The sequence below is a fragment of the Dactylosporangium darangshiense genome, from assembly GCF_039537565.1.
In the GTDB taxonomy this organism is placed as follows: domain Bacteria; phylum Actinomycetota; class Actinomycetes; order Mycobacteriales; family Micromonosporaceae; genus Dactylosporangium; species Dactylosporangium darangshiense.
On the sequence record NZ_BAABAT010000010.1, the window covers coordinates 111,457 to 162,160 of the forward strand.

At 71.5% G+C, this 50,704-nt stretch carries 44 protein-coding genes and 1 tRNA gene (1 of these 45 cut by a window edge); 21 read left to right on the top strand and 24 right to left on the bottom strand.

What is annotated here, in order from left to right:
• Together ABD901_RS20445 and ABD901_RS20450 are read right to left on the bottom strand one after the other, a co-directional pair.
• Positions 1-788, bottom strand: the 5' portion of a protein-coding gene (locus ABD901_RS20445; protein WP_345128693.1) for a sugar ABC transporter ATP-binding protein. 724 nt of this gene lie to the left of the window's left edge; the window shows 788 of its 1,512 coding nt (coding positions 1-788); its start codon is at positions 786-788; the stop codon falls past the left edge of the window.
• 73 nt (positions 789-861) lie between these two features.
• Positions 862-1,950, bottom strand: coding sequence for an ABC transporter substrate-binding protein (locus tag ABD901_RS20450; protein ID WP_345128694.1), 1,089 nt, complete (start codon positions 1,948-1,950; stop codon positions 862-864).
• 277 nt (positions 1,951-2,227) lie between these two features.
• Here ABD901_RS20450 and ABD901_RS20455 point away from each other — a divergent pair, with 277 nt between their 5' ends.
• The gene (locus ABD901_RS20455; protein ID WP_345128695.1) at positions 2,228-4,333 is read left to right on the top strand and encodes an NPCBM/NEW2 domain-containing protein; all 2,106 of its coding nucleotides are present in this window, start codon (positions 2,228-2,230) and stop codon (positions 4,331-4,333) included.
• Here ABD901_RS20455 and galK read toward each other — a convergent pair whose 3' ends face one another.
• From galK to ABD901_RS20470, 3 genes are read right to left on the bottom strand one after another with little or no spacing between them, the layout of a single operon-like run.
• Positions 4,334-5,455 (bottom strand): galactokinase, encoded by a 1,122-nt coding sequence (galK, locus tag ABD901_RS20460; RefSeq protein WP_345128696.1) that lies wholly within the window; start codon positions 5,453-5,455, stop codon positions 4,334-4,336. It lies immediately after the preceding gene.
• The gene (gene galT / locus ABD901_RS20465) at positions 5,452-6,528 is read right to left on the bottom strand and encodes a galactose-1-phosphate uridylyltransferase (RefSeq protein WP_345128697.1); all 1,077 of its coding nucleotides are present in this window, start codon (positions 6,526-6,528) and stop codon (positions 5,452-5,454) included. The genes galK and galT overlap by 4 nt, the downstream gene beginning before the upstream one ends.
• A gap of 23 nt (positions 6,529-6,551) precedes the next feature.
• Positions 6,552-7,331 carry a DeoR/GlpR family DNA-binding transcription regulator gene (locus ABD901_RS20470; protein WP_345128856.1) on the bottom strand — a complete coding sequence of 260 codons (780 nt, stop codon included), beginning with the start codon at positions 7,329-7,331 and terminating at the stop codon, positions 6,552-6,554.
• 424 nt (positions 7,332-7,755) lie between these two features.
• Between ABD901_RS20470 and ABD901_RS20475 the strand changes: the two genes are divergently transcribed.
• From ABD901_RS20475 to ABD901_RS20485, 3 genes are read left to right on the top strand one after another with little or no spacing between them, the layout of a single operon-like run.
• Positions 7,756-9,027, top strand: coding sequence for an ABC transporter substrate-binding protein (locus tag ABD901_RS20475; RefSeq protein WP_345128698.1), 1,272 nt, complete (start codon positions 7,756-7,758; stop codon positions 9,025-9,027).
• Positions 9,024-9,899, top strand: a complete 876-nt coding sequence (locus ABD901_RS20480; RefSeq protein ID WP_345128699.1) for a carbohydrate ABC transporter permease — start codon at positions 9,024-9,026, stop codon at positions 9,897-9,899. The genes ABD901_RS20475 and ABD901_RS20480 overlap by 4 nt, the downstream gene beginning before the upstream one ends.
• Positions 9,896-10,747 (top strand): carbohydrate ABC transporter permease, encoded by an 852-nt coding sequence (locus ABD901_RS20485; RefSeq protein ID WP_345128700.1) that lies wholly within the window; start codon positions 9,896-9,898, stop codon positions 10,745-10,747. Before ABD901_RS20480 ends, ABD901_RS20485 begins: the two co-directional genes overlap by 4 nt.
• Before the next feature lie 96 nt (positions 10,748-10,843).
• Here ABD901_RS20485 and ABD901_RS20490 read toward each other — a convergent pair whose 3' ends face one another.
• Together ABD901_RS20490 and ABD901_RS20495 are read right to left on the bottom strand one after the other, a co-directional pair.
• Entirely contained in the window at positions 10,844-13,009 is a 2,166-nt protein-coding gene (locus ABD901_RS20490) for a HelD family protein (RefSeq protein WP_345128701.1), read from the bottom strand.
• A 67-nt stretch (positions 13,010-13,076) separates the two neighbouring features.
• Entirely contained in the window at positions 13,077-13,727 is a 651-nt protein-coding gene (locus ABD901_RS20495) for a DedA family protein (RefSeq protein WP_345128702.1), read from the bottom strand.
• 57 nt (positions 13,728-13,784) lie between these two features.
• Between ABD901_RS20495 and ABD901_RS20500 the strand changes: the two genes are divergently transcribed.
• Positions 13,785-14,786 (top strand): saccharopine dehydrogenase family protein, encoded by a 1,002-nt coding sequence (locus ABD901_RS20500; protein ID WP_345128703.1) that lies wholly within the window; start codon positions 13,785-13,787, stop codon positions 14,784-14,786.
• Here ABD901_RS20500 and ABD901_RS20505 read toward each other — a convergent pair.
• Positions 14,733-15,710, bottom strand: a complete 978-nt coding sequence (locus ABD901_RS20505; RefSeq protein ID WP_345128704.1) for an alpha/beta fold hydrolase — start codon at positions 15,708-15,710, stop codon at positions 14,733-14,735. The genes ABD901_RS20500 and ABD901_RS20505 overlap by 54 nt on opposite strands.
• 97 nt (positions 15,711-15,807) lie before the next feature.
• On the bottom strand, positions 15,808-16,140 hold the full coding sequence (locus ABD901_RS20510; RefSeq protein WP_345128705.1) for a hypothetical protein: 333 nt from the start codon (positions 16,138-16,140) through the stop codon (positions 15,808-15,810).
• 253 nt (positions 16,141-16,393) lie between these two features.
• Here ABD901_RS20510 and ABD901_RS20515 point away from each other — a divergent pair, with 253 nt between their 5' ends.
• Together ABD901_RS20515 and ABD901_RS20520 are read left to right on the top strand one after the other, a co-directional pair.
• Positions 16,394-16,885 (top strand): DUF3145 domain-containing protein, encoded by a 492-nt coding sequence (locus tag ABD901_RS20515; protein ID WP_345128706.1) that lies wholly within the window; start codon positions 16,394-16,396, stop codon positions 16,883-16,885.
• 26 nt (positions 16,886-16,911) lie between these two features.
• Positions 16,912-18,609, top strand: a complete 1,698-nt coding sequence (locus ABD901_RS20520; protein WP_345128707.1) for a glycoside hydrolase family 3 protein — start codon at positions 16,912-16,914, stop codon at positions 18,607-18,609.
• A gap of 24 nt (positions 18,610-18,633) precedes the next feature.
• Here the strand turns inward: ABD901_RS20520 and ABD901_RS20525 are convergent, their stop codons facing one another.
• From ABD901_RS20525 to ABD901_RS20565, 9 genes are all read right to left on the bottom strand, one after another.
• Positions 18,634-19,710 (bottom strand): RNA polymerase subunit sigma-70, encoded by a 1,077-nt coding sequence (locus ABD901_RS20525; protein ID WP_345128708.1) that lies wholly within the window; start codon positions 19,708-19,710, stop codon positions 18,634-18,636.
• A gap of 13 nt (positions 19,711-19,723) precedes the next feature.
• Positions 19,724-20,305 carry a TIGR03086 family metal-binding protein gene (locus ABD901_RS20530; protein ID WP_345128709.1) on the bottom strand — a complete coding sequence of 194 codons (582 nt, stop codon included), beginning with the start codon at positions 20,303-20,305 and terminating at the stop codon, positions 19,724-19,726.
• A 124-nt stretch (positions 20,306-20,429) separates the two neighbouring features.
• Positions 20,430-21,839, bottom strand: a complete 1,410-nt coding sequence (locus ABD901_RS20535) for an acyl-CoA carboxylase subunit beta (RefSeq protein WP_345128710.1) — start codon at positions 21,837-21,839, stop codon at positions 20,430-20,432.
• A 28-nt stretch (positions 21,840-21,867) separates the two neighbouring features.
• Positions 21,868-23,085, bottom strand: coding sequence for a beta-ketoacyl-ACP synthase II (gene fabF, locus ABD901_RS20540; RefSeq protein ID WP_345128711.1), 1,218 nt, complete (start codon positions 23,083-23,085; stop codon positions 21,868-21,870).
• Between the two features lie 90 nt (positions 23,086-23,175).
• Positions 23,176-23,421, bottom strand: coding sequence for an acyl carrier protein (locus ABD901_RS20545; RefSeq protein WP_345128712.1), 246 nt, complete (start codon positions 23,419-23,421; stop codon positions 23,176-23,178).
• A gap of 53 nt (positions 23,422-23,474) precedes the next feature.
• Positions 23,475-24,428, bottom strand: a complete 954-nt coding sequence (locus ABD901_RS20550) for a beta-ketoacyl-ACP synthase III (RefSeq protein ID WP_345128713.1) — start codon at positions 24,426-24,428, stop codon at positions 23,475-23,477.
• Entirely contained in the window at positions 24,425-25,585 is a 1,161-nt protein-coding gene (locus ABD901_RS20555) for an acyltransferase domain-containing protein (protein ID WP_345128714.1), read from the bottom strand. The genes ABD901_RS20550 and ABD901_RS20555 overlap by 4 nt, the downstream gene beginning before the upstream one ends.
• A gap of 225 nt (positions 25,586-25,810) precedes the next feature.
• Positions 25,811-26,992 carry a PucR family transcriptional regulator gene (locus ABD901_RS20560; RefSeq protein WP_425556706.1) on the bottom strand — a complete coding sequence of 394 codons (1,182 nt, stop codon included), beginning with the start codon at positions 26,990-26,992 and terminating at the stop codon, positions 25,811-25,813.
• A gap of 74 nt (positions 26,993-27,066) precedes the next feature.
• Positions 27,067-28,062: a glycoside hydrolase family 5 protein gene (locus ABD901_RS20565; protein ID WP_345128716.1), complete on the bottom strand. Its 996-nt coding sequence runs from the start codon at positions 28,060-28,062 to the stop codon at positions 27,067-27,069.
• A 152-nt stretch (positions 28,063-28,214) separates the two neighbouring features.
• Between ABD901_RS20565 and ABD901_RS20570 the strand changes: the two genes are divergently transcribed.
• Positions 28,215-30,416 (top strand): HelD family protein, encoded by a 2,202-nt coding sequence (locus tag ABD901_RS20570; protein ID WP_345128717.1) that lies wholly within the window; start codon positions 28,215-28,217, stop codon positions 30,414-30,416.
• Here the strand turns inward: ABD901_RS20570 and ABD901_RS20575 are convergent, their stop codons facing one another.
• Both ABD901_RS20575 and ABD901_RS20580 read right to left on the bottom strand, forming a co-directional pair.
• On the bottom strand, positions 30,417-31,301 hold the full coding sequence (locus tag ABD901_RS20575) for a hypothetical protein (RefSeq protein WP_345128718.1): 885 nt from the start codon (positions 31,299-31,301) through the stop codon (positions 30,417-30,419).
• A gap of 8 nt (positions 31,302-31,309) precedes the next feature.
• On the bottom strand, positions 31,310-32,239 hold the full coding sequence (locus ABD901_RS20580) for a sulfotransferase family protein (RefSeq protein WP_345128719.1): 930 nt from the start codon (positions 32,237-32,239) through the stop codon (positions 31,310-31,312).
• A gap of 95 nt (positions 32,240-32,334) precedes the next feature.
• Between ABD901_RS20580 and ABD901_RS20585 the strand changes: the two genes are divergently transcribed.
• Both ABD901_RS20585 and ABD901_RS20590 read left to right on the top strand, forming a co-directional pair.
• Positions 32,335-33,231 (top strand): ParA family protein, encoded by an 897-nt coding sequence (locus tag ABD901_RS20585; protein WP_345128720.1) that lies wholly within the window; start codon positions 32,335-32,337, stop codon positions 33,229-33,231.
• Between the two features lie 21 nt (positions 33,232-33,252).
• Positions 33,253-33,648, top strand: coding sequence for a hypothetical protein (locus ABD901_RS20590; RefSeq protein WP_345128721.1), 396 nt, complete (start codon positions 33,253-33,255; stop codon positions 33,646-33,648).
• Here the strand turns inward: ABD901_RS20590 and ABD901_RS20595 are convergent.
• Entirely contained in the window at positions 33,635-35,965 is a 2,331-nt protein-coding gene (locus ABD901_RS20595) for a putative bifunctional diguanylate cyclase/phosphodiesterase (protein WP_345128722.1), read from the bottom strand. The two genes, ABD901_RS20590 and ABD901_RS20595, sit on opposite strands and share 14 nt — an antisense overlap.
• Positions 35,966-35,983: 18 nt before the next feature.
• Positions 35,984-36,253 carry a hypothetical protein gene (locus ABD901_RS20600; RefSeq protein ID WP_345128723.1) on the bottom strand — a complete coding sequence of 90 codons (270 nt, stop codon included), beginning with the start codon at positions 36,251-36,253 and terminating at the stop codon, positions 35,984-35,986.
• A gap of 108 nt (positions 36,254-36,361) precedes the next feature.
• Between ABD901_RS20600 and ABD901_RS20605 the strand changes: the two genes are divergently transcribed.
• Positions 36,362-36,733: a hypothetical protein gene (locus tag ABD901_RS20605; RefSeq protein ID WP_345128724.1), complete on the top strand. Its 372-nt coding sequence runs from the start codon at positions 36,362-36,364 to the stop codon at positions 36,731-36,733.
• A 59-nt stretch (positions 36,734-36,792) separates the two neighbouring features.
• Here the strand turns inward: ABD901_RS20605 and ABD901_RS20610 are convergent.
• Positions 36,793-36,865, bottom strand: a tRNA-Val gene (locus ABD901_RS20610).
• 92 nt (positions 36,866-36,957) lie between these two features.
• On the opposite strand from ABD901_RS20610, the gene secA2 reads away from it, so the two are divergent.
• The 5 genes from secA2 to ABD901_RS20635 all read left to right on the top strand — a co-directional run bounded on the left by secA2 (position 36,958) and on the right by ABD901_RS20635 (position 42,607).
• Positions 36,958-39,300 (top strand): accessory Sec system translocase SecA2, encoded by a 2,343-nt coding sequence (secA2, locus tag ABD901_RS20615; protein ID WP_345128725.1) that lies wholly within the window; start codon positions 36,958-36,960, stop codon positions 39,298-39,300.
• A gap of 101 nt (positions 39,301-39,401) precedes the next feature.
• Positions 39,402-40,589, top strand: coding sequence for a rhomboid-like protein (locus tag ABD901_RS20620; protein ID WP_345128726.1), 1,188 nt, complete (start codon positions 39,402-39,404; stop codon positions 40,587-40,589).
• A 17-nt stretch (positions 40,590-40,606) separates the two neighbouring features.
• Positions 40,607-41,482, top strand: coding sequence for a hypothetical protein (locus ABD901_RS20625; protein WP_345128727.1), 876 nt, complete (start codon positions 40,607-40,609; stop codon positions 41,480-41,482).
• 115 nt (positions 41,483-41,597) lie between these two features.
• Complete coding sequence (locus tag ABD901_RS20630; RefSeq protein WP_345128728.1) at positions 41,598-42,146, top strand: MarR family transcriptional regulator; 549 nt, start codon at positions 41,598-41,600, stop codon at positions 42,144-42,146.
• Positions 42,143-42,607, top strand: a complete 465-nt coding sequence (locus tag ABD901_RS20635) for a hypothetical protein (protein WP_345128729.1) — start codon at positions 42,143-42,145, stop codon at positions 42,605-42,607. Before ABD901_RS20630 ends, ABD901_RS20635 begins: the two co-directional genes overlap by 4 nt.
• An 82-nt stretch (positions 42,608-42,689) precedes the next feature.
• Here ABD901_RS20635 and ABD901_RS20640 read toward each other — a convergent pair whose 3' ends face one another.
• A complete protein-coding gene (locus tag ABD901_RS20640; protein ID WP_345128730.1) occupies positions 42,690-43,385 on the bottom strand; it encodes a pentapeptide repeat-containing protein in 696 nt (231 codons plus the stop codon).
• Positions 43,386-43,784: 399 nt separating this feature from the next.
• On the opposite strand from ABD901_RS20640, the gene ABD901_RS20645 reads away from it, so the two are divergent.
• From ABD901_RS20645 to ABD901_RS20665, 5 genes are all read left to right on the top strand, one after another.
• Positions 43,785-44,816 (top strand): hypothetical protein, encoded by a 1,032-nt coding sequence (locus tag ABD901_RS20645; protein ID WP_345128731.1) that lies wholly within the window; start codon positions 43,785-43,787, stop codon positions 44,814-44,816.
• A complete protein-coding gene (locus ABD901_RS20650) occupies positions 44,813-45,367 on the top strand; it encodes a cobalamin-dependent protein (RefSeq protein ID WP_345128732.1) in 555 nt (184 codons plus the stop codon). Before ABD901_RS20645 ends, ABD901_RS20650 begins: the two co-directional genes overlap by 4 nt.
• Positions 45,368-45,763: 396 nt before the next feature.
• Complete coding sequence (locus ABD901_RS20655) at positions 45,764-46,579, top strand: DUF2637 domain-containing protein (protein ID WP_345128733.1); 816 nt, start codon at positions 45,764-45,766, stop codon at positions 46,577-46,579.
• 395 nt (positions 46,580-46,974) lie between these two features.
• Entirely contained in the window at positions 46,975-47,163 is a 189-nt protein-coding gene (locus ABD901_RS20660) for a hypothetical protein (RefSeq protein ID WP_345128734.1), read from the top strand.
• On the top strand, positions 47,160-50,704 hold a 3,545-nt coding region (locus ABD901_RS20665), incomplete at its 3' end, for a hypothetical protein (protein WP_345128735.1). The genes ABD901_RS20660 and ABD901_RS20665, both read left to right, overlap by 4 nt.

A 50,704-nucleotide genomic window follows, 5' to 3' on the forward strand; every position in this document is an offset into this window, starting at 1 on the left:
GGCGTGCCGGCGGCGGCGTCGTGCTCGCCGGCGAAGCTGGTGAAGGAGCGCTCCGCCGAGACCGGCCGGCCCAGCATGTGCGAGACCAGCTCGACCCGCTGCAGGTCGGCGAGGCGGCCGGCGCGCACCAGGCGGCCGTCGCGCAGGATCGTCACGCCGTCGCAGATCCGGTACAGCTCGTCGAGGCGGTGGCTGACGTAGATGATCCCGACGCCCTGTTCGTGCAGCCGGCGTATGACGCCGAAGAGGGTCTCCACCTCGCGCGGCTCCAGCGACGAGGTCGGCTCGTCCATCACGACCACGCGGGCCTCGATCATGACGGCCCGGGCCAGCGCCACCATCTGCTGCGCGCCCAGCGGCATCAGGCCCAGCGGGCGGCGCACGTCGGAGGTGATGCCGTAGCCGGCGAGGACGTCGGCGGCCTCGCGGTTCATCCGGGCGACGTCGACCAGCCCGAGACGGTTGCGCGGCTCCCGGCCGAGGAAGAGGTTGCGCGCCACGCTCATGAGCGGGACGAGGTTGACCTCCTGGTAGATGGTCGAGATGCCGGCGGCCTGAGCGTCCAGCGGCCCGGCGAAGGACACCGGGGCGCCCAGGTAGCGGACCTCGCCGGCGTCCGGGCGGTACACGCCGGTGAGGACCTTGATCAGGGTGGACTTGCCGGCGCCGTTCTCGCCGACGAGCGCGTGCACCTCGCCCGCGCGCAGCGTGAACGAGACGTCGTCGAGCGCGCGCACGCCCGGGAACTGCTTGCTCACGCCGGTGACTTCGAGCAGGGGCTCGGACATGTTGCCTCTCTCCAGAAGACCCGAGAAGGCCCAGGCCGGAAAGCGTCCGGCCTGGGCCATGAACCCGTAAAGGTCAGTACGCGAGACCCAGATCCGACGATGCGTTCGTGGTGTCGTACTCACGGTCCTGGATGATGATGTTCTCCGGGATCGCCTCGCCGTTGAAGAACTTCGTGGCGGTGGAGAAAGCGAGCGGGCCGAAGCGCGGGTTCGACTCGATGACCGAGTAGATCCAGCCGTCGACGATGCCCTGCACGGCGCCCTTGGTGCCGTCGATCGTCACGATCTTGACGTCGCCGGCCTTCTTGCTCGCGCCCTTGAGGGCCGTGATCGCGCCGAGGGCCATCTCGTCGTTCTCGGCGTAGATGCCGTTGACGTTCGGGTTGGCCTGCAGCAGCTGCTCGGCCGTCTTCTGGCCGTCCTCGCGGGAGAAGTTGCCGGTCTGCTCGAACACGATCTTGATGCCCGGCGCGACCTTCGCCAGCTCGTCCTTGAAGCCGCTGGTACGCAGGGTGGTCACGTTGTTGCCCGGCGCGCCCAGCAGGATCGACACGGTGCCGGTGTTGTTCAACGCCTTGGCCATCTTGTCGGCGGCCCGCTTGCCCTGCTCCGCGAAGTCCGACCCGATGAAGGTCAGGTAGTTGGTGCAGCTCTTCGCGTTGATCTTCCGGTCGATGGTGACGATCGGGATGTGCTTGGCGTTGGCCTTGGCGAACACCGAGTCCCAGCCGTCGGAGTTCAGCGGGGCGATGATCAGCAGCTGCACGCCCTGGTCGATCAGGGTGCTGACGTCGGTGATCTGCTTGTCGAACTTCGAGTCGGCGTTGGTGGTCTTGAGGTTGCCGGTCGGGATGCCCAGCTTCCCCGCCTCGTCCTTGATGGACTGGGTCTCGGCGATGCGGAACGGGTTGGCCTCCTTCTCCGACTGGGAGAAGCCGACCGTGGCGGTATTCAGGTCGACCTTCGTGCCGCCGTACTGCTGCAGGGTGCACGTCGCGCCCGCGGCGTCGGCCGACTTGGTCGCCTGCGCGGCGGCGGAGGCGTTCGCCGTCGACGCGGACCCAGCGTTGTCGTCCTCGGACTTCGCGCAGCCGGACATCAGCAGGGCCGCGGCGCTGAGCACGGCCAGAGCGGGCCGCCAGCGGCCACGCATATCGATCATGGTGTCACTCCCTTGAGCGGAGGGTGGACTGGGTTGCCTGTGCGGATCCATCGAGGTGCATCGCATTCACGCGTATCGCATTCACGCATCCTCCAACTTTTTCTGTCAAGACTTTCCACCCACCCGCCCAAAACCCAACACCAACTGTCACATGAACGAGACCTGGGCGTGGCCGTACCGACATCGACGGACATCACATGTACGACCTTGTGTGCGCCCGGCGGACCGAGTACAACAACATCCAACAGGTTCGATCGAAATCCACCTGGGAGCTGCGATGATCCGATCTCCTGGGGCGCTGCTACGCGCCCTGGCCGCGGCCGCGCTGGCCGTACCGACATCCATCATGATCGTTGTGACGGTCACGTCCCCGGCCGCGGCCGCCGCCACGCCGCAGCCGGGCCCGCTCACCGCCCCCGTCATGGGGTGGAACAGCTGGAACCGGTTCGGCTGCAACATCGACGAGAACCTGATCAAGGCGACCGCCGACGCCATGGTCAGCACCGGGCTGCGCGACTCCGGCTACACGTATGTCGACATCGACGACTGCTGGATGGCCGGCACCCGCGACGCGCAGGGCCGGCTGCGCCCCGACCCGGTGCGCTTCCCGGGCGGCATCGCCGCGATCGCCGACTACGTGCACGCGCGCGGGCTCAAGCTCGGCATCTACTCCTCGGCGGGCACCGCCACCTGCCAGGGGCTGCCGGCGAGCCTCGACCACGAGACCACCGACGCGCAGACGTGGGCGTCCTGGGGCGTGGACCTGCTCAAGTACGACAACTGCAACAACCAGGGCCGCCCCGCCTACGACCGCTACAAGGCGATGGGCGACGCGCTCAAGGCCACGGGCCGTCAGATCGTCTACAGCCTGTGCAACTGGGGCGACGACGAGCCCTGGATCTTCGGCCCGAACGTCGGCGGGAGCTCCTGGCGTACCACCGGCGACATCAGCGCCAGCTGGGGCAGCGTCACGTCGCTGCTGGACCAGCAGGCGGGCCTCGAGCCGTTCGCCCGCAAGGGCTTCTACAACGACCCGGACATGCTTGAGGTCGGCAACGGCTCGCTGACCCAGGACGAGAACGTCGCGCACTTCTCGCTCTGGGCGCTGCTGTCGGCGCCGCTGCTGCTCGGCAACGACCTGCGCTCGGTCAGCGCCGCCACGCTGAACGTGCTGCGCAACGCCGACGTGATCGCGGTGAACCGCGACTGGGGCGGCTCACAGGGCCGGCGCGTCGCCGACGCCGGCGACCAGGAGGTGTGGGCCAAGCCGATGAGCGACGGGTCGGTCGCCGTCGTCCTGCTCAACCGCGGCAGTGGTACCGCCACCGTCGCCACGAGCGCCGCCGCGCTCGGCCTGGCCGGCTCCAGCTCGTACACCACGAAGAACCTCTGGACGGGCGCGACCGGCAGCACGACTGGCGCCCTGAGCGCCTCCGTGGCCGCGCACGGCGTGGCGATGTTCCGCGTGACCCGGGCCGGCACCCTGTCCGCCGCGCCCGCCGCCGGCACCCTGCAGGTCAGCGACCTGACCTGGGCCAGTAGCAGCAACGGCTGGGGCCCGGCCGAGCGGGACCGCAGCAACGGCGAGCAGGCGGCCGGCGACGGCGGCACGCTCAACGTCGGCGGCACCACGTTCGCCAAGGGCATCGGCGTGCACGCCGACGCCGCCGTGCACGTCTACCTCGGCCGGGCCTGCCGCACGTTCACGGCACAGGTCGGCGTCGACGCCGAGGCCGGCACCAACGGCTCCGTGCGGTTCGCGGTCTACGGCGACGGCCGGCTCCTGGCGTACACCGCAGTCAAGACCGGCGGCCAGGCACCTACGCGCCTGACCGTCTCCACCGGCGGCTACCTCAACCTCGAGCTGCGGGTGACCGACGCGCGCACGAACGGCATCCAGTACGACCACGCGGACTGGGGCGCGCCGACCCTGGTCTGCGGCACCACCGGCGCCGGTTCGGCCGTCAGCGACCGTTCCTGGGGCGCGGCGAGCAACGGCTGGGGCCCGGCCGAGCGCGACATGTCCAACGGCGAGCAGCCCGCCGCCGACGGCAGCGTGCTCACCGTCGGCGGGGTGTTCTACCCCAAGGGCGTCGGCGCGCACGCCGCGAGCGACGTCACGGTGCCGCTCGGCGGCGCGTGCAGCCGCTTCACCGCCGTCGCCGGGCTCGACGCCGAGGTGGGCACCCAGTCCACGGGCGTCACGTTCAGCGTCCTCGGCGACGGGGTGTCGCTGTACACCAGCCCGACGGTGACCGCGGGCTCGCCCGTGACCATCGACGTGGCCGTGTCGGGCCGCACGAACCTCCGGCTGGTCGTCGGGGGAGCGGGCAGCATCGACTACGACCACGCCGACTGGGCCGACGCGCGCCTGATCTGTTAGCTACGAGATCTTGGTGGTCCCGTCCGCCGGGGTCACCACAAAGGCGTCGGGGGGCGCGAAGCCGGCTTCGGCGAACGCCCCCCGCACCGCCCGCTCGACCGCGTCGCAGCGCTCGGCGTCGACCAGGGACAGCACGCAGCCGCCGAAGCCGCCGCCGGTCATCCGCGACCCGTAGGCGCCGGCCTGCAGGGCCGCGCGGACCACGGTGTCCACCTCGGGCACGGTGATCTCGTAGTCGTCGCGCATGGACTCGTGCGAGGCCGTCATGATCGGCCCGATGTCCCGGGCGTCGCCGCCCCGCAGCGCCTCCACGGTGTCGAGGACCCGCTGGTTCTCGGTGACCACGTGCCGGACCCGCTTGCGCATCACCTCGTCGTCGAGGCGGGCCAGCGCGCCGGGCAGCCCGGCCACGTCCACGTCGCGCAGCGCGGCGACGTCGAGGGTCTTGGCCGCCTGCTCGCAGCTGCGCCGGCGGGCCGCGTACTCGCCGCTGACGTGCGCGTGCGGCGCCTTGCTGTCCACCACGAGGATCGCCAGGCCCTGCGCGGCCAGGTCGAAGGGCACCTGCTCGGTGGCCAGGGAACGGCAGTCCAGGAACAGCGCGTGCCCGGCCCGGCACAGCGTCGAGGCGGACTGGTCCATGATGCCGGTCGGCGCGCCCACGTACTCGTTCTCGGCCCGCTGCGCCAGCCGCGGCCGCAGCGCCATCGCGACGTCGTGCCCGCCCAGATCCAGCAGGCAGCCCATGACCGCGCACTCCAGCGCCGCGGAGCTGGACAGCCCGGCGCCGAAGGGCACGTCGGAGGCGATGCTCAGGGCCGCGCCCGGCACCTCGTGGCCGGCCTCGCGCAGCACCCAGACGATCCCGGCCACGTAGGAGGCCCAGCCCTCGACCCGCTCGTGCGGCCCGAAGGTGACGGTCTCGCCGGTCTGCTCCGACGTCACCGTCCACTGCGGACGCTCCAGGCGGCTCGCGCCGACGACGGTGCGGTGCGGCAGCGCGAAGGGCAGCACGAAGCCGTCGTTGTAGTCGGTGTGCTCGCCGATCAGGTTGACCCGGCCCGGGCTCGCCCAGACCACGTCGTAGGGACCACCCGGGAGCCGCTCGAGGGCGCTGCTCACAGGTTCACCTCCCGCAGCATCGAGGCGGCCTGCTCGGGCCGCACGTCGTTGACGAACACGCCCATGCCCGACTCGGAGCCGGCCAGGTACTTGAGCTTGCCCGGCGCCCGCCGGGTGCTGAACAGCTGCAGGTGCAGGTAGGCCAGGTCGCGCGCGACCCGCACCGGCGCCTGGTGCCAGGCGGCGATGTAGGGCATCGCCAGGCCGAACATGCCGTCGAGGCGGCGCAGGACCTCTAGGTACAGCGGGCCGAACGCGTCGCGCTCCTCGCTGCTCAGGGCCGGGATGTCGGGCACCTGGCGGTTGGGGTACAGGTGGACCTCGAACGGCCAGCGCGCGGTCGCCGGCACGAACGCGGTCCAGTGCGCGTTGCCGGCCACGATCCGCGTGCCGTCGGCGCGCTCGGCGGCCAGGACGTCGGCGAACAGGTTGCCGGGGCCGCGATATTCGCGCGCGGAGCGCAGCATGCGCCGGGTGCGCGGGGTCACGAAGGGGTACGCGTAGATCTGCCCGTGCGGGTGGAAGAGCGTGACGCCGATTTCCTCGCCGCGGTTCTCGAAGCAGAAGATCTGCTCGATGTCGTCGCGGGTGGACATCTCGGCGGTGCGGTCGGCCCACGCCTCCATCACCGTGCGCACGCGGTCCGGCGAGAGCGACGCGAACGAGGCGTTGTGGTCGGAGGTGAAGCAGACGACCTCGCAGCGGCCGGTGGCCGGGGCGGTCGGCACGAGCCCCGGCAGGACGTCGCCCTGCGCGGGCCCGACTCGGTGGCTGAACGAGGGGAAGCGGTTCTCGAAGACCACGACGTCGTACTCCGGCGACGGTATCTCGCTCTGCCACTCCGGCGTCGACGGGCACAGCGGGCACTGGTCCGACGGCGGCAGGAAGGTCCGCGACTGCCGGTGCGCGGCGATCGCCACCCATTCGTCGAGGATCGGGTCGTGCCGCATCTCCGGCGCCGGTGGCGGCGGGGGCAGCTCCCGTTGGTCGACGGCGTCCCGGGACGCGTCGTCTCGCTCATCGAAGTAGATGAGCTCCCGGCCGTCGGCGAGGTGGGTGACCGTGCGCTTCACTCGTTCTCCAGGGTCCTTCGGGGTTAGCCGTTCGGATCGACGACGACGAGCTCCCCGACGCGCTCGGCCAACTGCACGCGCGCCTCCGCGGCCAGCCCGATGTCGGTGATGAGGATGTCCGCCTCGTCCAGCGGCGTGATCGTGGCGATGCCGACCATCTCCCACTTCGTGTGGTCGGCCAGCACCACCAGCCGGCGCGCGGCCGCCACCAGGAGCCGGTTGGTGCCGGCCTCCATGAGGTTCGGCGTGGTGAAGCCCGTGCGCGGGCTCATGCCGTGCACGCCGAGGAACAGCACGTCGACGTTGAGGGAACCGATCGCCGCCTCGGCCACGGGGCCGGCGAGGGCGTCGGAGGGGGTGCGGATCCCGCCGGTGAGCACGACCGTCTGGTCGGGGCGCCCGGCGTGGTACAGGGTGTCGGCGACCGGGATCGAGTTGGTAACGATGGTCAGTCCGGGGACATCGACCAGATGGGCCGCCAGCGCCGCGGTGGTGGTGCCGGCCGACAGCGCGACGGCGGTGTGCGGCTCGATGAGCTTGGCGGCCCGCTCGGCGATCGCCGCCTTCTCGTTGCGCTGGCGCACCGACTTGGCGTCGAAGCCCGGCTCCTCCGTGGAGCCCGGACCGGCGATCGTCGCGCCGCCGTGCACCTTGTCGACCAGCCCGCGGTCGGCGAGCGCCTCGAGGTCGCGCCGGATGGTCATGTCGGAGACGCCGAACTGGCGGACCAGTTGGCTCACGCGCACGCCACCGTGGCGGCGGACCAGGTCGAGAATGGCCGCCTGACGTTGCTGTGCGAGCATCACGCCGTTCCCTTCGCAGGCGCAGCGGGGGTCAGCACGGCTGCGCGGGTGTCCGAACCCACAACGGGTTCCAACGCAGACGTTACGTCTCCAGCACACAGGTGCACCTCGCTGGCCCGGTCGAAGTCTGTCGCCGGGCGGTCACCCCCAAGGGGTGCGCGTGGGTGCGCTCGCATGGCGTACAGCTTCGAACCTAGCCGACCAGAAGTCAACAAACTCGAACAGACATCTGTGCGGAAGCGCTCTCTCGCCGCCACCCGTCGTTACCGAGCCGTGTCGATGGAGTTTCCGGACGTAACACCATCGATATCAACAAATCACTCCTGATCATGTGCGTAGATCCATTGACAATGGCCGCTTATCCGAGGACTGTCGCCCTACTGGGGGTTCTCGTTTGGTTCTGTGCCTTGCTGAGGAGGAAGCGATGAACTTCTCCCGCCGAGCCGTCCTGGGCGGCGCATTGGCCGGGTTCGGAGGCGTAGCGGCGTCGTCACTGCTCGCCGCGTGCGGAGACTCCGGGGGTGGTGGCAGCGCCACCTCGGAGGTCACGTTCGGCTCCAACTACTCCGACTCGGTGCCGAAGGCCGCGATGGCCGCGGTCCTGGGGTCCTACCCCAACGGCAAGAACGTCAAGGTCAACACCGTCGACCACAACTCGTTCCAGGAGAACATCAACCGGTACCTGCAGGGCAACCCGGACGACGTGTTCTGCTGGTTCGCCGGCTACCGCATGCAGTTCTTCGCCAAGCAGGGCCTCGCCGGCGACCTGTCCGACGTGTGGAGCGAGGTCGGGGGCAACTTCTCCGACGCGCTCAAGGCCGCCTCCACCGGGGAGGACGGCAAGCAGTACTTCCTGCCCTTCTACAACTATCCGTGGGGCGTCTTCTACCGCAAGAGCGTGTGGCAGCAGAAGGGCTACGCCGAGCCCAAGACGCTGGACGAGTTCAAGGCGCTGTGCGAGAAGATGAAGACCGACGGCCTCGTGCCGGTCGCCTTCGCCGACAAGGACGGCTGGCCGGCCATGGGGACGTTCGACTATCTCAACATGCGCATCAACGGCTACCAGTTCCACGTCGACCTGATGGCCGGCAAGCAGGCGTGGACCGACGCCAAGCTCAAGACCGTCTTCGACACCTGGCGCGGGCTGCTGCCCTACCACCAGCCGGGCGCCAACGGCCGCACCTGGCAGGAGGCCGCCCAGTCGCTGCTCAACAAGCAGTCCGGCATGTACGTCTCCGGCACCTTCGTCGGCGAGCAGTTCCCCGGCGCGGAGCTGTCGGACCTCGACTTCTTCGCCTTCCCGGAGATCAACTCCGAGTTCGGCCGCGACTCGGTCGAGGCGCCGATCGACGGGTTCATGATGGCCGCCAAGCCCAAGAACGGCGCCGGGGCCAAGGAACTGCTGAAGTACCTGGCGACCGGGCCCGCGGAGCTGGCGTACCTCAAGAGCAACCCGACGAACATCGCCGCCAACAAGACCGCCGACACGTCCGGCTACAACGCGCTGCAGAAGAAGTCCGCGGAACTCGTCGGCAGCGCCAAGCACATCTCGCAGTTCCTGGACCGCGACACCCGCCCCGACTTCGCCTCGCAGGTCATGATCCCCGCCCTGCAGACGTTCATCAACAAGCCCGACGACGTCGACGGCCTGCTGAAGAACATCGAGGCGCAGAAGAAGACCATCTTCGCATCGTGAAGATCCGGCGTTTCAGCGTGAGCGACCGCGCCGTCATCGCGGTCGTGCTCGGCGTGGCGATCGTGCTGGACCTCGGCCTCATCTGGGGTCCCACGATCGCCTCCGTCGGGCTGTCCTTCACCTCGTGGAACGGCGTCACCGACCCGGTCTGGGTCGGCGGGCGCAACTACGACACGATCGTCAACGTCTACCCGCCGTTCTGGCCCGCGATCCGGCACAACCTGCTGTGGCTGGCGTTCCTCGGCCTGGTCGCCACGCCGCTGGGGCTGTTCTTCGCGGTACTGCTGGACAAGAGCCTCCGGCTCGGCCGCTTCTACCAGAGCGCCCTCTACCTGCCGGTCGTGCTGTCCCTCGCCATCGTCGGGTTCATCGCGCAGCTGGTGTACTCGCGCGACTACGGCGCGCTGAACAACATCCTCGGCCGCACCTCCAACCCGATCGACTTCCTGGGCGACCCGTCCATCAACATCTGGGCCGTCCTGGTCGCCGTCGGCTGGCGCCACGTCGGCTACGTGATGATCCTGTACCTGGCCGGCCTCAAGGCCGTCGACCCGGCGCTCAAGGAGTCGGCGGCCCTCGACGGCGCCAACGAGGCGCAGACGTTCTTCCGCGTCACGTTCCCCACGCTGCGCCCGGTCAACATCATCGTCCTGGTCATCACGGTCATCGAGGGCCTGCGCGCCTTCGACATCGTGTACGCCATCAACCGCGGCCGCAACGGCCTGGAGCTGCTGTCGGTCCTCGTCACCGACAACATCATCGGCGAGGCGAGCCGCATCGGCTTCGGCTCCGCGATCGCCGTGATCCTGCTGCTGATATCGCTCGGCTTCATCGTCACCTACCTGGTGCGCATCCTGCGGGAGGAGCGATGAGACCCGCACGCCTGGCCCTCAACGCGTTCCTGGTCCTGGTCTCGCTGGGCTGGCTGGCCCCGTTGGCCCTGGCCGTCTACGCCTCGCTGCGTCCTTACGCCGAGACTTCGCGCAAGGGGTACTTCTCCTGGCCCGACCGGCTGACGCTGCACTACTACGCGCAGGTCTGGGACTCCGCGGAACTGCCGAAGTACTTCACGAACTCCTTGATCGTCGCCGTGCCCGCGGTCCTGCTGACCCTGTTCCTGGCGTCGTTCGTGGCGTTCTGCATAGCCCGCCTGCGCATCCGCTGGTCCCTGGGCCTGCTGGTGGTCTTCACCGCCGGCAACCTGCTGCCGCCGCAGGTCCTGGTGACGCCGCTCTACGAGATGTACAAGAAGATCCCGGTACCGCAGTTCGTCTCGGAGTCCGGCACCCTGTACGACTCCTACCTTGGCCTGATCGCCATCCACGTCGCGTTCCAGGTCGGCTTCTGCGTCTTCGTCCTGTCCAACTTCATGCGCACGCTGCCCACCGAGATCACGGAGGCCGCGGTGGTCGACGGCGCGGGCGTGTGGCTGCAGTACTGGAAGGTGACCCTCCCGCTGTGCCGCCCCGCGCTGGCGGCCCTGGCAACGCTGCTCTTCACCTGGATCTACAACGACTTCCTGTACGCCCTGGTCCTCATCTCGACCGGCGACAAGCTGCCGGTGACGAGCGCCCTGAACAACCTGCGCGGCCAGTTCTTCACCGACTACAACCTCCTGGCCGCCGGCTCTCTCCTCGTCGCCCTGCCCACCTTGATCGTCTTCTTCGCCCTGCAACGCCAGTTCGTCGCCGGCCTGACCCTGGGCGCCGCCAAGGGCTGACAGTGCTCCCAGCTCGTTGCGCTCGCCCGGGCCGGCGTGCTGCGGCCGGTCGCTCGACGCCCGGCGCGCCGCTCGATGTCGCGACGCGTGCGTGGCTCAGAAGGGGCGGGTGCCTACCGTGGTCAGGCGCTGCGTCGCCCGCGACAGAGCCACGTACAACGTGCGGAAACCGGTCGCGGCCTCGTCGCGGATGTCGGCGGGCTCGACGACCATGACGCCGTCGTACTCCATGCCCTTCGAGTCCAGCGCGCCCACCGTCTGCAGGCGCAGCGGCTCCAGGCCGTCCAGCCACCCCGCCACCTCCGCCCGGCGCGAGGTGGGAGTGATCACGCCGACCGTGCCCTCGACCTGGTCCAGCAGGGTCTTCGCGGCCTCGCGGACCGCGGACTCCAGGTCGGCGGTCACCGTCTCCACCGGGGCGATGCCGGAGGAGCGGACCGCGGTGGGCAGCTCGATGTCCGGCTGCGCCGCCCGGATGACCCGCGCCGCGACCGCGAAGATCTCCGCGGAGTTGCGGTAGTTGGTCGTGAGCGTGAAGTCGGAGCGGCGCCGGGTGCCGACGGCGCTCTGCATGGCCCGGTCGGCCTCGCCGGCGTCGGCCCAGGCGGCCTGGGCCGGGTCGCCGACGATCGTCCACGTGGCGTGGGGGCCGCGGCGGCCGACCATGCGCCACTGCATCGGCGAGACGTCCTGGGACTCGTCGACGATGATGTGCGCGTAGTCGCGGTAGTCGTCCGGGCGCTCCACGGCCTGTGCGCGCGCCGCGGCCATGCGGTCGGCGTAGGTGGTGACCTCGCGGACGCCCTCGGCGACCTGGAACGGGTCGCGCGGCGCGCGCTTGCGCACCGGCGGGTCGCCGAGCAGCTCGTGCAGCTCGTCCAGCAGCGCGACGTCCTCGACCGACAAGGTGGCCGGCAGCGCATCCGGGTCGATCGACGCGGTCAGGGTCGCGATCTCGCGGTTGCTCAGCACGCCGTTGGCCCAGCGGGAGAGGCGCTGGCGGTCGGCCAGCCAGCCGAGGACCTCGACCGGGCGCAGCACCGGCCACCAGCCGCGCATGAACTGGATGAACTCCTGGCGCTCGGCGATGTCCGGCGCGAACTCCTCGCGCTTCTGCTGGCGGCCGGCGGGCAGCAGCTGCACGCTCTGGCGCCACAGAGCGTCGAGGACGTGGCCCGCGGCCTTCGCGCGGGCGGCGTTGCGCTTCACGCCCAGGCCCAGCACCGTGCGGCGCAGCTCGTCGAGCGCGGGGCGGTCGAGGCTGAGCAGCTCCCCGCGGTACAGGATGCGGAGCCGATCAGGCGAACCCGGCGCAGGGCTGCGGGCGGCGCGGCCCAGCACCCGCTGCATGCGCAGCGAGCCCTTGATCGCGGCGATCTCCGGCGGCTCGTGGCGGGTCGCCTGGACGCCCTCGACCAGCTGGCCCAGGGAGCGCAGGGTCGCGGTGTCCTCGCCGAGGGAGGGCAGCACGCGCGAGACGTAGCCGACGAAGACGTCCGACGGGCCGACGACCAGTACGCCGCCGGACTCGTAGCGGTTGCGGTCGGCGTAGAGCAGGTAGGCGGCGCGGTGCAGGGCCACGGCGGTCTTGCCGGTGCCGGGGCCGCCGCGCACGACCGTGATGCCCGAGGCGGGGGAGCGGATCGCGTCGTCCTGCTCGCGCTGGATGGTGGCGACGATGTCCTTCATCCCGCGGCCGGTCGCGCGGGACAGGTTCGCCAGCAGCGCGCCGTCGCCGACCACGGCCATGCTCGAGGGCGCGGCCGCCGGGTCGAGCAGGTCGTCCTCGATGCTGACGACCTTCTCGCCGGTGCTGCGGATGCTCCGCCGCCGCACCACGCCCATCCGGTCGGCGGGCGTGGCCCGGTAGAACGGCGCCGCGGCGGGCGCCCGCCAGTCCACGACCATCGACTCGTACTGCTCGTCGCGCAGTCCCAGCCGCCCGATGTAGCGCACTTCGCCGTCCGGCACCGCGGGCTCGACGGCGGCGGCGTCCGCGCCGGACACGCCCTCGGGGCCCAGGTCGAGCCGGCCGAAGACGAGGCCGTCGTGCTCGCTCTCCAGGGCCCGCCGCCGGCGCGCCGCGTGGTAGACCATCGCGTCGCGCTCGACCAGGGCGCCGAAGTTGCCGACCCGCGCGAGGCTGTAGCCGGCCTTCTCCACCTCGGCGGCGGTGATGCGCAGCTGATCCAGCCGCACGTACACCCGGTCGAGATACACCTGCTCAGCGGCGATCTCCGAGTCGCGAACCGCGTCGTTCAACGTACTACTCCTGCCGCCCGGCGAAAAACAACCCCGAAATCTTACTCGTGCTGCGGGGCAAGCTCTCCTACGGCGTCGCCGCGGGCTCCTTCTCGGCCTCGGCCTGCAGTGCGCGGGCCTCCGCGGCCGCCCTGCGGCGCAGGTAGAGCGTGGTCGCGATGCCGGCGACGACGGCGAGGGCCAGGGCGGCCCAGGAGAAGTCCTTCAGCCACGTCTCGGCGACCCGGCCGAGCGAGTAGATGGCGAACACGGTGCCGAACGCCCAGGTGATCCCGCCCAGAGCGTTGGCGACGAGGAACCGGCCGTAGGGCACCCGAAGGGCACCGGCCAGCGGGCCGGCGAGGATGCGCAGCAGCGCGACGAACCGGCCGAAGAAGACCGCCCAGACGCCCCAGCGCTGGAACGCCCGCTCGGCCTTGGCCAGGTGCGGCGGGCCGAAGTGCTTGGGGAAGCGCCGGCCGAACCGCTCGAGCAGCGCGCGCCCGCCCCGGCGGCCGATGAAGTACCCGATGCTGTCTCCGACGATCGCGCCGGCCGACGCCGCACCGGCGACGAGCCACGGGCTCACCGTGGTGGTGACCGAAAGTAACGATGCGGTCACGAGTGCGATCTCGCCGGGCAGTGGCACGCCCATGCTCTCGATGCCGATCACGGCCCCGACCAGGACGTACACCCAGACGGGGGAGAGTGTGGCCATCCACTCCTCGATGTGGTGCACGCAGAATCCCTCCCGTCGGACTTCCGTGATACCCCAGCCTCTCATACCTTGCTGAGCGTGAGCTGTATCGTGTACGGCGCCAATGGCTACAGTGGGTCACTTTTTGCCCGCCTCGCGGTGAGCCGAGGTGAGCGCCCCGTCCTCGCCGGCCGTTCCCTGCGGCCCGTCGCAACGCTCGCGAACGAGCTCGGCCTGCAGTATCGCATCGGCCCGCCGACGCCCGAGCTGCTCGACGGCGTAGAGGTCATGGTCAACTGCGCCGGCCCGTTCGCCGAGACGGCCGAGGCCGCCGTCGCCGCGTGCCTGCAGGCCGGCGTGCACTACCTCGACATCACCGGCGAGCTCGACGTGTTCGAGCGGATGTTCGGCCACGACGACGCCGCCCGGGCCGCCGGCGTGGCGATGATCACCGGGGCCGGCTTCGACGTGGTGCCCACCGACTGCCTCGCCGCGCTGCTTTCCGCCGAGCTGCCCGGCGCGGTCGCGCTCGAGCTCGCCTTCCACGCACCCGGCGGGCTGTCGCGCGGCACCGCCCGCACCGCGTTCGCCGAGATGGGCGCGGGCGCGGCCCGGCGCGTCGGCGGCGAGCTGGTGCCCACCCCCTACGGAACGCCGTCGCGGGTCGTGCCCTTCCCGTCCGGCCCTCGCCGCGTCGGCGCGACCCGCTGGGGCGACCTCGTCACCGCATACCGCTCGACCGGCATCCCGGACATCACGGTGTACATGCCGCTGCCGCCCGGCGCCGCGCTCGCGCCCGCGTTCCGGTTCGGCCCGCTGCGCGACGCCGCCCGCGCGCTGGTGCGCCGCGGCGGCCCGTCGGCGGCCCGGCGAGCGGGCACCGGCTGCGAGGCGTGGGCCGAGGTCCGCGACGCCGCCGGCGCGACCCGCTGGGCGACGCTGAGCGGCCCGAACGCCTACGCGCTGACGGCCGACGCGTCGCTGCGCGCGATGCAGCGGGTCCGGGCCGGCGAGGTACCGCCGGGCGTGCACACCCCGTCGGCGGCCCTAGGCGCTGACTTCGCGCGGACCCTTGACGGCGTGACGGTCACGATGGGCTGAACGCCGGATCCGCGCGGCCCGTCGGATGACCGACACGATCGAGTCGGTGACCGCGTCCGGCCGCTCGATCGGCAGCATGTGCCCGGCGTCGGCGCACACCACCAGCTCGGCGTCGGGCAGCTCCCGGGCGATCGTCTCCGCGCAGATCGGCGGCGTGAGCCGGTCCATCGACCCGACGAGCACCGCCACCGGCAGCTCGCGCATCGAGGCCAGGCTCTCGACGCGGTGGTGCAGGTCGACGGAGGGCCGGAAGCCACCGATCGCGCACAGCGGCGCATTGCCGACCATCGAGGTGGTCAGCGCCACCCAGCTGGTGTCGACGCGGTGGCCGAACACCAGCCAGCGCACGCCGGGGGCCAGCAGCGGCATGAGGCGGCGGTGCGGCCGCCAGGCGCCCGAGCGGGCCAGCAGGCCGGCGCCCTGGACCTCCAGGACGCGCATCACCCGGGCCAGGCGGGGACTCAGGCCGTAGCTGGTGCGCGAGGAGCCCTCGGCGGAGGTGGAGATGAGCACGGCCCCGACGACCCGGCGGGCGAACCTGGCCCGGTATCGGTGGGCGTACTCCATGATCGCCATCCCGCCGAGCGAGTGCCCGACCAGGACGATGGGGCCGCGCGGCACCAGCTGGTCGATCACCTCGGCGAGGTCGTCGCCGAGCTGCTCGAGGGTGGCGTCGGAACCGCGGGTGGCCGAGGATCGGCCGTGGCCGCGCAGGTCGAAGGCGAGCAGCCGAACGGGGGCGCCGAGCCGCGCGGGCAGGTCGGCGATCTGCTGCCGCCAGAGGCGGTTGTCGAGCGTCCAGCCGTGCAGGAGGACCACCGTGACGGGGCGCCGGCCGGGGATGGCCTTTGCGGCGGGGTGGAGCACGCTGTACAGGCGGGCGCCGTCCTTGAGCCTCACGGGCGGGGAGACGACGGTACCCATGACCCATTGTTACCCGGAAGTGCGTTGAAATACCCCCGGGCTAGCACGAAACGGCCGCCGGGGTGACCCCCAGGCGGCCGTCCGTATGACAACCAGGTTAAGCGGCTTCGAACACGCCCGCGTCGACGAGGCGCTTCTCCGTGGCGTCCCAGCCGTCCGTCGGGGTCGAGGCGGCCAGCGCCTGCAGCTCCGCGCGGATCTTGGCGGCGTGGCCGGCACCGGCGAGCACGCGGATCTCCTCGACGAAGGCGTCGGAAGTGGTGCTCAGGTGCACGGTCTTGCCGTTGGTCAGGTTGCGCACGTACACGTGCTTGCCCTTGTTGAGCGGGATGAGGTACTTGAACTCACCCAGCACGCTGAGGGCGCCGGATGCACCGGCCTGACCGGCGCGGACTGAGGCCCGCGCGGTCTTTGAGGTGTTGCTCGCCACGGCGGGAACTCCTTGTCGAGGCTGCTTACGGAAGGACAAGAAACTGTAACACCGGCCGTGTCACCCGCGAAAAAGCGAGTTACCCGGTGATCCTCGTATCGTTGGACAATTTGCAAGACCGGTGTGACGGATTCTCTGGCGCCCCGGGCACAACATCGTCATCATTGGTCGCAACAGTCACCGCCGCGAAGGCATGACCCGCGGAGCACGAGGTCGTAGGGGAAGACGCACCTCGGTCTCCAGGAGGTCTTTCGTGCCCACGCGTGGCGTCATATACGTTCACTCGACCCCGCTCGCCGTGTCTGCGCACGTCGAGTGGGCGATCGCGCGCGTCCTCGGCACGCCGGTCCGCCTCGAGTGGTCGGTGCAGCCTGTCGAGCCCTCGGCCCGCCGGGCCCAGTGCTCGTGGACCGGGGCGACCGGCACGGGCGGGGAGCTCGCGGCCGCGCTCCGGCAGTGGCCCATGATCCGCTTCGAGGTCACCGAGGAGCCGAGCCCCGGCGTCGACGGCGAGCGTTTCATGCACGTCCCCGGCCGCGGGCTGTTCCGCGGCGCCACGAGCGCCAACGGCGACATCGTGCTGTCCGAGGACCGCCTGCGCGCGCTCGTGGCGAGCGCCCGCGGCTACGACGCGCTCGCGCACACCCTGGAGAAGGCGCTCGGCGCGCCCTGGGACGCCGAGCTCGAGCCGTACCGCCACGCGGCCGACGGCGTGCCGCTCACCCTCCTCACCCGCGTGGGGTAGTTGCGCCCGCATGGTTGAGTTGCGGCGTGCCGAGTCCCAGACGCCGCCTCCAGCCCGCCCTGGTGGCGCTCGCCCTGCTGCTGAGCGCCTGCACCGACGCGGGGCACGGCGCCCCCGACCCGCGATCGAGCGAACCGACGTCCGCCCTGGTGCCCGGGGCCGACCCGGCGGCGCAGGCGGCCCAGGTCGCCGGCCGCCTCTCCGATGAGGAGCTCGTCGGCCAGCTGCTGATGCCGTACGCGTACGGCAACGCCGCCGACAAGGTCTCCTCCGGATCGGCGGCGGCGAACCGCAACTACGCGGGCGCGTCGACCCCGGCCGAGATCGTCAGGAAGTACCACCTGGGCGGCATCATCCTCGTCTCCTCCAGCGCCGACGATCCCACCGCCGGCACCAACAAGACCACGAACGTCGAGTCCCCGGCCCAGGTGGCGAAGCTCACGGCCGGCCTGCAGCAGGCGTCGCTCGGCCTGCCGGCCCGGCTGCCGCTGCTGATCGGCACCGATCAGGAGTACGGCCAGGTCACCCGCATCCGCGACGGCATGGTGCAGCTGCCCGCCGCGCTCGCGTTCGGCGCGGCCGGCGACCCGGCGCTGACCGAGGCCGCGTGGAAGGCGGCCGGCGCCGAGCTCGCCGCGATCGGCCTCAACGTCGACTTCGCACCCGACGCCGACGTGCTGGGCAGCCAGCCCGGCGGCGTCATCGGCTCCCGCTCGTTCGGCAGCGACCCGGCGAAGGTCTCGGTCCAGGTCGCCGCGGCCGTGCGGGGCCTGCAGGCGGCCGGGGTCGCCGCCACCGTCAAGCACTTCCCGGGCCACGGCCACACCACGACCGACAGCCACAGCAGCCTGCCGGTGCTCAGCCAGAGCCTGGAGAGCCTGCAGGCCGGCGACCTGCCGCCGTTCCTGGCCGCGCGCGACGCCGGCGTCGGGATGATCATGTCCGGCCACCTCGACGTGAAGGCGATCGACCCCGGCGGCCCGGCCTCGTTCTCCTCGCGGGTCCTCGTCGACCTGCTGCGCACCAAGCTCGGGTACACCGGCGTCATCGTCACCGACGCGCTGAACATGGCCCCGGCCGAGCAGTGGGGCCCCGGCGAGGCCGCCGTGCGCGCGATCCTCGCCGGCAACGACATCCTGCTCATGCCGCCGAACCTGTCGGCGGCGTACAAGGGCCTGCTCGACGCCGTGCACTCGGGCCGGATCAGCAAGCAGCGCCTGGTCGAGTCGGCGACGCGGATCCTGGCGCTGAAGCTGCGGCTGGCCGCGGTACCGCGGCCGGACATGAGCGTCGTGGACGGCGACGCCGGGAAGTCCGCCGCGCGCGCCGGCGCCGCCGCCGCGATCACCGTGCTGCGCGGCCCGTGCGACGGCGCCCTGGTCACCGGCCCGGTCCGGGTCACCGGCGCGGGCGCGGACACGGCCCGCGCGGCGCTGGAGGACGCGCTGCGCAAGGCGGGCGCCGAGGTGGTCACGCAGGGCGGTTCGGAGGTGCGCCTGATCGGCTACGGCCACGGCACGGCCGACCTGTCCCAGGGCGCGGCGGTCACCGTGGCGCTGGACACGCCGTACGTGCTCGCCTCGGCCCGGGGCACCCTGGTCGCGACCTACTCGTCGTCGCGCGCGTCGATGTCCGCGCTCGCCGACGTCATCACGGGCAAGGCCAAGGCTCCGGGCCGCACGCCCGTTGCGGTCCAGGGACTGCCGGCCACCGCTTGCGCATAATTTCCCGGCTCGGGTCCGTGCAAGTTACGACCGTTGTTCCCACCAGACACCGCTGCGGGCCTGGCGGCCCTCCGCTGCCACGTCCGCGGTGCCAAGACCCGGTACGGCTGTCGGTGGGAAGCCGAATGTAGCGGCCAGGCTCGGTTGGTGGAATGAGATGATTTGACGGATTCCAGCGCTGGTGACGGTGAGCGCCACTATTCCGTACGCCCGGTAGGTGCCGTGTCGATCACGGGTGTAGGCCACCGCGGCGGGCTGCCCGTTGGCGCTGGTCGGCAGCATGAGCCAGTCACCGGGCGATCCCAGAACATGGGTACGGAGATAGGACACGCAGGTCTTGTTGCCGGAGAACCAGGTCTTGAACGGGGTCGCCTCCAGGGTGGCGTCCCTGCATAGCAGCCGTTCCAGAGCCGGCGCGTCAGCGTTCTGGAAGGCCGCGATGTACTGGTCGAGAAGCTTGTGAGCTTCCGGCTCGGTGGGCTGCGTGATGTCGTCAGCCGCAGGAGCCAGTTCCCGGAGCCTGGCGCGGGCGCGCTGCAGCGTGCTTTTGACCGCCGCTGTGGTGGTGCCGAGCATGACGGCGACCTCGGCGGCCGGGAGAGTCAACACCTCCCGCAGGATGAGCACGGCCCGTTGCGCGCCGGACAGGTACTGCAGGCTGGCGACCAGCGCCAGCCGCAGGTCCTCGCGCGCGAGGACGACGGCGGCGGGATCGGCCGCGTCCGGGCTGAGGAACGCGTCGGGAACCGGCTGAAGCCAGCTGACCCCCGGTTCGGCCGGTACGGGGGCCGCGGCGGGGTCTTGTTCCGCACCGCCGAGGCCGGACGGCAGTACACGCCGGCTGTGATGCGCCAGCGCGGTCAGGCAGGCGTTGGTGGCGATCTGGTACAGCCAGGTACGCACCGACGACCGGCCCTCGAACGCGCCGTAGGAACGCCAGGCACGCAGATATGTCTCCTGGACCACATCTGTGGCGTCGTCCACCGAGCCGAGCATGCGGTAGCAATGCGCCAGCAACTCCCGCCGGAACGGCTCGGTGGCCCCGACGAACGCCGCACTGTCGGGAACGACGGTTTCCGGGTCGGATCCGCCAAGGGTCAAAGCTGCTCTCCGGTCATATGGAGCGGCCGAGGAAGGCGGCCAGCCTATCGGCCGGGCACGCGCCGGCAGGAGCCTCGACGATGGGCCCGAAGATGGCGTCTCCCTCAGCTCCGCGGTAGGCGTCGAGGATCTCGACCCGGGCCCGGACGAGGAGCTCGTCCGCGAGTTCGGGATCCAGGTCGGTGTGGCAGCCGATGGCGCGGGCCAGGTCCCATCCATGGGTGAACTGGTCCCTGGCGACCAGGCCCATCAGGTCCGCGCCGGAGAACGCACCGAACGCCAGCTCGATCGTCTTCTCCAGCACGCCGGCGGACCCGAAAGCCGCCAGCGCAACCTCGATGCTGTCGTCGTACCTGGCGAGGAAGTCGCCGGCCGCGTAGTCCTCGTCGGTGATCTCATAACCCGTACCCATGGCGGCGGAGGCCCCCCACCGGGCCGAGCCGACGAAATGGTTGATCAGAGCGCGCACGTCCCACGACGCGCACGGCGTCGCGGCATCCAATTGGTCGGGTCCGACCTTGGCCAGCACGACCCGGGTGCTGGCGAAGGCCCGGCCCAGCTGCCGGGTAGGCGCGGCATCCTGCTTACTCTCCACCGGTTGCGATCCCCTCTTGCGGTTCCTGGCGAATCAGGCCTCGCCCCCGCGGACGCGGAAGGTCCTCGGCCCGCAACAGGTAGACCTTCCGGTGTCGGAAAAGGAATCGCGGGCGACTGCTGTACTAGAGCGGGATGTTCCCGTGCGCGCCGCGCGCCACGGGGGCGCCCGCCAGGGCCGCGGCGATCCGGCTGCGGGTGGTGGCCGGTGAGACGAGCTCGTCGACGACGCCGATCTCCAGGGCGCGGTGCACGCCGCCCGCGGTCTCGATCTGCTCGGCGACGAGTTTCGCGCGCAGCTCCTCGCGCTCCTCGGGCGCGGCCGCCGCGAGCTTGCGCCGGTGCAGCACGTTCACGGCGGCGCTGGCGCCCATGACCGCGACCTCGGCGGTGGGCCACGCGAGGACCGCCGTCGCGCCGAGCGCGCGGGAGTTCATCGCGATGTACGCGCCGCCGTAGGCCTTGCGGGTCACGAGCGTGACCCGCGGTACCACCGCCTCGGCGAAGGCGTGCAGGAGCTTCGCGCCGCGGCGGACCACACCGTCCCACTCCTGGCCCAGGCCGGGCAGGTAGCCGGGCACGTCGACGAGGACGATCAGCGGCATGCCGAGCGCGTCGCACATGCGCACGAACCGGGCCGCCTTCTCGGCGCTCGTCGCGTCGAGGCAGCCGCCGAGGCGCAGCGGGTTGTTCGCGATGACGCCGACCGTGCGCCCACCGAAGCGGCCGAGCGTGGTGACGACGTTCGGCGCCCACTTGGCGTGCAGCTCCACGCCGGGCGCGTCGAGGACGGCCTTGACGAGGGGCCGCACGTCGTACGCCCGGTTGGCCTCGGCCGGCAGCAGCGCGCCGAGGTCGGCGTCGGCGACGTCGTCGGCCGACAGCCGGCCCGGCCGGCCGAGCAGCGCGGCGAGCTGCCGGGCGGCGGCCAGCGCCGACTCGTCGTCCTTGGTGGTCACGTGCACGACGCCGGAGCGGCGCCCGTGCGGCTCGGGTCCGCCGAGGCGGGCCATGTCGACCTGCTCGCCGGTGACGCTGCGCACGACCTCCGGCCCGGTGACGAAGATGCGCCCGTTCTCGCTCATGACCACGATGTCGGTCAGCGCGGGCCCGTAGGCGGCGCCGCCGGCCGCCGGGCCGAGCACGACGGAGATCTGCGGCACCCGCCCCGAGGCGCGGACCATGGCCGCGAAGACCTGCCCGACGCCGTCGAGGGCGACGACGCCCTCGGCGAGCCGCGCGCCGCCGGAGTGCCACAGGCCGAGGACCGGCCGGCGCTCGCGGATCGCGATGTCGATCGCGTCCACGATCCGCCGGCAGCCCTCGGCCCCCAAGGCGCCGCCCATCCGCGTGGCGTCCGTGGCGAACGCGATGACGGCCGTGCCGTCGATCTCGCCGCGCGCGCCGACCACCCCCGAGTCGTCGCGGGGCTCGAGCAGCCGCAGCGTGCCGCGGTCGACGAGGGCGCGCAGGCGCACCTCGGGATCGCGCAGGTCGGCGGCGGTCGGGACGGTGGGCGCGGACGTCGTCGTCACGGTTGCTCCAGGGCGAACTAGCGGGATCTCAGGCGCGTGCGAACACCAGCGCCGCGTTGTGCCCGCCGAAGCCGAACGAGTTGTTCAGCGCCGCGGGGATCTCCATGTGGCGGGCCTTGTGCGCGGCCACGTCCAGGTCGAGCGCATCGTCGGGGTCGTCGAGGTTGATGGTCGGCGGGATCACGCCGTGGTAGACGGCGAGGATCGTGGCGATCGACTCGACCGCGCCGGCCGCGCCGAGCAGGTGCCCGGTCATCGACTTGGTCGAGGTGAGCACCGCGTGGTCGCCCAGCGCCCGGTGCAGCGCCTTGATCTCGGCGATGTCGCCGACCGGCGTCGAGGTCGCGTGCGCGTTGACGTGCAGGATGTCCGACTTGGCGACGCCCGCGTCGCGCAGCGCCAACTCGATCGCGCGCACGGCGCCGTCGCCCTCCGGGTGCGGCTGGACGATGTCGTAGCCGTCCGAGCTGATGCCGGCGCCGGCCAGGCGGGCGTAGATGCGCGCGCCGCGGGCACGGGCGTGCTCGGCGCGCTCGAGGACGATGATGCCGGCGCCCTCGCCGAGGACGAAGCCGTCGCGGCCCTTGTCCCACGGGCGGGAGGCGCGCTCGGCGTCGTCGTTGCGCACCGACATGGCGCGCATCGAGGCGAAGCCGGCGATCGGCAGGGGGTGGATGACGGCCTCGGTGCCGCCGGCGACGACGACGTCGGCGCGGCCGAGGCGGATCAGGTCCAGGCCGTGCGCGATGGCCTCGGCGCCGGTGGCGCAGGCGCTGGCGACGCAGTGCACGCCGGCGCGGGCGCCCAGCTCCAGGCCGACCCAGGCGGCGGGCCCGTTGGGCATGAGCATCGGCACGGTGTGCGGCGAGACCTTGCGCGGGCCGCTGGCCTCCAGGATGTCGTCCTGGTTGAGCAGCGTCTGTGCGCCGCCGATGCCGGTGCCGACGCTGACGGCGAGCCGGTACTGGTCCACCTCGGGCGAGCCGGCGTCGGCCCAGGCCTCGCGAGCGGCCAGGATGGCCGTCATCTCGCTGCGGTCCAGGCGGCGGGCCTGCACCCGGTCGATCTTCTCAGTCGGCTCCACGGCCAGCTGTGCGGCGATGCGGACGGTGAGCTGCGCGGCCCAGTCCTGGGTCAGCGGCGACACCCCCGACTTGCCGGCGAGCATGGCGTCCCAGGTGGACGGGGCATCCCCGCCGAGCGGGGTGGTGGCCCCGATGCCGGTGACGACGACCTCAATACTCACTGCTCAACACTCCTCACAGCGGACCTAACGACGGGGCCCCGGGCAGGTCCCGGGGTGACCGTGCCCTGCTCAGGACCCCGACGGCGGATTTCAGGCCTGCGACTTCTCGATGTACGAGACGGCGTCGCCGACGGTCTTGAGGTTCGGCACCTCGTCATCCGGGATCTTCACGCCGAACTTCTCCTCGGCCGCCACGACGACCTCGACCATCGACAGCGAGTCGACGTCCAGGTCGTCGGTGAACGACTTCTCCTCGGCGACGTCGTCCGGGTTGACACCGGCGACCTCTTCGAGAATCTCGGCGAGACCTTCGGCGATCTCTTCACGGGTGGTCATAGAGCATTCCTTCCTTGGGTTGACGAGCTCGTCGATGGAAGATGAACAGACCGCTACGGGCAGTGGATGACTTGGCCCGCGTACGTCAGACCGCCGCCGAAGCCGAAGAGCAGCACGGGCGCGCCGGAGGGGATCTCGCGCCGCTCGATAGCCTTGGACAGGGCCAGCGGGATGCTCGCCGCCGACGTGTTGCCCGACTCTACGAGATCCTTCAGGACGATCGCGTTGGGCAGGTCGAGACGCTTGACGATCCCGTCGATGATGCGGGTGTTCGCCTGGTGGGCGACGAAGGCCGCAATGTCCTTGCCCTGCACGCCGGCCCGGTCGAGGGCGGCCTGGGCGTAGGGGGCGATCGCCGTGGTGGCCCAGCGGAAGACCGCCTGGCCCTCCTGCACGATGTACGGCCGCCATCCCTCGATCTTGAGCACATCGCCCTTCTCGGGCGCGGAGCCCCACACGACGGGGCCGATGCCGGGCTGCTCGCCCTCGGCGACCGCGGTCACCACGGCCGCGCCCGCGCCGTCGCCGAAGAGCACGGCGGTCGTGCGGTCGGTCCAGTCGGTGACGTCGGAGAGCTTCTCGGCGCCGATGACCAGGGCGTTGCGGGCCGCGCCGGCCCGGATCGCGTGGTCGGCGCTGGCCAGGCCGTAGCAGAAGCCGGAGCAGGCGGTGTTGAGGTCGTAGGCGGCCGGCGCGTTGATGCCGAGCTTGGCCGCGACGCGGGTGGCGACGTTCGGGCACCGGTCGATCGAGCTGCACGTGGCCACGACGACGGTGTCGATGTCGGAGGCGGTGAGCCCGGAGGCCGCGAGGGCCTTGCCGGCCGCGGCGATCGCCATGTCGGCGACCGTCTCGGCGCCGGCGACGCGGCGCTGCGCGATGCCCACCCGGTCGCGGATCCACGCGTCGTTGGTGTCGATCACCTTCGACAGGTCGTCGTTGGTGATCACCTGCGACGGCTGGTAGTGACCGAACGCGAGGATCCTCGATCCTGCAGCCGGGGTCATATCTGGCCTCCAATGCGGGCGAGCGGCTGGCCGGGGGCGACCGGGTCGTCGTGGTGCGCGAGCCATTCGGTGAGCACGCCGGCGCCGTGCGCGGCGACCTCGACCGGGCCCTGCCGGGTCTGGATGGCGCCGATGACCTGGCCGGCGCCGATGTCGGCGCCCTCGGCGAGGCCCTCGGCGGGCTCGAACGTGCCGGCGGTGCCGGCGACCACGACGCTGAACTCGGGGTGCGGCTCGTGGGTGGGCGCCCCGCCGTGCCGGGCGATCGCGTCGCGCGCCGCCGGCAGGTCGTCGGGCGTGTTGACGGTCACGATCTCGATGCCCTTGAGCGCCCGCTTGGCCAGGCCGGCGAGGGTGCCGGCGGGCGCCAGCTCGACGATCGCGGTGACGCCGAGGTCGGCCAGGGTCTGCATGCACAGGTCCCAGCGCACGGGGGCGGTGACCTGGCGCACGAGGCGAAGCAGCATGGTCGGACCGTGGTCGACCGCGGTGCCGTCGAGGTTGGACAGCAGGATTCGGGAGGGCGCGGCGGCGCTGATGCCGGCGGCCACCTTGCCGAGGGCCTCCTCGGCCGGAGCCATGTAGGGCGTGTGGAACGCCCCGGCGACCTGCAGCGCGATGATGCGGGCCTTGGCCGGCGGCGCGGCGGCGAGCTTCTCCAGCCCCGCCAGGGAGCCGGCGGCGACGACCTGTCCGGCGCCGTTGCGGTTGGCCGGGTAGAGCCCGGCGGCCTCGATCGCGGCGAGCACCTCGTCGGGGTCGCCGCCGAGCACGGCGCTCATCCCGGTGGCCTCGAGCGCGCAGGAGGCGGCCATCTCGCGGCCGCGGACACCGGCGAGGGTGACGGCGGCCTCGGGGGTCAGCACGCCGGCGAGGGCCGAGGCGGCGAGCTCGCCGACGCTGTGGCCGGCCACCACGCCGGCGTCGTGCATCGGCAGGTGCTCGGCGGCCAGCAGCGCGGCCGCCACGAGCAGCGGCTGCGTCTTGGCGGTGTCCTTGATCTCCTCGGCGTCGGCCTCCGTGCCCAGGTGCACGAGGTCCACCCCGGCCAGCACGGACCACCAGCGCAGGCGCGCCTCGGCGCCGGGCAGCGCAAGCCACGGGTTGAGGAAGCCGGGCTTCTGCGAGCCTTGGCCTGGAGCGAGTACAGCGAGCACGTCTATGACTTTTCCGGATTCCCGACACTCACGCGGGTAGCGCTACACACCAAAGTGGACCACCTCGTTTGTAGGATACCTACAAAAGATCGCGTGGCGTTGTGCCAACAGATCCACGCAGTTACCCGTCGCAATCTGCCGTTCACTTCCGATGCGACGCGGATCACGTAAGGCGGCGCAAGCAGGATAACGGGCAAATAGGGTGAAAGCCGTGGAAACCGGGAGTCATCCCGGGGGGATCGGCGGGGGGGTCGGCGCGAACGGGTCGAGCCGGCCGATCGTGAGCGCGATGCGCAGCGCGAACGCGTCCCGTGGCACCAGCGGCGCGAACCCCGTCACCTCACCGATGCGCCGCAGGCGGTACCGGACCGTGTTCGGATGGACGAAGAGCCCCCGTGCGGCGCTCTCCAGCACCCCGCCACCGGCGAAGAACGCGTCGAGCGTCTCCAGCAGCTCCCCGCCGGCGCGCACCAGCGCGCCGTAGACCTCCTGCCGCAGGATCCGCCGCGCCTCCGCGTCCCCGGCCAGGGCCCGCTCGGGCAGCAGGTCGGCGGCGGCCACCGGGCGAGGTGCGGCCGGCCAGGCGGGCGCGGCCCGGTACCCGGCCAGCGCCGCGCGGGCCGACTCCGTCGCCTCGTCCAGCGACGGCACCGCCGGGCCCACCACCACCGGCCCGTCGCCGAAGCCGACCAGCAGCCGCTCGGTCGCGGCCATCGGGTCGGTCGCGCCGCCCAGGACCACCACCAGCCGGTCACCGTGCACGCCGCCGAGGATCTCCACGCCGATGCGCCGCGCCGCGCGGTACACGGTGTGCAGTACCGCCGCGGCCTCCCCGCCCGGCGAGCGGCCGACCGCCACCGCGACCGGCGGGGCGTCCGCCCAGCCGAGCGCCGCCGCCCGGCTCGCCAGCACGTCGGAGGAGTCGCCGCGCAGCAGCGCGTCGACCAGCAGGGCCTGCAGCCGGGCGTCCCAGGCGCCGCGGGTCTCGGCCGCCCGGGCGTAGACCCGCGCCGCGCCGAAGGCCACCTCGCGGCTGTAGTGGAGCACCGCCTCCCGGATGCCCTGCTCCTGCCCGTCGGCGGCCAGGTGCGGCAGCTGCGCCTCGACGACCTCGATGGTGACCCGGATGAGCTGGACGGTCTGGAACAGGTTGATCGAGCGGGCCAGGGCGCGCGGCGCGGCGTCGAAGAACTCGTCGGAGTTGTCCGGCGGCGCCGGCCCGCCCTTGTCGCGGTTGCGCAGCCACTCCACCAGCGAGCGCACGCCCGCCTGGGCGACCAGCATGACCCAGGCCCGCTGGTCGGCCGGCAGCTCCCGGAACCACGGCAGCGTCTCGTCCATCCGGGCGACGCTCGCCGTGGCCAGCGCGCCGGCGGCGCGCTCGATCGCGCGCACGCTCGCCTCCAGCGAGCCCGGCGCGGCGGCGTCCGGCGGCTCTGGCGGCGGCGGCTGATCGGTCACCCGCACAGCTTGTCATGTCGTCACCGGGCCGCGGCGAGCCAGAGGCGCCCGTAGACGCTCGCCGGGTGGGACGTGGCCCGCAGGCCGTTCGGGCCGTCGACCAGCCGGCGGCCCCACTGGGTGAGCCGGCCCGGGCGGTAGTCCGACACCACGTCCAGGTAGGAGTACTGCGGGCTGTTGCCGCTCCACGACCAGCCGAGGTACCCGAGGCCGTGCTCCTGGCAGTAGGCCATGATCGCGTCCTCGTCCGGGTCGCCGTACTCGTGGATCTGCGAGAACTCGCCGACCACGATCGGCAGCTTCTGGCGCACGAACGCGCCCAGGTAGCCGGAGACCTTGTCGGCGGTGTCGAACGGCCCGTACATGTGCACGTCGAAGATCACGTTGCGCCGCGGGTCGGCCTCGAACACCCCGGCCGCGTTGTCGTACATGACCCGGAAAGCGTCGTTGCCCCAGTTCGGCGCGTCGACCATGAGCGCGTGCGGCAGCCCGGCCGCGCGCAGCCGGGCGATCGCCTCCTTGGTGTTGCCGACCCAGTCGGCGTCGACCGCGTGCCCGGACGGCTCGTTGGCGATGTTCAGCACCACGTAGGCCTCCTCGTGGCGCAGCACGTCGCGCAGGGTGAGCCAGTAGTCGACGGCCTGGGCGATGCTCGCGGCGCCGGGCTGGGTGCCGTACCCCATCGTGTCGTGCACGTCGAGCACGCAGATCAGCCGGGCCGCCTTGCACCGGGCGATGACGGCGGCCACCTCGGCGGGCCGGGTCGCCGGCCACTCGTGCCCGCTGGACAGCGCCACCCGCACCGCGTTGGCGCCGCTGGCCTGCATGTCGCCGAAGACCGACTGCGGACCGTGGCCGAATGCGTACCCGTGGTTGAAGCCCCGCAGCACCAGCGGCTCACCGCCGGCCTCGACCAGCCGGCCGTCCCTCACCCGGATGCCCTCACCCTCACCCGCCCTCGCGGGTGTGACGTACGCCGCCCCGAGCAGCGACAGCAGTAGCGCGGGAAACGCCATCCTGACGACCGCCCGTTTGACCACGGGTGAGCCGCTACCCGGGCCCTCGCCATTCACCCGTTGTCCGAGGGTGATTCGGCCGCGCGGGGATCGACCACCCTCCTTGGCGCAAGGTAGCGTTGGGCGCACGCTGGGTGCGACAAGGGAGTTCCGTGGAGTCCAAGGCAGCCGAGATCGCTGCTGAGCAGCAACACTTCGACCTCGCCCGCAAGCACCGCGAACGGATCCGCGCCGAGCTGGGTGAGGCGCCCGACGCCGCCGCCAACCCGGGCGCCGGCCGGTGGCTGGCCAACTTCCGGCGCAACCGCCGCGACAACCTGGCCGCGCCCGAGCAGCAGGTCGCCGTCGGCCGCGCTGACCTCGACGACGACGAGCGGTATTACATCGGCCGGGAGACGATCCTCGACGACCAGCGCCAGGTCCTCGTCGTCAACTGGCAGTCCGACCTCGGCCGCCGCTACTTCGAGGCCTCGCCCGACGACCCGCAGGGACTGTCCCTCAAGCGCACCTTCACCGTCGAGGCCAACCGGATCGTCGACTTCGCCGACCTGGTCTTCGCGCAGCTGGTCGAGGCGATCGAGGCCCTCGACGGCCCCGACGGCGCCCTGCTCGCCGAGCTCAACCGCGGCCGCACCGGCGCCATGCAGGACATCGTGGCGACGATCCAGGCGGCGCAGTACCGGCTCATGCGCTTCCCGCTGGAGCACCTCCTCGTCATCGAGGGCGGGCCCGGCACCGGCAAGACCGCGGTCGCCCTGCACCGGGTGTCGTGGCTGCTGTACAACCACCGCGACACCCTGCGCCCGCGCGACGTGCTCATCGTCGGCCCGCACCCGGCCTTCACCCGCTACATCCGCGGCGTGCTGCCCAGCCTCGGCGACGAGGGCGTCGAGCAGGTCGACATCGACCAGCTCGGCCCGCCCGTCCAGCGCGGCCGGCAGGAGGACGCGCCGGTGCGCCGGCTCAAGGGCGAGGCCCGGATGGCCCGCCTGCTCGCCCGCGCGCTGGAGGCCCGCATCGGCGCGCCCGAGCCCGCCGAGCGCATGCTCTTCGACGGCCGCTTCATCACCCTCACCGGCGCCGAGGTGGCCGCCGCGGTCGCCGCCGCCCGCGAGTCCGGCGGCCCCTACGCCGTGCGCCGCCAGCGGCTGCGCGCCGCCCTGGCCCAGCTGGTCCGGGACCGCGGCGGCCCGGCCGAGGCCGAGCGCCTCCCGCCGGTGGAGAACCTGCTGGAGCGCCTGTGGCCGCTGCAGAGCGCCGCGGCGTTCCTGCGCAACCTGCTCGGCTCCCGCCGCCGGCTGCTGGCCGCGGCCGAGGGCGAGATGAGCGAGCAGGAGGCGGCGCTGCTGTACCGCCGCGGCGCCGACCGCCTCTCCGAGCAGGTCTGGAGCGCCGCCGACGGCCCCCTGCTCGACGAGGTCGACGACCTGCTCAACGGCACCGCCGGCCGGTATCGCCACATCGTCGTCGACGAGGTCCAGGACCTCTCCCCGATGCAGCTGCGCGCCATCGCCCGCCGCTCCTCGACCGGCTCGATGACGATCGTCGGCGACCTCGCCCAGTCCACCGGCGCGTGGGCGCGCGACCGGTGGGAGGAGGTCACCGAGCACCTGCCGCAGACACACCAGGTCGTCGTCGCCGGCCTGCGCTACGGCTACCGGGTGCCGCGGCAGGTGTACGAGCTGGCCGCCAAGCTGCTGCCGCTCGCCGCGCCCGGCGTGGAGCCCGCCACGATCGTGCGCGACGGCCCCGCCGACCCCGGCATCCACGTCGTGGAGGCCGGCGAGCGCGCCGGCCGGGTGGCCCAGATCGCCCGCGACCACCTGGAGGCCCAGCGCTTCGTCGGCATCGTCTGCCCGGCGGCGTGCCGGGCCGAGCTCGAGTTCGCCCTGGCCGCCAACGACCTGCCGTGGGGCCGCGCCGACCAGGGCGAGCTCGACCGCGCCCTCAACCTGGTCTCGCCGCAGGAGGCGAAGGGCCTGGAGTTCGACGCGGTCGTCGTCGTCGAGCCCGAGGCGATCGTCGCCGAGGACCCTCGCGGCCACCGCCTGCTCTTCGTGGCCCTGACCCGCACCATCCGCTACCTCGACGTGGTGGCCAGCGGCGACGCCCTCCCGCTGGAGGCGCCGCAGCCGGTCCCCGGCCGCATCCCGCGCCAGCGCACGGTGGTCGAGCCGGATCCCGACCCGACGGTGGAGCTGTCGGTGCTGGACCGCCTGGCCGAGGACCTGACCGCGATGATCGCCGGCGGCTCCCCGCCGGCCATGTGGGACGAGGTCCTGCAGCGCACGGCGGCCCTGCTCGACGAGCGCTCCGGCCGCGAGCGCCCCAAGGGCCGCCACCACCGGGCCTGACTAGCCGGGGACCGCTTCGGTGTAGAGCGCGTGGCCGCCGTCGGCGCGGGTGGCCTCGTAGTAGATGCGCCCGGGCACCGCGGTGAGGTACCGCAGCCCGTGCGGCGCGTGCGGCGAGCCCATCGGCGGCCCCTCCGCGGCCGTCATCGGACCGTAGGAACCGTCCGCCAGCCGCGGCGCCGTGGCCGCGCCGGTGCGCTCCTCCCAGTTCTCGTCGGCGGTGGCGCGCCCGTCGTACGCCACCGCCAGCCCGCCCTCGACCGGCGCGACGGCGCTGACCCGCACCCCGCGGGCGTCCCAGGCGCCGGCGCGGGGCGCCAGGGCAACGCCGCGCCAGGTCCAGTCGACGCCGTCGGGGCTGGTGGCGTACCAGGTGCTCATCCGGTCGGCGTGCTCGTCGGACTCCAACGGGTGCACCGAGGCCCACAGGTGCCACCGCCGCCCGTCGAAGTGCAGGACCGGGTCCTTGACGCCGGCGGTCGCGTCGCCGGGCAGCACGGTCAGCGCCGGTGCCTCGCCGAGCTTCTCGGGCTCGTCGGCCTCGAGCAGGTCGACCCGCCAGTGCTTGGTGCCCGGCGTGGCGACGCTGACGTACAGCCGCCAGCGCCCCTCCGGCGTGACCGCGAGCGCCGGCCGCTCGAGCGAGGCGCCGCCGAAGCGGTCCTTGCGCACCTCGGCGACGGTGTCGAACGCGACGCCGTCGCGCGAGCGGGCCACCACGTTGGCATAGCCCCGCCCTTCGCCGATCGGCAGCCGCAGCCGGTACGCCAGGTAGATCTCCCCGCCGGCCGCGAGCGCGCTCGGCGCACCGGCCCACGTGCCGGCCCCTTCACCCGGCGGCTCGACGACGACGCGGGCCCCTTCCCAGCGCGGCAGCGTGAGCAAGCTTCCTCCTAGTGGTAGTTGCTGGCATGTTCGAGGCTGAGCCAGTCCGCGTAGGACTCGCCGGAGACAGACTGCAGCAGCTCGATCTCCTCGGCGAAGGCGGGCAGCAGTGCCGCCCGCTGCTGCGGCGTGACCCGCGGCCGGCGCCCGTGCTCGCGGTGCAGCAGCGCCAGCAGCGGCCGGCTGAAGGCGAGCCGCACCGGCACCGGGAACCGGTGCCCGACGCGCCCGCCGGAGCGCGGCAGCAGCCGCAGCCCCGCGTTCACCGGCGTGTCGGCGACGTGGCGGCGCACGTTCTCGGGCGGGATCTCGTCCACGTGCCCGCCGGCGACGCCGAGGAAGGCGCAGACCCGGTTCACGGTACCGCCGGGATCGTCGCGCGGGTCCCGGTAGCGCAGCAGCAGGACCTGCTCGCGCGGGAAGTACTCGAGCAGGTGACGCAGCTGGCTGCCGTACCGCCCGAGATCGGTGTAATGCCAGAACGCCGCCCACCCCTTGGCCCGCCGGACCGGCTCGAGCTCGACGGCTCGCAGGAATTCGGCCTCCGACTCCAGCCCCGCCCCCCACAGGTGCGACCAGTTCGAGTGCGCCCGGTCCACGGGGTCGCGCAGCAGCAGGACGAGCCGAGCATGCGGCACCAGCCGCGCGATCCGCGCGTGGGACTCCAGGTCGTGCAGGTAGAACGGCGTGGCCTCGCCGCGCAGCGCACCCGGCGGCGCGGCGTCGAACAGCGCCTCGTAGTCGGCGCGCCGCCACACGTGCTCCTGGTAGGTCTGCACGTCCCCCGGCCCGCCCCGCCGCGGCGGCGCCCCGTCGGTGAGGAAGAACTTCGGCTCCTTCACCGAGGGCAGGAACAGCTGCGGATGGCGCACCAGCGCGGCATGCAGCGCCGAGGTACCCGCCTTCGGCACCCCGGCGATCAGGAAGTCGGGCAGCATGTCATGTCCCCTTATCCTGTCGGGATGATAGGAAATTCACCCTAACGGGCACCCGCCCTGGCGACAACGCCGCGCGCAAATGGCATGCTGCAGCGATGAGCGTCGTCTCCGTGATCAACTACAAGGGCGGCGTCGGCAAGACCACCTTGACCGCGAACATCGGCGCCGAGCTCGCCGCCCGCGGCCGCAAGGTCCTGCTCATCGACCTGGACCCGCAGGCCAGCCTGACGTACTCGTTCTACCTGCCCGCCGACTTCGACGAGCAGCCCACGATCCGCGCCTGGTTCGAGGCCTTCGTCGCGACCCGCGCCCCGGAGTCGCTGTTCCGCTACGTGCTGGCCCCGCACACGGTCAACGCCATCGTCCAGCCGCTGGGCGGCCACCTGCACCTGATCGCGTCCCAGCTAGGCCTGGTGGACGTCGATCTGGACCTGGCCGCCGGCCTGGGCGGCTCGAGGTTCCAGCGCAGCAGCCCGCGCTACCTGCAGGTGTACCGCCTGCTGGCCGACGCCTTGGCCGACCCTTCGTTCGCCGGCTACGACACGGTCCTGATCGACTGCCCGCCGAACTTCAACCTGGTCACCCGCACCGCCCTGGTGGCCAGCGACTACGTCGTCGTACCCGCCCGCCCCGACTACCTGTCCACACTGGGCATCGACCTGCTGCGCAACCGCCTGTCCCGCCTGGTCGAGGAGTACAACGAGGTCGCCGAGCACCCCATCAACCCCGAGGTGGCGGGCGTCGTCTACACGATGGTGCAGTACACCGCGTCGGGCCCCCTGGTCAGCCAGCGCAACTCGGTGGAGGAGACCACCCGCATCGAGATGCCGGTCTTCCGCCAGACCATCCGCGACAACAAGACCGCCGTCACCGAGGCCGGCCAGCGCGCCGTCCCCGCGGTCCTGGCGCCCCAGGGCAGCGCCGCGGTGGAGACCCTACGATACGAGCTGCAGCAGCTCACGAGCGAGCTCCTGGCCCGCACCCGGCTCTGATTCACCGAAGTTGGAGACCCAATGACCGACCCGGCCGACCTCGCACACGAGGTGCTCCTGCGCGTGGCCGCCTTCGTGAAGACCCTCCCCGCCGACCAGCTGGCCGACCTGGCCTCCGGCGCGGCGAAGCTGGAGCTGGTCCCGAAGGGCGGCCGTCAAGTCCGCCCGGCGAAGGCCGCGCCCGCACTGTCCCGCCCGGTGAGCGAGATCGAGTCGATGCTGTCGGAGCTCACCACCCGCCAGGCCGCCACGCAGTACCTCAACGACCTGAAGCTGACGGTGCCCCAGACCCGCGAGCTGGCGAAGGCCCTGAACGTTGCGGTCCCGTCGAGGGCCACGAAGCCGGCCATCACCACGGCGATCGTCGACGCCACCACGGGCCGCCGCCTGGACAGCGCCGCCCTCAGCGCCCGCTAGCGGCCACGGGCTCGTTGCTCGCCAGGAGGGTGGAGACCGCCTCGGCGGTCATCGGCTCCGCCAGGTGGTAGCCCTGGCCGGTGGTGTAGCCGAGCTCGCGCAGCACCGCCGCCTGCTCGGCGTTCTCCACGCCCTCGGCCACCGTGGACAGGCCGAGGGCCCGCGCCAGCTGGATCACGGCGCGGGCCACGGCCTGGCGGGCGTCGGCGGCGGCCGGGCGGCCGTCGTCGATCTCGATGCCCTCCACGAAGGACTTGTCGAGCTTCACGATCGCGGCGGGGAAGGCGCGCAGCAGGCTCAGCGACGACTCGCCGGTGCCGAAGTCGTCCAGGGCCAGGCGGACGCCCAGGCGGGACAGCTCGTACAGGGTCCGGGAGACCTGCTGGCCGCGCAGGACCGCGGACTCCGTGACCTCCAGGACGAGGCGCTCGCACGGCAGGCCGCTCTCGGCCAGGGCGGCGCTGACGTCGGCGACGAAGTCGGGGTCGTGCAGCTGGCGGGCGGAGACGTTGAGCGCGGCCTCGGGTAGCGCGTCCGGGCCGTGCTCGGTCAGCCACGCGGCGGCCTGGCGGCACGTCTCGCGCAGCACGAAGCGGCCCAGGGGGACGATCAGGCCGGTCCGCTCCGCGACCGGGATGAACTCGGCGGGGCCGATCGCGCCGCGGCTCGGGTGGTGCCAGCGGACCAGCGCCTCCACGCCGACCAGGGCGCCGTCGCCCAGGCGCACGATCGGCTGGTACACCACGCGCAGCTCGTCGTTGTCCAGCGCGCGGCGCAGCTCGCCGCCGAGCTGCATGTGTGCCAGGACCGGCTCGCCCATGCCGTCCACGTAGCGCACAAAGGTTGCCTTGCCGCGCTGCTTCGCGGTGTACATCGCGACGTCCGCGTCGCGCAGGACCGAGTCCACGGTGGCGCCGGGCGCGGCCGCGGCGATGCCGATGCTCGCCTGGGCGAGCAGGCGGTACTCGCCGATCGGGTGGTCCAGCGCGGCCAGCAGCCGGGCGGCGAGTTCCTCGGGGTCGGCGCCGGCGGCGGTCAGCAGTACCGCGAACTCGTCGCCGCCGACCCGCACCGGCAGGCCGTCGTTGCCCACCTCGGACCGCAGCAGCTGCGCGAACGAGACGAGGAGGCGGTCGCCGATGCCGTGGCCGAGCAGGTCGTTGACGGTCTTGAAGTCGTCCAGGTCGACCAGCAGGACGCTCGCCCCGCCCGTCTCGGCGAGCGCCGCCGCGAGCCGCTCGCGGAACAGGGCGCGGTTGGCCAGGCCGGTCAGGCCGTCGTGGCTGACCTCGTACTGCAGCCGCTCCTCCTGGACGCGCGTGTTGCGCAGCAGCCGGGCGTTCTCGCGGAAGGCGATGAGCTGGCGGACGGTGACGAGGGCGGTCACCACGACGGCGGCGAGCAGCACCACGCGGGTCGGCCAGCGCAGCGGCGATCCGCAGGCGACGGCGATCAGCGGTACGTCCACAGCCGCCACGGCCAGGTAGGGCAGCAGCACGCCGCCCCGCGAGCGCCCGCCGCGCAGCCCGAGCAGCGTCCGCCACTGTGCCGCGACGCCGAGGGTGGCCAGCACCGGGGCCAGCGGCATGACGATCGCCTGCGCGGGGACGGTCGCGTCGTACCCGAACCGCACCGCGAGCACGGCCACGAGCCCCGCCACGACGCCGCCGCCGGCCGCCATGAACCGGATCGCGGTCTGGTCGACAGGCCCGCCGGCGACGTAGGAGACCTTCGTCGCGGCGCCGACGGCGATGAGGAAGCCCAGGCCGACGATCACCATCGCCTGGCGGCTCCACGGCTCGGGCGCGGAGATCATCGGGGCCAGCCCGGCGTACCACAGGACCGCCGCACAGCCGAGAAACCCGATCGTGCGGTCCAGCAGCATCCGCCACCACTCGACGCCGCCGGTCGCCACGACCGGCACCCGCCCGACGGCCCAGATGGCGATGCCGAACCCGATCGCGACGCAGGCCGCGGCGGGCAGCGGCATGGTGCGCGTGTGCGCCTCGGCGGCGTGGGTCAGCATGTCGGCGGCCAGCCAGGCGTACCCGATGGTGATCAATGCGAGCGCGACGAACACCGCGCGCCAGAACCGCCGGCCGACGGGGCCGAGGTCGCGGCCGCGGGTCATGTGCGCCACGGAGGCGGTGGCCAGGACGCCGCCGACCGGGACGAAGACGTAGCCGAGGGCCTCGCCGCCCGCGCCGGCGGTCAGGAACGCCACGCACCAGCCGGTGCCGAGCAGCGCCACCGCGCCGGTGGCCCACACATACCGCCGGGCGGCCTTGTCCGACCCCCCACCGGCGACATGCGTCACGGGCCCGACAATAACCCGCTACATCAGCGCCGGTCGCCCCCCGTTCGGCCAGCTCCGAGGGTCCATGAGGGACAGCCGGGGCATCGCGCCGGCATTGTTCAGGGCCATGAGCAGCTCGTCCGGCGCCGAATGGACCAGTGCGTCGCACATCGGCGTGTATCCACGCCGGCTGATGGCGTTCACGTCGAGACCCTCGGCGAGCAGGCGGGGCAGCAGCTCGGCGTGCTCGAACTGGTGGATCCGGTGCAGCAGGGTCCGGCCCGCGACGTCGCGCACGTGGGGGTCCATGCCCGAATCGAGGAGGGCGAGCACCACCCTGCTGCCGCCGTGCTCCATGCGCCGCTACAGGTCGCGCCGGTACTCGCGCAGCCGTTTCGGCATGCCCTCCCCGTCGCCGTGCCAGGCGAGCTCGGCCCGGAAGCAGCCACCGATCGTGCCGCCTCCCCGGCGCGCACGGCGTCGAGCGTCAGCCGCTGCGAGCTGGACGTCCACAACGGCGACCGGACCTCGAGCACCACGGTGCCCGGGTCGACCGGCCCGTCGGGCGCCAGCACGTATCGCATTCCGGCGGCGAGCGCCGCCGACCCGCTCCGCGACCGCGGCAGGTGCCAGCGCAGCAGGTCGGGCGCGAACCCGGCGAGCAGCTCCGCGGCCGGCCCGGCCTCGTCGAAGCCGACGTCGACCCGGGCCGCCTCGCACGCGGCCCGCCAGTCGCCGCGCTTGCGCGCCTCGGCACACTCGGCGACCATCCACTCGGGCACCGCGTAGCGGCGGACCAGCCGCCAGTCGTCCACCGTGCCAGCACCCCCGAGTCCCTTGCCAGGCGACGAAGCCGGCCGGATTCGAACCGGCGTCCTCCTCGGTGTGGGCAAGGCGCGACGACCTCTGCGCTACGGCTCCGCCGCGCTGGATCATATGCGTCACGTCGGCCAGTCGGCGTCGGCGCCGGCGATCCGGGCGTAGCCATCGATGGTGCGGGCTAGCCTGGGGTGGTGGGCCGATTGGAGCAGTTGCGTGATCCGTCGTCCTGGTGGCGGCGTGCAGTAGTGCAGGTGCGACGGTTCCGGCAGGAGCCGGGGACGGCGGACCTGCGCCGGTTCGACCCGTTGGTCGAGGCCGTCCTGAGCGAACGGGCCGCGCTGCACGGGCTCGGCGACGAGGCATTGTCCGAGCGCGCCAAGTTCACGGCGAAGGCGGATCTTGCCGATGACGGCGACCTGGTGAGACTTCTCGCGGTGGCGAGCGAGGTGGCGCGCCTCCGGCTGGGGCTGGAGCCCTTCGAGGTGCAGTTGCTGGCCGCGGTGAGCATGCTCCGAGGTCGCGTGGTGGACATGGAGACCGGCGAGGGCAAGACGCTGGTGGGGTTCCTGGTCGCCGCCGGGCTGGCCGTAACGGGCCGGCGGGTGCACGTGCTCTCGGCCAACGACTATCTGGCCGGCCGGGATGCACAAGCGGGTGCGACGTTGTTCGCGGCGTTCGGCCTGTCGTGTGCGGCGGTGGTTGATGGCATGGATCATGCGCAGCGGCGCGCGGCGTACCGCAGCGATGTGGTCTATGCGACGGTGCACCAGGTGGGCTTCGACCTCCTCCGGGACCGGCAACGGTCGGAGGATGCGCAGCGGCTGGTGCCGGACCTGGACGCGGCGGTGATCGATGAGATCGACGCGGTGCTGCTCGACGATGCGATGGTCCCGTTGGTGATCGCCGGGGACGCCGAACCACGGCCGGAGGAAGCGTCACTGGCCGGGGTGGTCGCCGCGATGACGGCGGGGGTGGAGTACGAGGTCGACGGTGAGCGGCGCAACGTGTCGTTCAACGAGCCGGGGATCACGGCGCTGGAGGACCACTTCGGTATCGACGACCTGTACGCCGAGGATCACGTGGGGTTGCTGACGGCGGCGCATGTGGCGTTGCACGCGCACGCACTCGTGGACCGCGACGTGCACTACATCGTGGCCGACGGTCAGGTGCGACTCATCAACGACACCCGCGGAAGGGTCGCCGACCGTCAGCGGTGGCCCGATGGCCTGCACGCCGCGATCGAGCGCAAGGAAGGCATCGAGGTGACCGCACAGGCCGAGGTGCTCGACCAGATGCTGGTCGAGACCGTGGCCCGTGGCTACCGCGTCATCACCGGGATGAGCGGCACCGCGTTGGAGGCATCCGAACGCCTGGCCGAAGACCTGAGCCTCCGCACCGGGACGATCCCGACCAACCGGCCCGGCATCCGCGTCGACGAGCCCGACCGGCTGTATATGACCGCCGAGGAGCGCGACGCGGCCGCGGCCGACCGGGTGCGTGCCGCTCATGCGGCCGGTCAGCCCGTGCTGATCGGCACGGCGAGCGTGGCGGACTCCGAACGCTTCGCCGGGCTCCTGGCCGGCCGTGGCGTCGATGCGGTCGTGCTCAACGCCAAGAATGACGCCGCCGAAGCCGAGATCATCGCCCGCGCCGGAGAGCACGCAGCGGTCACCGTGTCCACGCAGATGGCCGGCCGCGGCGTCGACATTCGGCTCGCATCGCGGGCCGCCGAGGCGGGCGGACTGCTCGTGCTCGGACTCGGGCGATACGACAGCGCCAGACTCGACCATCAGCTTCGCGGCCGGGCGGGCAGGCAGGGCGACCCGGGCCGTTCGGCGTTCTACACCAGCCTCGATGACGATGTGGTGACCGAGCACCTGGTCATCGGATACGACCCGCAATCGGTGGACCCGGACGGGCGAGTCCGCGACACCCGATTCCGCCGGATATACGAGCACGCCCAGCGTGTCGCCGAGGGCAAGCTCCTGCAACTGCATCGCACCACACGCCGCTATCACACGGCCACCGATCAGCACCGGCAGGTCGTCCTGGACACCCGCGAAAGACTCCTCACCGACCCGACCGCGCTCGAGCACTACCTGGCCCACGTCTGGCCCGCCGGCTCCGACCAGCCGCACCGGTGGACACGGCCGGGCAGGCGCCGGCTGGCGGTCGAGGTGGCGCTCTACCACCTCGATCGCGCCTGGACACGCCACCTGAACCTGCTCGCCGAGGTCCGTGAGGGCATCCACCTGCGGGTGCTCGGGCGACAGGACCCTCTCGACGAGTTCAACCTCATCGCCACCGACGACTTCCGCGCTGTTGCCGAAGAGGCAACCGCAGCCACCCGGCGCACCCTCGATGCAGCGTCCGAGGACGCCACCACCCTCGCCGACCTCGGCCTGCGACGCCCCTCGTCCACCTGGACCTACATGGTCGCCGACAACCCCTTCGGCTCCGAAGCCGACCGGTTCTTCGCGTTCATCGGGGAAGCGCTACGCGGTGGCCGGCCTCCGGCCATTTCCTACACCTGACGTCGGGGGACGGTAGACTGCATTAGTAAGATCATCTGGACGGGTCGGGTCTCATGGGCGTGAGAAGCCGGCGACGGTTGTACAAGGATCTGCCTGGCCTTGTGCCAGCGTCCTACCTACCTGGCGGCGACCTCGCCGACGCTCTTGGCGCCGCAGCGGGCTGGACCGCCAAGACGAAGGCCTGCCTGCTCTTCCTTGCGCGAGTGCGGGTCGCACCGCTGTACGTGCTGACCCTCATCGTCATCAACGTTGTGCTCAACCACGCCGTCAGCGCGGAAACCCGGAGCCAGATCGTCCTCGCCAACTCCACCAACGTCGACAACCTGCAGCACCACAGGATCTGGACGCTGGTCACCAGCGCCTTCGTGCTCGACGAGCGGGTCGGCGTAGGCGCGATGATCCCGCTGCTGCTGCTCCTGTCGGTGGCCGAGGTGCTGTGGGGATGGCGGCGACTGCTCGTGGTGTTCTTCCTGTCCAACGCCGTGGCCAGCTGCCTCGTGTACGGGCTCTTGCTGGTGGGCGTCCAGGGCAACTGGCTGGGCGGCGCGGTCACCATGGCCAGCGACGTGGGCACGAGCTACGGCTCGCACGCCGTCGGCGGCGCGCTCGCGCTCACCCTGCCCGTGCGTGCACGACGCCTCCTGGTGCCGCTGGCCGTCGTGGTCGTGGTCGTACCGTTGCTGAACGGAGCAAGCTTCACTGACATCGGGCACCTGCTGGCCGTCCTCCTGGGCTTTGTCGCCGGCTGGCAGATGCGGAGGCGTCCGCTGGCCGGGTCCGGGCTCCGCCTGACCCCGCGGCGCCCGGACCGGACCGTGGCCTACTCGTTCGGCGACGTGACGCAGGCCCGGGCAGCGTTGCTCACGGCCCTGCGTCTGCACGAGCATGGTCAGGCGCACCTCGACGACGCCGTCGCCGCCTGCTCCGACCGGGCGGACCGGATACACATGCGGGACACCCGGGACATGAGCGCGATCGACGGCGCCGTCGCCGGCGGCGCGTGGGGGGTGCTGCTGGGCACCGTCGTCAGCATCCCGCTGAGCGGTCTGGTTGTCGGCGCGGTCGGCTGCGCGATGGTGGCACGCTGGCACGACGCCGGCCTCAGCGACACCACCGTGGAGAGGACGATGCGCACCCTGCCGACCGGGCGGGGCGCACTCCTGCTGCTGGCCGACCCGGCCGGCGAGCCGGCACTGACCAGCGCGCTCGCCCGGACCGGTGGCACCCCGGTGCCCGAGGTCGCTCGGGAGCAGGCTGCCGCCGCCCAACCGGATCGGGAGGGGACATGACGGCTCACCGCTTGGGCATGGCCTGGCTCGGCAGGCAGTTCGTCGTCCTGTTGGGTCCGGCGCTCGGCGCTGTCCGCCGGCGGCGCCTGCGCGACCTGTGGATGGGGGCTGCCGCCGCCGCTGTCGTCACGATCCTGGCGCTGGCGTTCCGGACCCCCTCGGGCCATGCCTTCCTGACGGCATACGCCATCACCCGGCCGGGCGACCCGCTGTACATCACCCTGGTCAAGCTGCCGTTGTCGATGTTCGCCCCGGCGGCTCTGCTGCCGTACTGGTTCGCGGTGATGCAGGTCTTCGTGGTGTACACGCTGGTGCAGGCCCTGGTCGGTGCGCGCCGGACCCTCGTTGTCGCCTTCACCGGACACGCCGTGGCGACGATGTCCACCCACATGTGGATCCTGCTGGGGCCGCCGATCGGCATCGGGCACCGGTTCGACCACTTCGGCGACGCCGGCCCTTCGGTGGCCGTGATATCGCTGCTGGCGTACGCCGTCGTGGCCTGCCGGGCCAGCTGGCTGGCGATCGTCCTGATCGCCTATCACGCCATCGAGATCGGGATTTTCAACGGCGTGGCACAGCGAGAGCATCTGATCGGCACGTTCACCGGTGCGCTCCTGGCCGTGGCCGGTCGTCTCGCCACCCGGCGGCGAGCCCGCGGGGCAGATGCCGGCCCTCCCCCGTGGACAGCTCTCGGGCGCAGCGCATCAGCAGGCGTCCCGTGCCGGCCGCTGCCAGGTCGTTATCCCTTGGCATCGGAGCCGGCGAGTGCGTATGGCCACCACATGCTGCTCGCCGCCTTGGAGGAGCATGAGACCTCCACCGCGACGGCGCAGGGACCGCGCAGAGAACCGGCAGGACGCACCGCGAGCCACAGGCGCGGTATCGGGCGTTAGCCCCAACGACTACCGATGACGGCCGGCGAGTTTCGCTGGCTCCTTGCACATCATGCAAGCTATTGTGCAAGTTGTGCAAGCTAGGTCTCGGCTTTTCCCGCTCTTGCGTTCGCCCTTGCTGGGTGAGCTGATGGCGTGGCTCTACCTGCACCCGGAGATGAGCTGCTCGGTGACGGAGCTGGCGCGCCAGTTCAATGTTTCCCAGTCGACCGTCAGCCGGGAGGCCGACCATCTTGCCGCGGCCGGCCTCGTGCGCGAGGAGCGGAAGGGAAACCTGCGCCTGCTGCGGGCGGACCTGACCAACCCCCTCGCTCGCCCGCTCACCGAACTGCTGGCGTTGACCTACGGCCCGGCCGCCGTCCTGGCCGATGTGCTTCCCCCGGTGGATGGCGTGGATGAGGCATTCATCTACGGTTCGTGGGCGGCCCGCTACTCCGGGGAAGCCGGTCCTCCGCCGCGTGACGTCGATGTGTTGGTGGTGGGCGACGCGGACGAGGACGACCTGGCGGACGCGGCCCGCTCCGCCGAGCGGCAACTCGGCCGAGAGGTCAACATTCACCGTGTATCCGCGGCGGCATGGAAATCGGCCGGCGATGATCCCTTCCTGGCATCCGTGCGGTCGCGCCCGTCGTACCCCATCGTGGAACCTGGAGAACGGTCGTGAGATGGCAGCAGGGCCGCGAGACATTGGACGGCATGATCGCGCGAGGCGAGTTGGAGCGCGTGCCGGCCAGCCGCGACCACGCCGACCTTCTGCTGTCGCAGGCGCGCCGGCATCTCGCCTCCGCGGGTGCCATCGCGGTTTCCGACCCTGCCGGCGCCTATCAGCTGCTGTACGACGCCGCGCGTAAGTCACTTGCCGCGGTACTGGAGAACCAGGGCGTCCGGGCCACGAGCCGGGGCGGGCACATCGCGGTGCGCGACGCGGTGTCGGCTCAGCTCGACCCGCCGCTCGGCGCGGTACTGCGCCCATTCGATCGTCTCCGGCGGCGCCGCAACCAGGTCGAGTACCCGTCCGCAGCGGCGCCCAGCGTCAGCACGGAAGAGGTCGAGCGTGACGTGCCCAAGGTTGAGCAGATCATCGACGTCGCCGCCAGGGTGCTGGATCAAATGAGTCCGCTGTGACCGTTGCCTGTGCCGGTTGGCCTGCTACTCATCCGCGTCACCGCTGAGCACCAGGTAGTTCCGGCCGCTCGCGCCGCGGCGATCACCGGCAGTGGGCGGGCTCGGTGGCCGCGGGCCGGCCCGACGCGCCGGCTGCGGCGAAGTCGATGGCGCCGGGCGCCGGATACGCGCCGTCGAGTTGGGAGCCGGACAGGACAGCGCCGCTGAAGTCGGTGCCCTGCAGACAGGTTTCGCGTAGGTCTGCGCCACTCAGGTCCGCGCCGCGCAGGCTGATGCCATCCAGGCGTGCCCGTCGCAGCGAGGCCCCCTTGACGATGGCGCCGGCGAGACTGTTTCGCCGAAGGTCCAGGCCCGTCAGATCGGCTCCTGAGAGGTCGGCGCCGCGGAGGCTCGTGCGGTCGGCCATGGCCTGGGTGACCTTGACGCCCCGCAGGCCAGGCGTTGCCCGGCCGGACTCCCGGAACATCGGCACCGAGGAACTGGCCAGGACCACCACGGCGAGGAGCCCGACGCTGAGCGGCAGCAGCACCAGCCAGACCCGGCCGCTGGACCCGAACGTGCGGAACCCGACCATGAACACCGCGGTCGACAACACGAGCGCCGCGGCGCAGGCCGCGCCAACAGTCCCGAGCACCTGCCCGATCACCGCGACGACGATGATCATCGCCGCCGGCCAGGCCCACAGTGACGCAACGCGCGGGGTGACGGCCTGCGGCGAAGGCGGTGCGCCGGTGAACGGAGAGTCGTCGTCCGTCGCGGCCACCGGTGTGGTGGTCACGGACATGATTTTGTCCTACTGTCGCCTTCCGGTCACCACTGATGTCGCCGCGGTGATGGTCCGTAGGGTACTCGCTACAGCGGGTGTCGCCGCGAACGTGCCGGGGGTGGGCATGACGCACACTGGCCCACGAACGCCGCCGGGCGCGGACCTGTATGCATCCGGCGCCAGGATCTTTCTCGGACACCCTGAGGGACGTGCGGGGCGGCTCGGCTACGCCGAGTACGACGCGAACACCGGGTACTTCAGCTGCCGTACGTGCCCGTTCGAGCAGGCGGGCGCCGAGCTGACGAAACCCTGCACCGCGCCCGCGTGCCGGGGTCTGATGGTATTCGATCTTCGTGCCGCCCTGGTCTGCCGTAGCAACCCGGCCCACCGGCAGGCCGCCAGGACGATGCGATGAGCCTGTCGGAGCTCGGTTCCTCGATCGGCCGGTACTTCAGCCTCGTGAGTCTCGTGCCATCGACCATCACGGTGCTCTACGTGTTCTTTCTCGTCAACAGCGGCGCCTGGAGCGGCCCGCCCGTGTGGGCGGCCGCATGGAACACGCTCGAGGGCGCCGGGCCGGGCGTCTGGACGCTGATTGTCGGGCTGGCGCTCGCCCTCGGGCTCGCTGCTCACCCGTTGCAGTTCCCGCTGGTGCAGGCGTACGAGGGGTACTGGGGCCGCACCGTGCTCGCCCGCAGGCTCTGGCTCGACCGGTCCTCCGCGCACGCCAGGAAGGCCGTCCACAATTCCGATCTGCTGAACCACCTCAAGGGTCTCGAGCCGGACACCGATGCGGCGTCCCGTGAGGCTCTCTGGGTTGCCGGCCTGCGGGTCGACGTCGACAGGGCAGCGGCGAGGTACCCCCAGCCGGCGCCCGATGCCCCGTCACCGTTCATGCCGACCCGGCTGGGCAACGTGCTGCGACGCTACGAACTGCTGGCGGGGGCGCCGTACGGCCTCAGCGGCGTCCAGGCGGTGCCCTATCTCGCCCTCGTCGCCGACGAGCGTGACGTGCGGTACCTCGACGACCAGCGGGCCACGCTGGACCTGGTCGTGCGGCTGAGCGCCATGTCGCTGCTCGCCTGCGCGATCACCGTGGTGTTCCTGTGGAACGACGGCCTCTGGTTGCTGCTCGCGCTGGTGCCGTACGCCCTCGGCTACCTCTTCTACCGCGGCGCGGTCGCGGTGGCCCACGAATACGGGACCGCGATGGCCGCGCTCATCGCGTTGAACCGCGACGCCCTCTACCGCCGGCTGCGGCTCAGCCTGCCGGAAAGCGCCGCAGCGGAGCGCCGTCGCAACGGCAGTTCGCTGCGGTACCTGCTGGGGCTCGAGCGGACCGCGCAGGCGGAGTACGTCGACCCGGACCAGTCACCGGGCGCCACGCAGGTCAAGGACCTCGCCGGCGGTGGGACGGACCCCGCTGGCAGGATGGGGTCGTGAGCGGCAGCGACCTGGTGTTGATCCTGCGGTACCGCAAAGCGGTGACCTACGGCCACCACGTGCTGCTCGCCGCCCTGGAGGAGCACGACACCTCGACGGCCTACGAGGTGGTGTTCGCCGAGACCGCGGCCGCGACCATCGAGGCGATCCGCGCCGCGCGGGCGGCGAAGGTGCTGGTCCTGTGGTCGTTCTACTCGCCCGACGCCGAGGCGCTGGCCGAGGAGCTCGCCACCATCAAGGCGGCCGCCCCGGGCGCCGTCCACGTGGCCGGCGGCGTGCACGCCACGGCCGAGCCGGTCCGGACGCTCGACGCGGGCTGGGACATCGCCGCGGTCGGCGAAGGCGAGAGCACCCTCCTGTCCCTGGTCGACAGCGCCGGCGACCCCACCGGCATCCAGGGCCTGGTCCACCGCGACGACACCGGGACCCTGCAAAGGACCGGCAAAGCGCACCGCGAGCCGCTGGGGCGGTACCGGGCGTTCCCGCTGACGTACAAGCGCATGAACCCGATCGAGATCACGCGCGGGTGCGTGTACGCGTGCGCGTACTAGCCCCAACTACGTACTCAGCACCGGAAACCCAACAGGTGGTTCCGGCTAGCTGAAACTGCTGGTCGGAACCTTGATCCGGAGGTTTCCGACCATGGAACACCCGTCATGGTGCGACCCAACACGGTGCACCGCGGACCCAACGACGCAGATCGACGGCTACCGGCCCGGAGCCGGTGGCGAACATCTCTCGGTCCTCGTTCCGTTGCAGCTTACGGCTTGCGTGTGGCTGCCGGCCCGGTCTGGGGCGGCGTGGCTGAGCGAGGCGGTAGCGCCGTGGCCGTGCGCGCCGTACCTGAACGTGTGTGTCGGCGAGACCGAACTCTCCATGCCTGCGGGCGACGCTGCCTTGGCCCTGTCAGCGCTGCTGGCGCTCGCAGACCTTGCGCAGGTGCGCGGATGAACCGCGTGGACAGCGCGATCCGCGCAGCGGCGGGCGTGACCGTCGTGGCGCTGGCGGGGATAGCTGGCGCGATCTCGTACAGCCACATGACCGAACTCGCGGACGCGCACGGCGAGGTCGGGTGGCGAGCGCACATGTTTCCGCTGTCGGTCGACGGCATCGAGATTGTGGCGTCGCTGGTGTTGCTGGCGGACAAGCGCGCCGCGCGGAGTTCGGGCTGGCTGCCGTGGGCGGCGCTGATAGCGGGTACCGGCGCGAGCTTTGCCGCGAACGTCGCGGTGGGCGGTTCGGACTGGATCGGCAGGGCGGTGTCGGGCTGGCCGGCGTTCGCGCTGCTGATCGCGGTGAAGCTCCTGTTCGGCCTGTTGGACCACCCGGCAGTCCAGCTTACGCCCGCCCCGCCGCAGGGACTGGTCCCGGCACAGGCCAATCCTCCTCACCCCGTTCCGGACCGACCGGGTCCAGTCCCGGACGGGAGCGCCGCCGTCCCGGACGACTGGGGTGGCGACGATCGTCAGGACGCCGACGCGAGCAACGCGATGGACGACGGCCTGCTCCTGGAGGGTCCAGAAACTAGGGAACTCGGTGGCCGGGGCCGTATCCTCGACCGCGCGCTTGGTCCAGAGGTCTTGGCATTGCTACCAGCAGCTCGGGCGGCTCGGGCTGAACTCGCGGCAACCGGAAAAGCGGTAACGCGCGAGGCTCTCGCTCGGCAGCTGCGAGCGAACGGACACGCAGCCTCTAACGCCCGCATCTCAGAAGTTCAGAGAGCCCTCCTCGTCGAGTCTTCAGCAATCGGAGGCGATGCCTAGGCCAAGTGCTTCGCGTTGGCCCGTCGGCACTAGCTAGAGCCGACGTTCAAGGCGTAGACATTGAGTGCGGCCGTGCTCACATCGCCGCCCGCCTACACGTGAGCGCAGGTTCGAATCCTGCAGGGGCGACGGGCAGGCCTAGGCTTTTCTGCCGAAACGTAAGGAATTGTAGTTAACCTCGGGGCCGAGAGCGGCCTCACCCGAGCGGTGGCGTCCGTTGGTCGTTGACGGCTGATGTGATAATGAATGTCGATTCGGTGCAGGCGACACGCTGGGGGTGGGTTGTGGCAAGCGTGCGGCGTCATGGGTTGCCGGCCGCCGTATCGGCGGTTCTGGGAGGTGGGGCGGGACTGCTGGGGAACGCATTCGCCAACGGCTGGAGGTGGCCGGTTGGGGTGGCGTTCGTAGTGGCGATGCTGGTCGAGGCTGGCTGGGTTGGAATACGCGCGATGACCGAACGGAGCGATGCCAGCACGGATTGTCTTGCAGGCGAGCCGACAAACCAAATCGGCAAGGTCTTGGCGCCTGGCGGTCAGGCGGCGGGCGTCAACTACGGCCTGATGTATCAGGAGCGGGGTCGGTGATCGGCTGGCACCGATCCGTTCAACGGATCGATGCCGTCGAAGCACCAGGCGGCCAAGCGGTCGGCGTCAACTACGGCACGGTGATCCAACAGCTTTTCACCGGTCCGTTCGCGTTGCTGCGCCAGGCCACAATATCGCTAGATTTACTGCCGTCAGACGTAGGTCTGGTCGACCCTGCCAACCCGAACGACGTGCTCGGCCTGTTCCAGGGCCGGGATTGGCTGTTGCGGCGCATCGACGACTTCACCGCCCGATGTGTGCGCGAGAAGGTGGGCGGGTATCTGTTCGTAGAAGCCGAGGCCGGCATGGGCAAGTCAGCGCTGGCCGCGTTCTTGGCATTCACTCGGCTATGGCCCACGCATGTGACGCGCCTGCCGGGCGGCACGTCCCCGGCCACGGCGCGGGCGAATCTGACCGCTCAGTTGATCGCCCGGTGGAAGCTTGAGGATGCTGCACCTGGCGGAGTTTTGCCCGCTGGCCACGACACAACGTTGTGGCTGTACCAGCGGCTGTGTGATGCCGCAGCTTCCCGCGATCGTTCCGAAGCTGGGCAGCCGGTGGTGCTACTAGTCGATGGCCTGGACGAGGCGCCGCTGCCAGCGGCCGGCGAGCTGCCGTTAGGCCTGCCGCGCCAACTGCCACCAGGATGCGCTGTGATTGCCACGACCCGCCCCGGCCTGCCCTTGCCAACGAGGGTTGGATATACCGAACGCATTGAGGTGGAAAGTTCGCTCAACCGCGAAGACCTGGCAAGCTATCTGCACCACGTCACAGCCCGTGATAATCGGATCGGCACCGCAGTTGCGGCGGCAGGCATGCGTGGCGAGGAGTTCTGCGAGCGGCTACTGAAGGCGTCCTGCGGGGTGTGGATCTACGCCGTTATGGTGCTCGACCAAATCCGGCAAGGTCGACCCGCAAGAGACGTCAGCCATCTCCCCGCTGGACTGGCCGGTTACTACACCGACAACATTGACCGGTGGTGCGCCGATCCGGCCGCCGACTGGGAAAATACGATGATGCCGCTGCTAGCGACCCTCGCCGCTGCGCGCGAACCTCAAACGGGTCGGCAACTCGCTGACTGGGCGGGCCTGCCCGTGGCACCGGCACGGGCGTTGCTTCGCGGGACGCTACGACCGTTTCTACTTACCCGGCCAGGCGGCGACCCGGACCTGTATGGGCTACGGCACCATAGCCTTCGCCAATTCTGCGAGGCCAACTCTGCCATCGATTGCGATCAGCGGCGTGTCGCAGAACTGACTCACGACCTGGCTGAGCGCACCAGCCAGGCGCATCGCCTGATCTGTCGTGCACTCACCCCGCCCGGGGATCCCGCTACACGAAACTGGACCGGCGCAGACAGCTACACATCCAGACACCTCGCCACCCACGCCGCGGCCTGCGGTCAGCTAGATCATCTCGCACTCGACCCCGGATTTCTGCTCGTCGCCCCGATCGCCGATCTGCTGCAACACCGACGTCACCTCACTACCGACGCCGCGCGAGCAGCGTTCGGCGCGCTGGAAATCGCCGGCAACTCCTGGACCGGCGCACATGACCACGAGACTTGGCTCTACGTGTCCGCGCACAAAATGCGGTGTCGTAGCCTTGCCGAGGCCATCGACGTCCGTCGACCACGGTCATGGGCAATCCGGCACGCGTTCTGGACCGGAACCGCCCATCGCGTTCTGAATGGGCACACCAGCGTCGTCCGGACGTTGGTCGTGGTTCCGCAACCCGACAACCAGTTCCTGCTCGCCTCCGCCGGCGACGATCGCACGGTACGGGTATGGGAGCCTCGCACCGGCCAGCTAATCGCCAAACTCCGCCATACCAGTCCTGTCTGGGCGTTGACCGTAGTTCCACAACTCGACGGCCAGCACCTACTTGCCTCCGCCGGCTACGACCAAACGGTTGTATGGGATCCGCACACCGGCCAGCCAATCGCTGAACTGACCGGCCACACCAACACCGTGCGGGCACTGACCGTAGTCGCACAACCCGACGGCCAGCACCTACTCGTGTCGGCTGGCTACGACCAAACGGTACGCGTATGGGACCCGTCCAGCGGCCAGTCAATCGCCACGCTGACCGGTCACACCGACACCGTGCGGGCGTTGACCGTGGTGCCCCAGCCCGATGGCCAGCACCTACTCGCCTCCGCCGGCGACGATCGCACGGTACGGGTGTGGGACCCTCGCACCGGCCAGTTAATCGCCAAACTCCGTCATACCAGCACTGTTTGGGCGTTGACCACGGTGCCGCAGCCCGATGGCCAGCACCTACTCGCCTCTGCCAGCGCCGACGACACGGTGCGCGTATGGGATCCGCACACCGGCCGGCCAATCGCCAACCTCAGCCACACCAGCACTGTTTGGGCGTTGACCGCAGTCCCACAAACCGGCGGCCAGCATCTGCTCGCCTCCGCCGGCGACGACGACACGGTGCGCGTATGGGATCCGTCCACCGGCCGGCCAATCGTGAAACTGACTGGCCACACCGACACCGTGCGGGCGTTGACCGTGGTGCCGCAGCCCGATGGCCAGCACCTACTCGCCTCCGCCAGCGACGACGACACGGTGCGCGTATGGGATCCGTCCACCGGCCGGCCAATCGCCAAACTGACCGGCCACACCGACACCGTGCGGGCGTTGACCGTGGTGCCGCAGCCCGATGGCCAGCACCTACTCGCCTCCGCCAGCGACGACAGCACGGTACGGGTGTGGGATCTGCATGCTGGCCGGCCAATCGCCGAACACGGCCATGCCGGCGTCGTGTGGGCGTTGACCGTGGTGCCGCAGCCCGATGGCCAGCACCTACTCGCCTCTGCCAGCGACGATCGCACGGCACGCCTGTGGGACCCGCACACCGGCCAGCCGGTCGCCGAGCACGATCACATCGGCACCGTGCGGGCGTTGACCGTGGTGCCGCAACCCGATGGCCAGCACCTACTCGCCTCCGCCAGCGACGATCGCACGGTACGTGTATGGGACCCGCACACCGGCCGGCCAATCGCCAGGCTGACCGGCCACACCGGCGCCGTGTGGGCCTTGGCCGTAGTCCCCCAGCCCGACGGTCGGCAGGTACTTGCCTCCGCCAGCACCGACCGGACGGTACGGCTGTGGGACCCGCACACCGGCCGACCAATCGCCACGATGACCAGCCACACCGGCGCGGTGCGAGCGTTAACCGTGGTGCTACAGCCCGACGGCCAGCACCTACTCGCCTCCGCTGGCTACGACGACACAGTTCAGGTTTGGGACCCGCGCAACGGCTGGGCGATCGCCGAACTGATCGGCCACACCGATACCGTGCGGGCGCTGACCGCAGTGCCACAGCGCGGAGGCCAGTATCTACTGGCCTCCGCCAGCGACGATCGCACGGTACGTGTATGGGACCCGCACACCGGCCGGCCAATCGCCGAACTGATCGGCCACACCGATACCGTGCGTGCGCTGACCGCAGTGCCACAGCGCGGAGGCCAGTATCTACTGGCCTCCGCCAGCGACGATCGCACGGTACGTGTATGGGACCCGCACACCGG

What these genes read in the sequence shown, in the direction of transcription:
- ABD901_RS20450 (WP_345128694.1), bottom strand. Translation starts at nt 1,950, where the DNA reads ATGATCGATATGCGTGGCCGCTGGCGGCCCGCTCTGGCCGTGCTCAGC.
- ABD901_RS20455 (WP_345128695.1), top strand. Translation starts at nt 2,228, where the DNA reads ATGATCCGATCTCCTGGGGCGCTGCTACGCGCCCTGGCCGCGGCCGCG.
- ABD901_RS20470 (WP_345128856.1), bottom strand. Translation starts at nt 7,331, where the DNA reads ATGCTCGCACAGCAACGTCAGGCGGCCATTCTCGACCTGGTCCGCCGC.
- ABD901_RS20475 (WP_345128698.1), top strand. Translation starts at nt 7,756, where the DNA reads ATGAACTTCTCCCGCCGAGCCGTCCTGGGCGGCGCATTGGCCGGGTTC.
- ABD901_RS20485 (WP_345128700.1), top strand. Translation starts at nt 9,896, where the DNA reads ATGAGACCCGCACGCCTGGCCCTCAACGCGTTCCTGGTCCTGGTCTCG.
- ABD901_RS20505 (WP_345128704.1), bottom strand. Translation starts at nt 15,710, where the DNA reads ATGGGTACCGTCGTCTCCCCGCCCGTGAGGCTCAAGGACGGCGCCCGC.
- ABD901_RS20545 (WP_345128712.1), bottom strand. Translation starts at nt 23,421, where the DNA reads ATGACCACCCGTGAAGAGATCGCCGAAGGTCTCGCCGAGATTCTCGAA.
- ABD901_RS20550 (WP_345128713.1), bottom strand. Translation starts at nt 24,428, where the DNA reads ATGACCCCGGCTGCAGGATCGAGGATCCTCGCGTTCGGTCACTACCAG.
- ABD901_RS20565 (WP_345128716.1), bottom strand. Translation starts at nt 28,062, where the DNA reads ATGGCGTTTCCCGCGCTACTGCTGTCGCTGCTCGGGGCGGCGTACGTC.
- ABD901_RS20580 (WP_345128719.1), bottom strand. Translation starts at nt 32,239, where the DNA reads ATGCTGCCCGACTTCCTGATCGCCGGGGTGCCGAAGGCGGGTACCTCG.
- ABD901_RS20585 (WP_345128720.1), top strand. Translation starts at nt 32,335, where the DNA reads ATGAGCGTCGTCTCCGTGATCAACTACAAGGGCGGCGTCGGCAAGACC.
- ABD901_RS20590 (WP_345128721.1), top strand. Translation starts at nt 33,253, where the DNA reads ATGACCGACCCGGCCGACCTCGCACACGAGGTGCTCCTGCGCGTGGCC.
- ABD901_RS20600 (WP_345128723.1), bottom strand. Translation starts at nt 36,253, where the DNA reads ATGGACCCCCACGTGCGCGACGTCGCGGGCCGGACCCTGCTGCACCGG.
- ABD901_RS20625 (WP_345128727.1), top strand. Translation starts at nt 40,607, where the DNA reads ATGGCCTGGCTCGGCAGGCAGTTCGTCGTCCTGTTGGGTCCGGCGCTC.
- ABD901_RS20645 (WP_345128731.1), top strand. Translation starts at nt 43,785, where the DNA reads ATGAGCCTGTCGGAGCTCGGTTCCTCGATCGGCCGGTACTTCAGCCTC.
- ABD901_RS20655 (WP_345128733.1), top strand. Translation starts at nt 45,764, where the DNA reads ATGAACCGCGTGGACAGCGCGATCCGCGCAGCGGCGGGCGTGACCGTC.